The organism is Rhodopseudomonas telluris (assembly GCF_042432815.1).
Taxonomy (GTDB): domain Bacteria; phylum Pseudomonadota; class Alphaproteobacteria; order Rhizobiales; family Xanthobacteraceae; genus Rhodopseudomonas; species Rhodopseudomonas telluris.
Genome location: NZ_JBHLWM010000001.1, coordinates 1,307,935 through 1,365,605, shown reverse-complemented (window position 1 = coordinate 1,365,605; position 57,671 = coordinate 1,307,935). Strand labels below are relative to the sequence as shown.

General features: G+C 66.1%; 46 protein-coding genes (1 of these 46 running past the window's edge). 30 read left to right on the top strand and 16 right to left on the bottom strand.

The window, feature by feature from the left end; translation table 11 throughout:
* A protein-coding gene (locus tag ACFFJ6_RS06150) for a pilus assembly protein N-terminal domain-containing protein (RefSeq protein ID WP_378385417.1) crosses the window boundary here: on the bottom strand, window positions 1-93 show its start. 399 nt of this gene lie to the left of the window's left edge; only the first 93 of its 492 coding nucleotides appear in the window; the start codon lies at window positions 91-93; its stop codon lies beyond the left edge, outside the window.
* 378 nt (window positions 94-471) lie between these two features.
* Between ACFFJ6_RS06150 and ACFFJ6_RS06145 the strand changes: the two genes are divergently transcribed.
* The 10 genes from ACFFJ6_RS06145 to ACFFJ6_RS06100 all read left to right on the top strand — a co-directional run bounded on the left by ACFFJ6_RS06145 (window position 472) and on the right by ACFFJ6_RS06100 (window position 9,349).
* Window positions 472-642 (top strand): Flp family type IVb pilin, encoded by a 171-nt coding sequence (locus tag ACFFJ6_RS06145; RefSeq protein WP_378385414.1) that lies wholly within the window; start codon window positions 472-474, stop codon window positions 640-642.
* A gap of 92 nt (window positions 643-734) precedes the next feature.
* Window positions 735-872: a hypothetical protein gene (locus tag ACFFJ6_RS06140; RefSeq protein ID WP_378385412.1), complete on the top strand. Its 138-nt coding sequence runs from the start codon at window positions 735-737 to the stop codon at window positions 870-872.
* A 96-nt stretch (window positions 873-968) separates the two neighbouring features.
* Window positions 969-1,493 carry an A24 family peptidase gene (locus tag ACFFJ6_RS06135; protein ID WP_378385410.1) on the top strand — a complete coding sequence of 175 codons (525 nt, stop codon included), beginning with the start codon at window positions 969-971 and terminating at the stop codon, window positions 1,491-1,493.
* Window positions 1,494-1,617: 124 nt separating this feature from the next.
* Window positions 1,618-2,421, top strand: a complete 804-nt coding sequence (cpaB, locus tag ACFFJ6_RS06130) for a Flp pilus assembly protein CpaB (protein WP_378385407.1) — start codon at window positions 1,618-1,620, stop codon at window positions 2,419-2,421.
* Window positions 2,422-2,435: 14 nt separating this feature from the next.
* On the top strand, window positions 2,436-3,881 hold the full coding sequence (locus ACFFJ6_RS06125; protein WP_378385405.1) for a type II and III secretion system protein family protein: 1,446 nt from the start codon (window positions 2,436-2,438) through the stop codon (window positions 3,879-3,881).
* 20 nt (window positions 3,882-3,901) lie between these two features.
* A complete protein-coding gene (locus ACFFJ6_RS06120) occupies window positions 3,902-4,630 on the top strand; it encodes a CpaD family pilus assembly protein (RefSeq protein ID WP_378385403.1) in 729 nt (242 codons plus the stop codon).
* Window positions 4,627-5,904 carry a CpaE/TadZ family protein gene (locus ACFFJ6_RS06115; RefSeq protein ID WP_378385401.1) on the top strand — a complete coding sequence of 426 codons (1,278 nt, stop codon included), beginning with the start codon at window positions 4,627-4,629 and terminating at the stop codon, window positions 5,902-5,904. Before ACFFJ6_RS06120 ends, ACFFJ6_RS06115 begins: the two co-directional genes overlap by 4 nt.
* 27 nt (window positions 5,905-5,931) lie before the next feature.
* Entirely contained in the window at window positions 5,932-7,371 is a 1,440-nt protein-coding gene (locus tag ACFFJ6_RS06110; protein ID WP_378385399.1) for a TadA family conjugal transfer-associated ATPase, read from the top strand.
* Window positions 7,372-7,385: 14 nt separating this feature from the next.
* Entirely contained in the window at window positions 7,386-8,360 is a 975-nt protein-coding gene (locus tag ACFFJ6_RS06105; protein ID WP_378385397.1) for a type II secretion system F family protein, read from the top strand.
* Between the two features lie 11 nt (window positions 8,361-8,371).
* Window positions 8,372-9,349 carry a type II secretion system F family protein gene (locus ACFFJ6_RS06100; RefSeq protein ID WP_378385395.1) on the top strand — a complete coding sequence of 326 codons (978 nt, stop codon included), beginning with the start codon at window positions 8,372-8,374 and terminating at the stop codon, window positions 9,347-9,349.
* Window positions 9,350-9,688: 339 nt separating this feature from the next.
* On the opposite strand, the gene ACFFJ6_RS06095 is transcribed toward ACFFJ6_RS06100, so the two are convergent.
* On the bottom strand, window positions 9,689-10,477 hold the full coding sequence (locus ACFFJ6_RS06095; RefSeq protein WP_378385392.1) for a tetratricopeptide repeat protein: 789 nt from the start codon (window positions 10,475-10,477) through the stop codon (window positions 9,689-9,691).
* A 112-nt stretch (window positions 10,478-10,589) separates the two neighbouring features.
* Here ACFFJ6_RS06095 and ACFFJ6_RS06090 point away from each other — a divergent pair, with 112 nt between their 5' ends.
* A complete protein-coding gene (locus ACFFJ6_RS06090) occupies window positions 10,590-11,972 on the top strand; it encodes a leucyl aminopeptidase family protein (protein WP_378385390.1) in 1,383 nt (460 codons plus the stop codon).
* On the top strand, window positions 11,965-12,822 hold the full coding sequence (locus ACFFJ6_RS06085) for a C40 family peptidase (protein ID WP_378385388.1): 858 nt from the start codon (window positions 11,965-11,967) through the stop codon (window positions 12,820-12,822). The genes ACFFJ6_RS06090 and ACFFJ6_RS06085 overlap by 8 nt, the downstream gene beginning before the upstream one ends.
* Here the strand turns inward: ACFFJ6_RS06085 and ACFFJ6_RS06080 are convergent.
* From ACFFJ6_RS06080 to ACFFJ6_RS06050, 7 genes are all read right to left on the bottom strand, one after another.
* Window positions 12,806-13,444 carry an NUDIX domain-containing protein gene (locus ACFFJ6_RS06080; RefSeq protein ID WP_378385386.1) on the bottom strand — a complete coding sequence of 213 codons (639 nt, stop codon included), beginning with the start codon at window positions 13,442-13,444 and terminating at the stop codon, window positions 12,806-12,808. The two genes, ACFFJ6_RS06085 and ACFFJ6_RS06080, sit on opposite strands and share 17 nt — an antisense overlap.
* Window positions 13,445-13,451: 7 nt before the next feature.
* Window positions 13,452-15,089 carry an ABC transporter ATP-binding protein gene (locus tag ACFFJ6_RS06075; protein WP_378385384.1) on the bottom strand — a complete coding sequence of 546 codons (1,638 nt, stop codon included), beginning with the start codon at window positions 15,087-15,089 and terminating at the stop codon, window positions 13,452-13,454.
* Between the two features lie 5 nt (window positions 15,090-15,094).
* Window positions 15,095-16,273, bottom strand: a complete 1,179-nt coding sequence (locus tag ACFFJ6_RS06070; protein ID WP_378385382.1) for an ABC transporter permease — start codon at window positions 16,271-16,273, stop codon at window positions 15,095-15,097.
* A complete protein-coding gene (locus tag ACFFJ6_RS06065; RefSeq protein ID WP_378385380.1) occupies window positions 16,273-17,382 on the bottom strand; it encodes a microcin C ABC transporter permease YejB in 1,110 nt (369 codons plus the stop codon). Before ACFFJ6_RS06065 ends, ACFFJ6_RS06070 begins: the two co-directional genes overlap by 1 nt.
* The gene (locus ACFFJ6_RS06060; protein ID WP_378385378.1) at window positions 17,383-19,260 is read right to left on the bottom strand and encodes an extracellular solute-binding protein; all 1,878 of its coding nucleotides are present in this window, start codon (window positions 19,258-19,260) and stop codon (window positions 17,383-17,385) included.
* 14 nt (window positions 19,261-19,274) lie between these two features.
* The gene (locus ACFFJ6_RS06055; protein WP_378385376.1) at window positions 19,275-21,170 is read right to left on the bottom strand and encodes an extracellular solute-binding protein; all 1,896 of its coding nucleotides are present in this window, start codon (window positions 21,168-21,170) and stop codon (window positions 19,275-19,277) included.
* A gap of 299 nt (window positions 21,171-21,469) precedes the next feature.
* On the bottom strand, window positions 21,470-22,021 hold the full coding sequence (locus tag ACFFJ6_RS06050) for a c-type cytochrome (protein WP_378385374.1): 552 nt from the start codon (window positions 22,019-22,021) through the stop codon (window positions 21,470-21,472).
* A gap of 209 nt (window positions 22,022-22,230) precedes the next feature.
* Here ACFFJ6_RS06050 and ACFFJ6_RS06045 point away from each other — a divergent pair, with 209 nt between their 5' ends.
* Window positions 22,231-22,968: a 3-deoxy-manno-octulosonate cytidylyltransferase gene (locus ACFFJ6_RS06045; protein WP_378385372.1), complete on the top strand. Its 738-nt coding sequence runs from the start codon at window positions 22,231-22,233 to the stop codon at window positions 22,966-22,968.
* A gap of 84 nt (window positions 22,969-23,052) precedes the next feature.
* Window positions 23,053-23,907, top strand: a complete 855-nt coding sequence (locus tag ACFFJ6_RS06040) for a prephenate dehydratase (RefSeq protein ID WP_378385370.1) — start codon at window positions 23,053-23,055, stop codon at window positions 23,905-23,907.
* A 39-nt stretch (window positions 23,908-23,946) separates the two neighbouring features.
* Here ACFFJ6_RS06040 and ACFFJ6_RS06035 read toward each other — a convergent pair whose 3' ends face one another.
* Window positions 23,947-24,546: a TetR/AcrR family transcriptional regulator gene (locus tag ACFFJ6_RS06035; protein ID WP_378385368.1), complete on the bottom strand. Its 600-nt coding sequence runs from the start codon at window positions 24,544-24,546 to the stop codon at window positions 23,947-23,949.
* 178 nt (window positions 24,547-24,724) lie between these two features.
* Here ACFFJ6_RS06035 and ACFFJ6_RS06030 point away from each other — a divergent pair, with 178 nt between their 5' ends.
* Genes ACFFJ6_RS06030 through ACFFJ6_RS06020 form a run of 3 tightly spaced genes read left to right on the top strand, consistent with a single transcriptional unit; the run spans window position 24,725 to window position 28,156 of the window.
* Window positions 24,725-25,882 carry an HlyD family secretion protein gene (locus ACFFJ6_RS06030; RefSeq protein WP_378385366.1) on the top strand — a complete coding sequence of 386 codons (1,158 nt, stop codon included), beginning with the start codon at window positions 24,725-24,727 and terminating at the stop codon, window positions 25,880-25,882.
* Window positions 25,879-27,411 carry a DHA2 family efflux MFS transporter permease subunit gene (locus ACFFJ6_RS06025; RefSeq protein WP_378385364.1) on the top strand — a complete coding sequence of 511 codons (1,533 nt, stop codon included), beginning with the start codon at window positions 25,879-25,881 and terminating at the stop codon, window positions 27,409-27,411. The genes ACFFJ6_RS06030 and ACFFJ6_RS06025 overlap by 4 nt, the downstream gene beginning before the upstream one ends.
* 10 nt (window positions 27,412-27,421) lie before the next feature.
* Window positions 27,422-28,156: a siderophore-interacting protein gene (locus ACFFJ6_RS06020; RefSeq protein ID WP_378385362.1), complete on the top strand. Its 735-nt coding sequence runs from the start codon at window positions 27,422-27,424 to the stop codon at window positions 28,154-28,156.
* Between the two features lie 15 nt (window positions 28,157-28,171).
* Here ACFFJ6_RS06020 and ACFFJ6_RS06015 read toward each other — a convergent pair whose 3' ends face one another.
* Window positions 28,172-29,188, bottom strand: coding sequence for an LLM class flavin-dependent oxidoreductase (locus tag ACFFJ6_RS06015; protein WP_378385360.1), 1,017 nt, complete (start codon window positions 29,186-29,188; stop codon window positions 28,172-28,174).
* 441 nt (window positions 29,189-29,629) lie between these two features.
* Here ACFFJ6_RS06015 and metF point away from each other — a divergent pair, with 441 nt between their 5' ends.
* The 3 genes from metF (at window position 29,630) to ACFFJ6_RS06000 (ending at window position 34,799) form a co-directional block, all read left to right on the top strand.
* Complete coding sequence (metF, locus tag ACFFJ6_RS06010; protein WP_378385358.1) at window positions 29,630-30,520, top strand: methylenetetrahydrofolate reductase [NAD(P)H]; 891 nt, start codon at window positions 29,630-29,632, stop codon at window positions 30,518-30,520.
* Between the two features lie 4 nt (window positions 30,521-30,524).
* Entirely contained in the window at window positions 30,525-34,406 is a 3,882-nt protein-coding gene (metH, locus tag ACFFJ6_RS06005; protein WP_378385356.1) for a methionine synthase, read from the top strand.
* Between the two features lie 123 nt (window positions 34,407-34,529).
* On the top strand, window positions 34,530-34,799 hold the full coding sequence (locus ACFFJ6_RS06000) for a hypothetical protein (RefSeq protein WP_378385354.1): 270 nt from the start codon (window positions 34,530-34,532) through the stop codon (window positions 34,797-34,799).
* A 90-nt stretch (window positions 34,800-34,889) separates the two neighbouring features.
* Here the strand turns inward: ACFFJ6_RS06000 and ACFFJ6_RS05995 are convergent, their stop codons facing one another.
* From ACFFJ6_RS05995 to glpK, 3 genes are all read right to left on the bottom strand, one after another.
* Window positions 34,890-36,944 carry a HAMP domain-containing methyl-accepting chemotaxis protein gene (locus ACFFJ6_RS05995; protein ID WP_378385352.1) on the bottom strand — a complete coding sequence of 685 codons (2,055 nt, stop codon included), beginning with the start codon at window positions 36,942-36,944 and terminating at the stop codon, window positions 34,890-34,892.
* A gap of 41 nt (window positions 36,945-36,985) precedes the next feature.
* The gene (locus ACFFJ6_RS05990) at window positions 36,986-37,762 is read right to left on the bottom strand and encodes a carbonic anhydrase (RefSeq protein WP_378385350.1); all 777 of its coding nucleotides are present in this window, start codon (window positions 37,760-37,762) and stop codon (window positions 36,986-36,988) included.
* Between the two features lie 1,793 nt (window positions 37,763-39,555).
* Window positions 39,556-41,064, bottom strand: coding sequence for a glycerol kinase GlpK (gene glpK, locus ACFFJ6_RS05985; protein WP_378385348.1), 1,509 nt, complete (start codon window positions 41,062-41,064; stop codon window positions 39,556-39,558).
* A gap of 273 nt (window positions 41,065-41,337) precedes the next feature.
* Here glpK and ACFFJ6_RS05980 point away from each other — a divergent pair, with 273 nt between their 5' ends.
* From ACFFJ6_RS05980 to ACFFJ6_RS05935, 10 genes are all read left to right on the top strand, one after another.
* Window positions 41,338-41,922, top strand: coding sequence for an ANTAR domain-containing response regulator (locus tag ACFFJ6_RS05980; protein WP_254984438.1), 585 nt, complete (start codon window positions 41,338-41,340; stop codon window positions 41,920-41,922).
* Window positions 41,919-43,079: a CmpA/NrtA family ABC transporter substrate-binding protein gene (locus tag ACFFJ6_RS05975; RefSeq protein WP_378385345.1), complete on the top strand. Its 1,161-nt coding sequence runs from the start codon at window positions 41,919-41,921 to the stop codon at window positions 43,077-43,079. The genes ACFFJ6_RS05980 and ACFFJ6_RS05975 overlap by 4 nt, the downstream gene beginning before the upstream one ends.
* 623 nt (window positions 43,080-43,702) lie before the next feature.
* A complete protein-coding gene (locus ACFFJ6_RS05970; protein ID WP_378385343.1) occupies window positions 43,703-45,013 on the top strand; it encodes a CmpA/NrtA family ABC transporter substrate-binding protein in 1,311 nt (436 codons plus the stop codon).
* Window positions 45,014-45,086: 73 nt separating this feature from the next.
* The gene (gene ntrB, locus ACFFJ6_RS05965; protein WP_378385341.1) at window positions 45,087-45,986 is read left to right on the top strand and encodes a nitrate ABC transporter permease; all 900 of its coding nucleotides are present in this window, start codon (window positions 45,087-45,089) and stop codon (window positions 45,984-45,986) included.
* Between the two features lie 10 nt (window positions 45,987-45,996).
* Complete coding sequence (locus ACFFJ6_RS05960) at window positions 45,997-46,791, top strand: ABC transporter ATP-binding protein (protein WP_378385339.1); 795 nt, start codon at window positions 45,997-45,999, stop codon at window positions 46,789-46,791.
* A 295-nt stretch (window positions 46,792-47,086) separates the two neighbouring features.
* A complete protein-coding gene (locus ACFFJ6_RS05955) occupies window positions 47,087-47,506 on the top strand; it encodes a globin family protein (RefSeq protein ID WP_378385337.1) in 420 nt (139 codons plus the stop codon).
* 253 nt (window positions 47,507-47,759) lie between these two features.
* Window positions 47,760-48,992 (top strand): NAD(P)/FAD-dependent oxidoreductase, encoded by a 1,233-nt coding sequence (locus ACFFJ6_RS05950; RefSeq protein ID WP_378385335.1) that lies wholly within the window; start codon window positions 47,760-47,762, stop codon window positions 48,990-48,992.
* 8 nt (window positions 48,993-49,000) lie between these two features.
* The gene (locus ACFFJ6_RS05945; protein ID WP_378385333.1) at window positions 49,001-50,767 is read left to right on the top strand and encodes a NirA family protein; all 1,767 of its coding nucleotides are present in this window, start codon (window positions 49,001-49,003) and stop codon (window positions 50,765-50,767) included.
* Window positions 50,764-52,383, top strand: coding sequence for a sulfite reductase subunit alpha (locus ACFFJ6_RS05940; RefSeq protein ID WP_378385331.1), 1,620 nt, complete (start codon window positions 50,764-50,766; stop codon window positions 52,381-52,383). The genes ACFFJ6_RS05945 and ACFFJ6_RS05940 overlap by 4 nt, the downstream gene beginning before the upstream one ends.
* The gene (locus ACFFJ6_RS05935; protein WP_378385329.1) at window positions 52,383-55,076 is read left to right on the top strand and encodes a molybdopterin-dependent oxidoreductase; all 2,694 of its coding nucleotides are present in this window, start codon (window positions 52,383-52,385) and stop codon (window positions 55,074-55,076) included. Before ACFFJ6_RS05940 ends, ACFFJ6_RS05935 begins: the two co-directional genes overlap by 1 nt.
* Window positions 55,077-55,517: 441 nt before the next feature.
* Here ACFFJ6_RS05935 and ACFFJ6_RS05930 read toward each other — a convergent pair whose 3' ends face one another.
* Together ACFFJ6_RS05930 and pimD are read right to left on the bottom strand one after the other, a co-directional pair.
* A complete protein-coding gene (locus tag ACFFJ6_RS05930; protein ID WP_378385327.1) occupies window positions 55,518-56,291 on the bottom strand; it encodes an SDR family NAD(P)-dependent oxidoreductase in 774 nt (257 codons plus the stop codon).
* A 213-nt stretch (window positions 56,292-56,504) separates the two neighbouring features.
* Window positions 56,505-57,647, bottom strand: a complete 1,143-nt coding sequence (pimD, locus tag ACFFJ6_RS05925) for a pimeloyl-CoA dehydrogenase small subunit (protein WP_378385325.1) — start codon at window positions 57,645-57,647, stop codon at window positions 56,505-56,507.
* Window positions 57,648-57,671 lie beyond the last annotated feature (24 nt).

Sequence of the window (57,671 nt, the reverse complement as noted above, 5' to 3'; positions counted from 1 at the left end):
GCCCGCCGAGACGGCCGACGCCGTACTCAGCGCAAGCACCAGGGAAGACGTCACAAGCGCGGCGCGTGCACTGCGCGAGAGTTTGATCGACATACTGTACTCCGGGACATCAACAAGCCGACCAAAGCAGATACGCAGCGGGGCCGGCGCCCGACATGGCAAATGTGCCGTTAATTGATGAATGAACCGCAAACACCCACGACTCAACTTGAACGACCTGTCCGGTTGTGAGGCGATTCCGCACCACATCCGTGATCAGCGGTAGCGGGCTGCAGAAATCGTTCGAATTTTCGATTAGTTTAATCCTGCATTCACTCTACTCAAGAAGTCGCCGTTGACCCCATGTTTCAGCAATCGAATTAACTGCGCTGCAATTTCCAGCTTCTAGGTTCCACGCATGGTCGCGGTGCTGAGAACGCCGGCAAGACCAAACTTAGTTCGACAGCCACGGGCACATGGAGCTACTTCCCAATGAAGAACATTCTCGCGCGTTTCGTTAAGGACGAGTCGGGCGCCACCGCGATCGAATACGGCCTGATCGCCGCTGGTATCGCTCTCGCCATCATCGTCGCCGTCAACGGCATCGGCAGCAAGCTGAACACGGCGTTCACCGCCATCAGCGGCAACCTGAAGACTCAGTAATCGAGCCTTCCGTCGCGACAAGGCCCCGGCCGAGCCGGGGCCTTTTCTTTCCTGCAGCCGTCCCGCGATCGTCGCCAGTCCGAGTCACGCGTATGAGTCGATCCGATCCGGCATTTCCGACCGGCACCACAAGGCCGGCGCTGCGCGAGATCGCCGCCACACAAGCGGTTTGCGCAGCTCTTCTGCTCGGCATTGTGGCGCTGGCCGTCCGTATCGCGCTGGTCTGGTGACCAGGGTTTTCGTTTTCCGATCGTTCACCTCTACGGGATAGCTTGCCCGCTCCGGTTCGCGGCGGTCGCGGCCATTCCTTTCGGCGAGACTCGACGATGATCGCTGACCTGTTGCGCCTGTCGCTGTTCCCGGCCCTGATGGCCTTCGCGGCATCCAGCGACCTCTTTACGATGACGATCCCCAATCGTGTCTCGTTGTTGCTGATCGCCGGATTCCTGGTGCTCGCGCCGATGAGCGGGATGAGCATCGAACAATTCGGATGGCATCTGGCGGCCGGCGCCGCGGTGCTCGTCGCAGCCTTCACGTGTTTCGCGATGGGCTGGATCGGCGGCGGCGACGCCAAGGTTGCGGCAGCGGCGGCGCTGTGGTTCGGCTTCGCCCACCTGCTCGACTACTTGCTCTACGTTTCGCTGTTCGGCGGAGCTCTGACGCTTCTGTTGCTCGGCTTCCGGCAATGGCCGCTCCCCTACCCGTTCCACGGCCAGGCCTGGTTGACCAGACTGCACGCCCAGGACACAGGCATTCCCTACGGCATCGCGATCGCGCTGGGCGCGCTGATGGTCTATCCGCAGACCGAGTGGATCAAGGCCGTCGACGTCGCGCGGTTCACGCTGCACTGACAGCGCGAGAACGTCTCGTTAACTCGATTTAGATACGCGTCATTAACCATGCTTTGACGAATAGCTGGTCAACTCCAGCTACTGCGGCGGGGTCCGTCGCGAGTCATCCGGGAAGTGAAAGCGTATGAACACCGCGCGCATCGTCGTTCTGGCCATTGCGATCGGCGCTGGCGCCGTCGCGGCGTATCTTGCCAGCAGCGGCGGTGGGCAGGAGACCGCCGGTCCGCCCGCGCCGGTGGCGCAACTCCCGACCGTCGACGTGCTGGTCGCCAAATCCGACATTCCACTCGGCCAGCCGGTCGGCCCCGACGACGTTCAGTGGCAGAGCTGGCCGGCGGCCACCGCCAGCTCGCAGTTCATCCGCCGCAACGAACAGCCCGAAGCAGGCCGGCAGATCGCCGGCTCGATCGCGCGGTCGCCGTTCATCGCCGGCGAGCCGATCCGCGAACAGAAACTGGTGAAGGCAACGGGCTCCGGATTCATGGCCGCGATCCTGCCGACCGGGATGCGGGCGATCTCCACCGAAATTTCGCCCGAGACCGGCGCCGGCGGGTTCATCCTGCCGAACGATCGCGTGGACGTCATCCTGTCGAAGCGCGACCGCAACCCCGACCGCGCCGGCGGCGGGGGCGAGACCGTGAATTCCGAGATCATTCTGAGCAACGTTCGCGTGCTCGCGATCGACCAGACCATCGAGGAAAAGAACGGGCAGAAGGTCGTGGTCGGCAAGACTGCGACGCTCGAGCTGAAGCCCGAGCAGGCCGAATTCCTCGCGCGGGCGCGGCAGAGCGGCACGCTGTCGCTGGCGCTGCGCAGCCTCGCCGACGCCAACGCCCCCGCCGTGACCGACGACAGCGCCGGCGGCAAACGCGACAGCATCAACGTCGTTCGTTACGGCGTCGCAACCCAAACGACGATGCCGAAGTGAGCAGAGAGACGGATATGAAGCGCGGGACCAATCACCGATTCATCCGGACCGTCAAAGGCACGGCGGCGGCGCTCTCCGCCGTCGTCGCGCTGACGCTGCTTCCGACCTGGTCGCCGGTTCACGCCGGCGACTATCGCGAAACCCCGGCGCAGATGGCCGGCGCCGGGCTGAACGCCCGCCCGCTCGCGCTCGGCATCGGCAAGTCGGTGGTCATCGACCTGCCGCGCGACATCAAGGACGTCCTCGTCGCCGATCCAAAGATCGCCAACGCCGTGGTGCGATCGGCGCAGCGCGCCTACATCATCGGCGCCGCGGTCGGCCAGACCAACATCGTGTTTTTCGACGCCAGCGGACAGCAGATCGGCGCCTACGACATCGCAGTGACGCGCGACCTCAACGGCATCCGGACCGCGTTGCGCCAGTCGATCCCCAATGCTGACATTCATGTCGAGGGCCTCGGCGACGGCGTCATGCTGCTGGGCTCCGCCGCGACCGCGATCGAGGCGCAGCAGGCGGCCGATCTCGCCGCCCGCCTGACCGGCGACGCCAGCAAGGTCGTGAACAACATCGCGATCCGCGGCCGCGACCAGGTCATGCTGAAGATCACCGTCGCCGAAGTGCAGCGAAACGTCATCAAGCAGCTCGGCGTCGACCTCACCGCCAACATGACCTACGGCACGTCGGTCGTGAAATTCACCAACTCCAACCCGTTCACGCAATCCGGCCAGCCGCTGGTCTCCGGCAACGCGCTCACCACGTCATTCGGCAATGGCCCGTCGGTGCAGGCGACCCTCAAGGCGATGGAGAGCGCCGGCGTGGTCCGCACCCTCGCCGAACCGAACCTGACGGCGATTTCCGGAGAACCGGCGAGCTTCCTGGCCGGCGGCGAATTTCCGGTGCCCAGCGGCGTGACCTGTACCAACAGCCTCTGCACGCCCTCGGTGGCGTTCAAGAAATTCGGCGTCCTGCTCAACTTCACGCCCGTGGTGCTGAGCGAGGGCAAGATCAGCCTCAAGGTTTCGACCGAGGTTTCGGAAGTGTCGAGCGACAACGCGATCACCATCAGCGGCCTGTCGGTGCCGTCGATCAAGACCCGCCGCGTCGACAGCACGGTCGAGATTCCGTCGGGCGGATCGCTGGCGATGGCCGGCCTGATCCAGGACCAGACCAAGCAGGCAATCAACGGCCTGCCCGGCATGACCCAGCTCCCGATCCTCGGCACGCTGTTCCGCAGCCGTGACTACATCAACCGCCAGACCGAACTGATGGTGCTGGTGACGCCCTACGTGGTGCGCGCCGTGGCGCAGAAGGATCTGTCGCGGCCCGACGACGGCTTCGCCGACGCTTCGGACCCGCAATCCGATCTGCTCGGCAATATCAACCGGATCTACGGCGCACCAGGCCGCACCGCGGCACAAGGCCAGAACTATCGGGGCCGCTTCGGCTTCATCACCGACTAAGCGGGGACGAGGACAGGACGATGATTTCCATGACACCCGCCCGTACACGCCGCGGCCTCGGTTTCGGGGCCGCTTTGATCGGTGTGTCGCTGTCGCTCGGGGCCTGCACCCACACCGGAAGCACCGAAGACGTCACGGCAAGCATTCCGCTCGACTATCGCCAGCGGCATCCGATCGCGATCCAGGAGGCCGACCGCAGCATCGTGCTGTTCGTCGGCAACGGCCGCGGTGGCCTGACTGCGCCACAGCGCAGCGACGTGATGGCCTTTGGACGCGACTGGCTGCGCGAGGGCACCGGCTCGATTATCGCCGAGGTGCCGTCCGGCACGCCGAACGCCCGCGCTGCGGGCGAGACGGTCCGTGAAATCCAGTCGGTGCTGACGGCAGGCGGCGTTCCGGCGCGCGGCGTCATCGTCAAGCCCTACCACCCGACTGATCCGCGCACCTTCGCGGCGATCCGTTTGCTCTATCCGAAGGTCTCGGCGGTGGCCGGTCCGTGCGGACTGTGGCCGGAGGACATCGGCCCGTCGATCAAGAACAAGGGCTATCTGGACAACCGCCAATACTGGAATTTCGGCTGCGCCAATCAGCGCAACCTGGCGGCGATGGTGGAGAATCCGTCGGATCTCGTGCAGCCGCGCGCCGAGACTCCGCCCTACACCGCGCGCCGCTCCACCACCTTCGAGACCTACCGCACCACCAAGCCGCAAGCGACCGACAAGGCACAACTGAGTAACGTCGGACCATGATCAGCTACGCACGCCAGAACCAGGACGAGACCGGCGCCGAGGCGCCTACGTCCACCGCAGCGTCGGACGAGCACATCGCGCCGGCCCCCCGCGTGTCGGTGCAGGCCTTCTGCGAGTCGGTCGAGACCGCCGCGGCGGTGCAGGCCGCCGGCGAAGACCGCCGGCTCACCAAAGCGCATCTGAAGATCCAGATGGGCGGGATGGCGGCGGCGATCGAAGCGTATCGCTCGGCGCCGACGCCGAACGTCATCATCCTGGAGACCGATCCGCGCAGCGACGTGCTCGCCGGCCTGGATCAGCTCGCCTCGGTCTGCGACCCGGGCACCCGCGTCATCGTCATCGGCAAGGTCAACGACGTCACGCTGTATCGCGAGCTGGTCCGCCGCGGCGTCAGCGACTACGCGATTGCGCCGGTGGCGCCGATCGACGTGGTGCGCTCGATCTGCAACCTGTTCTCCGCGCCCGAAGCCAAGGCCGTCGGCCGCATCATCGCCGTGGTCGGCGCCAAGGGCGGTGTCGGCGCGTCCACCATCGCGCACAACGTCGCCTGGGCGATCGCACGCGATCTGGCGCTCGATTCGGTCGTCGCCGATCTCGATCTCGCCTTCGGCACCGCGGGGCTGGACTACAATCAGGATCCGCCGCAAGGCATCGCCGAGGCCGTGTTCGCCCCCGACCGGGTCGACACCGCCTTCGTCGATCGCCTGCTCTCGAAATGCACCGATCATCTGAGCCTGCTGGCGGCGCCGGCGACCCTGGACCGGGTCTACGATTTCGGCACAGACGCCTTCGACTCGATCTTCGACACGCTGCGCGCGACGATGCCCTGCATCGTGCTCGACGTACCGCATCAATGGACGGGCTGGACCAAGCGCGCGCTGATCAACGCCGACGACATCCTGATCGTCGCGGCGCCCGACCTCGCCAATCTTCGCAACACCAAGAACCTGTACGATCTGCTGCGCGCCGCGCGCCCGAACGACCGGCCGCCGCTGTACTGCCTCAACCAGGTCGGCGTGCCGAAGCGGCCCGAAATCAACGCCGGCGAATTCGCCAAGGCGATCGAAAGCCAGCCGATCGTCACCATTCCGTTCGACCCGCAGATGTTCGGCGCGGCGGCGAATAACGGCCAGATGATCGCCGAGATCGCGGCGAGCCACAAGGTCACCGACATGTTCCTTCAGATCGCGCAGCGGCTGACGGGACGTGGCGAAGCCAAGAAACCGAAGGGCGGCTTCCTGTCGCCGATCCTGGAGAAGCTGCGGGCCAAGTAGCGGATTTGCGGCCCACTGGAGTGTCTCGTGTTTGGTAAGCGTAGCAGTGCAGATCAGGAGCTGCGGTCGAAGCCGGTGAGCCTGGCTCCGGAGCCGATCGCGCGCGCGGAAACGCCGGCCCCGGTCTCGTCGCCGCCGCTCGCTCCTTCGCGCAGCGCGCCCCCGGTCGAGACCCGGCGCTCCGACACCTATTACCAGGTCAAGGCGACGATTTTCGGCGCACTGATCGAGGCGATCGATCTGGCGCAGCTCGCCAAGCTCGACGGCGAGTCGGCCCGCGAAGAAATCCGCGACATCGTCAACGAGATCATCGCGATCAAGAACATCGTGATGTCGATCGCCGAGCAGGAGGAACTGCTCGACGACATCTGCAACGACGTGCTCGGCTACGGCCCGCTCGAACCGCTGCTGTCGCGCGACGACATCTCCGACATCATGGTGAACGGCGCCGGCACGGTGTTCATCGAAGTCGCCGGCCGCATCCAGCGCACCGGCATTCGATTTCGCGACAACCAGCAACTCCTCAACATCTGCCAGCGCATCGTCAGCCAGGTCGGCAGGCGGGTCGATGAATCCTCGCCGATCTGCGACGCCCGCCTTGCCGACGGCTCTCGCGTCAACGCCATCGTGCCGCCGCTGGCGATCGACGGCCCCGCGCTCACCATCCGCAAATTCAAGAAGGACAAGCTGACGCTCGATCAGCTGGTCAAATTCGGGGCGATCACGCCGGAAGGCGCCCAGATCCTGCAGATCATCGGCCGCTGCCGCGCCAATGTGCTGATCTCCGGCGGCACCGGCTCCGGCAAGACCACGCTGTTGAACTGTCTGACCAACTACATCGATGACGACGAGCGCATCATCACCTGCGAGGACGCAGCCGAACTGCAGCTGCAGCAGCCGCACGTGGTCCGCCTCGAAACCCGGCCGCCCAACATCGAAGGCGAAGGCCAGGTCACGATGCGCGAACTGGTCCGCAACTGTCTGCGTATGCGCCCCGAACGGATCATCGTCGGCGAAGTCCGCGGACCCGAGGCGTTCGACCTGCTGCAGGCGATGAACACCGGCCACGACGGCTCGATGGGCACGCTGCACGCCAACAATCCGCGCGAGGCGCTGTCGCGCTGCGAATCGATGATCACGATGGGCGGCTTCTCGCTGCCGTCGCGAACCATCCGCGAAATGATCTGCGCGTCGATCGACGTCATCATCCAGGCCGCGCGCCTGCGCGATGGCTCGCGCCGCATCACCCACATCACCGAGGTGATGGGAATGGAAGGCGACACGATCATCACTCAGGATCTGTTCGTCTACGATCTGCTCGGCGAGGACGCCAACGGCCACATCATCGGCCGCCATCGCTCCACCGGCATCGGACGGCCGAGATTCTGGGACCGCGCCCGTTATTACGGCGAGGAAAAGCGACTGGCCGCCGCGCTCGACGCCGCCGAAGTCGCCAGCAACGCCTGACAGGGAGCGGCTCGATGCAGATGCAACCGCTCGCTCTGGCCTTCTTCGCCGCGATCGCCGTGGGCGGGCTGGCGTGGGTGTTCGTCTATCCGTTGCTGTCCGGCGAGAAGCAGGCCGAACAGCGCCGGTCGTCGATCGCACGCCCGACCCCTGCGGTACGGCAGGTCGACAAAACGCAGCGATCACGCCGCGAGCAGATCGAGGGATCGCTGCGCGAGATCGAAGCGCGCAATCAAAAGCAGAAGAACGTGGCGCTGAGCACCCGGCTGACTCAGGCCGGTGTCGACTGGACGCCGAAGAAGTTCATCACGGTTTCGGTCTGCCTCGGCGCCACCATGTTTGCACTGGTGATGCTGTTCGACGGCGGCCTGCTCACCGCGGCCGCGCTCGCCTTCGCCAGCGGCTTCGGACTGCCGCGCTGGACGCTCAGCTTCCTCAAGAAGCGCCGGGAAAAGAAGTTTCTCAAAGCCCTCCCCGACGCGGTGGATGTGATCGTTCGCGGCATCAAGGCCGGCCTGCCGCTGTTCGAGTCCATCAAAGTGGTGGCGGCCGACTCCCCGGAGCCGCTCAGGACCGAATTCAACGCCATCATCGAAACCCAGGCGATCGGCATGCCGCTCGGCGACGCCTGCGCCCGCCTCTACGACCGCATGCCGCTGCCCGAGGCCAACTTCTTCGGCATCGTGATCTCGATCCAGCAGAAATCCGGCGGCAACCTGTCGGAAGCGCTGGGTAACCTGTCCAAAGTGCTGCGCGACCGCAAGCGCATGGGCGAAAAGATCCAGGCGATGTCGATGGAAGCGAAGGCTTCCGCGGCGATCATCGGTTCGCTGCCGCCAATCGTGATGTTCCTCGTCTACCTGTCGACGCCCGACTACATCTCGCTGCTGTGGACCCATCCGACAGGCCGTCTGATGCTGGCCGGCTGCGTGGTGTGGATGACCGCGGGCATCCTGGTGATGAAGAAGATGATCAATTTCGACTTCTGACGAGGTGCCCCATGATCGATCTTCTCGTTGAGAAGTTCCACGACCGTCATTTCATGACGATGGTGCTGGCCGCGATCGCCGCCAGTGCCACGGTCTACACGCTCGTGATGCCTTTGCTCGTCGGCGAGACGCTGAGCAAGCGGATGAAAGCGGTCGGCAGCGAGCGCGAACGAATCCGCCAGCGTGAGCGCGATCGTCTCGCCAAGGCGGAGCGGGTCTCGTTGCGCCAGGCGCCGAAGCAGTTCGTCGCCAAGATTGTCGAGGACCTCAACCTCGGCAAATGGGTCGCACAGGAAAGCGCGCGCGACAAGCTGGTGATGGCCGGCTATCGCGGTCAGGCGCCCTACGTCACGTTCTTGTTCTTCCGCATGGTGATGCCGATCGCCACCGGCGTCGCTGCGGCGATCTACATCTTCCTGCTGACCAATCTCGATCAGTCGACGCCGGTCAAACTCGGCATCTGCCTTGCCGCGGTGTTTCTCGGCATGCAGGCGCCGATGCTGTTCCTCAAGAATGCGATCTCGAAGCGGCAGCTCTCGATCCGGCGCGCGTTTCCCGACGCGCTCGACCTGCTCCTGATCTGCATCGAATCCGGCATGTCGATCGAAGCGGCATTCCGCAAGGTCTCGGTCGAGATCGGCACGCAGTCGGTGCCGCTCGCCGAAGAGCTGACGCTGACCACCGCCGAGTTGTCCTATCTGCCCGATCGCAAGCAGGCCTACGAAAACCTCGCCGCCCGCACAGGGCTCGAGGGCGTCAAGTCGGTCTGCCTGGCGCTGCAGCAGGCGGAACGCTACGGCACGCCGCTCAGCCAGAGCCTGCGGGTGATGGCGCAGGAAAACCGCGACATGCGCATGAACGAGGCGGAAAAGAAGGCCGCCGCGTTGCCGCCGAAACTGACCGTGCCGATGATCCTGTTCTTCCTGCCGGTGCTGTTCATCGTCATCCTCGGGCCGACCGGAATCAAAGTTGCCGCGATGCAGAACTGAGCGAGAGCGCGTCCAGCTCGACAAGGCGCGGCTGAACCAAGCGTTCGACGATCACTTCGTCCTGAGCAGCCTGTTGGCAGGCCGCCCCATTACTGGGCGTCGAGGCGCCCGCCATGAGGCGCTGCGCGGTGGGCCTTGACGGATACGCCGCAATTCATCGTTCGAGCCGCGCAATGCGCGCAGCTCAGGATGACGAGTGGCGGCACTTGGCAAGGCCGTCACGCTTCAATCAACGTGATGAAGCGTGCTCAGCAGAGGACATGAGTATCCCGGACGAGCCGGTCCATGAGGGAAGCAGCGCTGAAGTGCAGGTCCCGACGCCTGAAGCCTCGCCGCCGATCACTCGCCGGACGCGAGGACGCCGCCGCGACGCGCGTCGCCTTTGCCGTCAAGCATCTGCTTCAAATAGGCGACATTGGCGGCGGCCTCGTCGGCCGGCAGGTCCGCGCGCACGATACTCTCCGCTTCGGCGAAACGCCCCTGCAGGCCGATCACCAGCGCCAGATTCTGCCGCACCCGCGGATCGGCGCGGCCGCTGGCATAAGCCTGCCGCAGCGTGTCCTCGGCTTTCGGTAGGTCCTTGGTCAGCACGTAGGACATGCCAAGATTGGACAACACCGACGGCTCTCCGGGCGCGAGCCTCAGCGCGCTCGCGTAGTAGCGCCGCGCTTCCTCGTTGCGCCCCATCTGATCGAGCACGGTGCCCTGTACCGACAGGAGGCGCCAGTCCGGATTGTCCGGGCTGTGCGCGTTGGAGAGTGCGTCCAACGCCGCGCTGAAGTTGCCGTTGTCGGCGAGCGCACGACCATAGGCGGCGAGCACAGTCTTGTTGCCGGGATTGGCGAGCGTGGCGCGCTCGAGCATCGCCACCGCCTGCGCGCGCTGGCCGATTGCGCGCAGCGCCTGACCGTAGGCCAGCGCCGCGCCAGGGTCCTTCGGATTGGCGCGATAGCGTTCGCCGGCGATCTCCGCGGTGCGGCTCGGATCTGCCGGAGCTTCGGCGCGTGCATTGAGCGCGCCGGTAATGCCCGACATGCCGGCCGTCTGGCAGCCGGCCAGCGCCGTCGCGAGGACGGTGGTCAAGGCCGCGGACGCGAGAAACCGGGCAAGACAAGAGAGCTGACGCATGGCAACTTACTCACGACCGACCTGAATGATCGAACTCCAAGCCAGCAATAGACCGTTAACCCTAATGTCGGGTTAATCCCCACCTCCTGTTCTGCTTCACGAAAGACCGCGCATGTCCTCGCTGTTCGTCACTGCAACGGAACCCGCCGCGATTCCAATCTCGTTCGTCACCAAATCGGGCTGGGAGTCGCTGTGCGCGACGCTGCCGCCGGCGGCGCAGCGTTTTGCGCAGGCGCACGGCTACACGGGCAAGCCGGGGCAGTTTCTCGCACTGCCGACGCCGGAAGGAGACATCGGTCACGCGTTGTTCGGGCTCGACGAAGCGGATGCGCGCGCCCATGACCCATTCCGCGCCGGCCAGCTTGCTGCCCTGCTGCCGGCCGGCACCTACCGCTTCGCCAATGCGCCGCACGACACCCGGCTCGCAGCGCTCGCCTTCGCACTCGGCGCCTACAAGTTCAGCCGCTATCGCAAGGCGGAGCCTCCGGCCGTAAAGCTGGTGCCGCCGGACGGCGTCGACGTTGCAGCCATCGAACGGATCGTGATTGCTGCGACGCTGGCGCGAGACCTGATCAACACACCATCGAACGATATGGGCCCGGCCGAGCTCGCGGATGCCGCACAGGCGTTGGCACAGCGCTTCGGTGCGACCTTCACCTGCATCGTCGGCGAAGATCTGGTGACACAGAATTTTCCGCTGATCCATGCGGTCGGCATGGCGGCGACGCGCGCGCCGCGGCTGATCGACTTCACCTGGGGCGATCCGGCGCATCCGAAGGTCACGCTGGTCGGCAAGGGCGTTTGCTTCGACACCGGCGGTCTCGATCTGAAGCCGTCGAGCGCGATGCTGATCATGAAGAAGGACATGGGCGGCGCCGCAAACGTGCTGGCGCTGGCGTCGATGATCATGGACGCGAAGCTGAAGGTGCGGCTCCGCGTGCTGATCCCGGCGGTGGAGAACGCAGTCGCGGGCAATGCGATGCGCCCCCTCGACGTATTTCCGTCGCGCAAGGGGCCGACCGTCGAGATCGGCAACACCGACGCCGAGGGCCGCCTCGTGCTTGCCGATGCGCTGGCACTTGCCGACGAAGAATCGCCGGATCTGCTGATCGATCTCGGCACGCTGACCGGTGCTGCGCGCGTCGCGCTCGGTCCCGATCTGCCGCCCTACTACACCAATGACGAAGCGCTTGCGCAGGACGTCGCGCGATGCGCAAAAGTCGAGAACGATCCGCTGTGGCGGATGCCGCTGTGGCCGGCGTACGACTCGTGGCTCGACTCCAAATTGGCGAACATCAACAACGCGCCGTCGGGCGGCTTCGCCGGCTCGATCACCTGCGCACTGTTTCTGCAGCGCTTCGTCGAAAGCGCCAAGAGCTGGCTGCATGTCGACATCTATGGCTGGACGCCGAAGTCGAAGCCGGCGCGGCCCGAAGGCGGCGAATGCCAGGCCGCGCGCGCGATCTTCGCGCTGCTGAGCGAGCGCTATGGTTGATTTCAAGCATGATCCGCGACTGACGCCGGCGCGTCCGGACCTCGCGGCCAAATATCTCGAAGGACAGGTCGCCGCCACGCGGTTCGTCGAAGGCGAAGTGTTCGAAGTCAGCTACGGCGTCGCAGCGGTGCGACGCGAGCCGTTCTCCGGCGCGATGCAGGAGACCGAGGCGCTGAAGGGCGAACGCGTCACGATCTACGATCGCACTGACGAAGGTTGGGCCTGGGGGCAGCTCGCCGACGACGGCTACGTCGGCTGGCTACCCGACATTACCCTGTACAGGCCGACCGCGGAGCCCACGCACAAAGTGACAGCGCTCCGCACCTTCGCCTTCCCCGGCCCTTCGATCAAACTGCCGCCCGCCGAGACGCTGTCGCTGGGTGCGCGGCTCGCGATCGTGCGCGAGGACGACACCTTCGTGGTGACGCGGGAGGGCTGGCACGTGCCGCGCCGGCAGGTCGGCGCTCTCGATGTCATGGAGTCCGATTTCGTCGCGATCGCCGAACGCTTCGTCGGCACGCCCTATATGTGGGGCGGGCGCAGCAGTCTGGGCATTGACTGCTCCGGGCTGGTCCAGACCGCCCTCGCCGCCTGCGGTATCAAGGCGCCGCGCGACAGCGACATGCAGCAGGCGGCGCTGGGGCATTCCGTGCCGCTCACCGAGCAGACCCGTCTCCAGCGCGGCGACCTGTTGTTCTGGAGAGGCCACGTCGCGATCGCACGCGACGCAAACAGCATCGTGCACGCCAACGCGTATCACATGGCGACCGCGATCGAGCCGATGCAGGACGCGATCGCACGCATCGCGGCGAGCGGCAGCCCGCTGGCGACGATCAAACGGCTCGGTTGAACAGCTCCGGCAGGCGCGCGCGATTGAGCGCCAGCCATTGCAGGGCGCTGTAGAGCAGCGCATTGGCGATGCGGCCGTCGCCGAGCGCGGCCAGCGCCTCATCGATCGAGACGACGAACGGCTGCGTATCTTCATCCTCGTCGGCAACGCCGCCGCGTTCCGACACGGCGCTGGAATCAAGAAAGCCGGCGAAGAAGGTGATCTGCTCGTCGGTGAAGCCCGGCGTCGGCAGCACGCTGTAGAGCTCGATCAGCCGCTCCGGCGCGATACCGATTTCTTCGATGCATTCGCGCCGCGCCGCCACCGTGGCCGCCTCGCCATCCTCGACGCGGCCTGCCACGACTTCGACCATGTCACCACGCCCGGTCGCGAAATGCGCCGGCAGCCTGAACTGCCGGATCAGCACGACCGTATCGCGCGTCAGATCGATCGGCACGACGGCAGCGACACGGCCGGCGCGGACAACGTCGCGACGTTGCAGCAGTGGCGGTTCGCCGTCCCGCCGCAGCGAGACTTCGTAGCGCTCGTAGCTCATGAAGCCCCGGCCGAGAATTTCGGGCGCGGATACGGTGACATCTGCCGCGCGATCTGCGAGCTGATCAGCCTCGGTGGTTTCCGTCATCGAACACCTATTGCGCGGCAGCGCCACCCGGAGCGGTCTCGAGCCGGAACGCGGCGGCAAACAGCGCACGCGTATAGTCCGTCTTCGGCGACTTGAACAGCTCCGCCGCGGGGCCTTCTTCGACCACCTTGCCCTGCTTCATGACGATCAGATGACTGGCGAGCGACGCTACCACCCTCAAATCATGCGAAATGAACATGTAGGTGAGATCGCGCTTGCGCTGCAGCTCGCGCAAGAGGTCGACCATCTGCGCTTGAAACAGCATGTCGAGCGCGCTGGTCGGTTCGTCGAGCACGACGAAATTCGGCTCCAGCACCACCGCACGCGCGATACTGATACGCTGGCGCTGCCCGCCGGAGAATTCGTGCGGATAGCGGAAGCGCGTCGCCGGATCGAGGCCGACATCCTTCAGCGCCTTGATCACCCGCGCCTCGCGTTCGTCCTCGGACAGTTGCGGCTGGTGCACGCGCAGGCCCTCGGCGACGATGTCGCCGACCGACATGCGCGGACTGAGCGCGCCGAACGGATCCTGAAACACGATCTGCATGTCGCGCCGAAACGGCAGCATCTCCTTGAACTTCAGCCCCTGGATATTGCTGCTGAGAAACACGATCGGGCCTTCGGACGAAATCAGCCGCAACAGCGCCAAGCCGAGCGTGGTCTTGCCGGAGCCGGACTCGCCGACCACGCCAAGCGTCTCGCCCTTGCGGACCGCCAGCGTGACACCGTCGACCGCCTTGATGTGACCGACGGTCTTGCGCATCAGCCCGCGCTTGATCGGAAACCACACCTTCAGATCGTTGGTTGAAATCACCACCGGCTGCTCCGGCCGCGGCGGCGCCGGATCGGGTTTCGGCTCGGCGGCGAGCAGCGCCTGGGTGTAGGTATGCTGCGGGGCGGTGAACACCTGCTCCACCGGCCCCTGCTCGACGATCTTGCCGTTGTGCATCACGCAGACGACGTCGGCGATGCGACGGACGATGCCGAGATCATGGGTAATGAACAGCATGCTCATCCCGAGCCGCGCGCGGATATCGGCCAGCAGCGCCAGGATCTGCGCCTGCACGGTGACGTCGAGCGCGGTGGTCGGCTCGTCGGCGATCAAGAGGTCCGGCTCGTTGGCGAGCGCCATCGCGATCATCACGCGCTGACGCTGGCCGCCGGAAAGCTGATGCGGATAGCTGCCGAGCCGCGTCTCCGGCTCAGGAATGCCGACCTGCGTCAGCAGTTCGATGATCCGCGCCCGCCCCTTGGCGCCGCGCGGGCCGCCGTGCAACTGCAGGATCTCGCTGAGCTGCGCCTCGATGGTGTGCAGCGGATTCAGCGAGGTCATCGGCTCCTGGAAGATGATCGAGATCTCGTTGCCGCGCAGTTCGCGAATGTCGTTCTCCGACATGCCGAGCAGTTCGCGCCCCTTGAACCGGATTTTGCCGGTCGGATGCGACGCCGTCGGATATGGCAGCAGCTTCAGGATCGACAGCGCACTGACCGACTTGCCAGATCCGGACTCGCCGACCAGCGCGACGCACTCGCCGCGCTTGATCTGATACCAGATCCGATCGACCGCGGTGGTCATCCCGCTCGGCTGATGGAAGGCGACCGAGAGGTCGTCGACGGAGAGCAAGGGCTGATTGATGGCGTCCATCCTGCTCACCTGAACGTCTTGCGGGGATCGAAGGCGTCGCGGACGGCTTCGCCGATGAAGATCAAGAGCGACAGCATGATCGCGACGGCGAAGAATCCGGTGAAGCCGAGCCAAGGCGCCTGGACGTTGGCTTTGCCCTGCGCCAGCAGTTCGCCGAGCGACGGCGAGCCGGGTGGCAGGCCGAAGCCGAGGAAGTCCAGCGCCGTCAGCGTCATCACCGAGGAGGACACGATGAACGGCAGGAACGTCATGGTCGCCACCATGGCGTTCGGCAGCAGATGACGGACCATGATCTTGGCGTTGGAGACGCCGAGCGCGCGCGCCGCGGTGATGTATTCGAAATTGCGGCCGCGCAGGAATTCGGCGCGCACCAGCCCGACCAGCGAGACCCAACTGAACAGCAACAGGATGCCGAGCAGCACGAAGAAGCCAGGCACCAGCACCGAGGACAGGATCAGCAGCAGATACAGCGACGGGATCGCGGTCCAGACTTCGATGAAGCGCTGGAAGCCGAGATCGACCCAGCCGCCGAAATAGCCCTGTACGCCGCCGGCCGCGATGCCGATGATCGACGACACGATGGTGAGGCTGAGGCCGAACAGCACGGAGATGCGGAAGCCGTAGATCAGCCGCGCGACGACGTCGCGACCCTGATCGTCGGTGCCGAGCCAATTGTATTCAAGATCGCTGCAACCCTTCAGGCCCTTCTTCTCGACCACCGTCTTGCATTCGGCTTCGGTCAACAGCCAGGTCGGCTTCGACGGCGCCGGCGTCGGCAGGTCGAGATTGTGCGTGCCGTAGGAGTACCGGATCGGCGCCCAGATGATGGTGCCGCCCTTGTCGGCGATCAGCTTCTGCAGAAACGGATCGCGATAATCGGCTGCGGTTTCGAAGTCGCCGCCGAACGTCGTCTCCGAATAGGTCACCACTGCCGGGAAGTAGAAATGGCCATCGAACCGGATCAGCAGCGGCCGATCGTTGGCGATGAATTCGGCGAACAGCGAAACGCCGAACAGCACCAGGAAGATCCAGAACGACCAGTAGCCACGCCGGTTGGCCTTGAAGTTCTGCCAGCGGCGGCGGTTGAGCGGCGACATCGCCAGCCGGTGCCGCGTCGGCGGCACGGCTTCGCCGAGCGGCGCCTGGGTGGTGCTTTCGACCGGTTCGCGTGCGATCAGCGTCATCAGACTTCCCGCGCCTCGAAGTCGATCCGCGGATCGATCCACATATAAGTGAGATCGGACAGCAGGTTCACCACCAGACCGACCAGCGAGAAGATGAACAGCGTTCCGAACACCACGGGATAGTCACGATTGAGCACGCTTTCGAAGCCGAGCAAACCGAGGCCGTCGAGCGAGAAGATGGTCTCGATCAGCAGCGAGCCGGAGAAGAACGCGTGGATGAAGGCGCCGGGGAAGCCGGCGATCACGATCAGCATCGCGTTGCGGAAGATGTGGCCGTACAGCACCTGGGTTTCGCTGCAGCCCTTGGCGCGCGCCGTCATGACGTATTGCTTGCGGATCTCGTCGAGGAACGAGTTCTTGGTGAGCAGCGTCATGGTGGCGAAGGCGCCGAGCACCATCGAGATCAGCGGCAGCGCGAGGTGCCAGAAATAGTCGAGGATCTTCCAGTACCAGGGAAACTGGCTCCAGCCGTCCGAGGTCAACCCGCGCAGCGGGAACCACGAGAAGAAGGAGCCGCCGGCGAACAGGATGATCAGTAGAATCGCGAACAGGAAGCCCGGGATCGCGAAGCCGACGATGATCACCGCCGAGGTCCAGGTGTCGAATTTCGAGCCGTCCTTCACCGCCTTGCGGATGCCGAGCGGGATCGAGATCAGATAGGTCAGCAGCGTCATCCATATGCCGAGCGACATCGAGACCGGCAGCTTCTCCTTGATCAGCTGCAGCACGCTGACGTCACGGAAGTAGCTCTTGCCGAAGTCGAACCGTGCGAAATTCCACAGCATAATGGCGAAGCGCTCGGGCGCCGGCTTATCGAAGCCGAACTGCTTCTCCAGGCTCTTGACGAATTCCGGATCGAGCCCCTGCGCGCCGCGATATTTCGAGTTCACCGCATCCGCTGAGGCGCCGGCCTGCGGGCGACTGCCGAAGTCGCCGCCGGACGAGCCGGACACGCGCGACGCCGCGCCGGTGTCGGCGCCGGAGAGCTGCGCGATCACCCGCTCGACCGGACCGCCGGGTGCGAACTGCACCACCACGAAGGAGACGAACAGGATGCCGAGCAGCGTCGGGATCATCAGCAGGATGCGGCGGAGAATATAGGAAGACATCTACTTCGCCTCGCCCTTCGGGTCGCTGCGCTCGGCGGCAGGATTGCTCTTCGCCCACCACAGGTCCGGCGCGCTGACGCCGGCATATTTCGGCAGGTTCGCCGGATGGTCGAACACGTCCCAATAGGCCAACCGGTGCGTCGACGAGTACCATTGCGGCACCCAATAGCGGCCGACGCGGATCAGCCGGTCGAGCGCGCGCGCGGCGACCACCAGCTTGGCGCGGGTGTCGGCGGCGATCACCTGATCCACCATCGCGTCGATCGCCGGGTCGGCGATGCCGGCGAGATTGTTCGAGCCCTTGGTGGCGGCCGACGGCGAGGCAAAGAAGTTGCGCAGCGCGTCGCCCGGCACAGTCGAGAAGCTGAAACGTTCGATCGCCATGTCGAAATCGAAATCGTCTCGGCGCGCGCGGGCCTGCACCGGATCGACCAGCCGCACCGTGGCCTCGATCCCGAGCGTGCCGAGATTCTTCACGAACGGCATGTGGTGAGCCTGGAACGCCGGCTCATCGAGCAGAAACTCGATGTGGAACGGCTCCCCACTCGGCGTCAACCGGCGGCGATCCTTGATCACGAAACCGGCTTCGGTGAGAAGCTGACCGCCCCGACGCAGCAGCGCGCGGTCCTGCCCCGAGCCGTCGGAGGCCGGCGGCATGAACGGCGCGCCGAACACTTCGTCCGGCACCTTGCCGCGGAACGGCTCAAGCAAGGCCACTTCTTCCGGCGACGGCGGGCCGACCGCCATCATGTCGGAGTTCTGGAACGGCGACACCGTGCGCGCATAGGTGCCGTACATGATGGTCTTGTTGGTCCATTCGAAGTCGAACGCGCAGCCGATCGCCTCGCGCACCCGCGGGTCCTTGAACTTGTCGCGGCGCGTGTTGATGAACCAGCCCTGCGCGCCGGACGGCGTCTCGTCCGGGACCTGCTCGCGCTTGACGCGGCCGTCGCGGATCGCCGGAAAGTCGTAGCGCGTATTCCAGATCCGCGAGGTGAACTCCTCGCGATACAGATAGGAGCGGCCGGAGAAGCCTTCGAAGGCCACGTCGCGGTCGCGATAGAACTCGTACCGCACGGTGTCGAAATTGTTCGCGCCGATGCTGACCGGCAGCTTCGCCCCCCACCAGTCCTTGACGCGATCGAAACTGATGAAGCGTCCGGACTCGAGATGCCCGACCTTGTAGGGCCCGCTGCCGAGCGGAACGTCCATGGTTGATTCGTCGAACGGATGCTTGGCGTAGTACGCTTCCGAGAAGATCGGCAGGCCGGCCACGAACAGCGGCACGTCGCGGCCACGCTTCGGCTTGAACGTCACCACCAGCGTCGCATCGTCGGTCGCCTTGGCCTCGATGAAGTCGCGCAGTTGCTGGGTGATGATCGGGTGGCCCTTGGCCTTCAGGATGTTCAGCGAGAACGCCGCATCCTTGGCGGTCAGTTTGCTGCCGTCGTGAAACCGCGCCTCCGGCCGCATCGTGAAGCGATAGCTCAGGCCGTCGGCGGAGATCGCGACGGTCGAAGCCGCGAAACCGTACATCGCATCGGGTTCGTCGCCGGCCCGCGCCATCAGCGACGCGAAAGTCAGCCCCATTCCCTGCGCGCCGTCGCCCTTGAGGATGTAGGCGTTGAGCGAGTTGAAGGTCTGGAACGACTGGTTGAAGGCGCGCACCGACGGGATGGTCGAGAACACCCCGCCCTTCGGCGCCTGCGGATTGACGTAGTCGAAATGCTTGAAATCGGCCGGATACTTCAGATCACCGAAGGCCGACATGCCGTGGGCGACGACTTCGCCTTCGGCCGCGAAGGCGGGGGTGATGTGCGTCGCCGCCAGAGCGCCGACGCCGAGGACGAGAACTTCGCGGCGGTTGAGTTGCGCCATGCGCCGGCGGCTCCTCAAGAGCGCCGACCGATCTTGGCGGCCTTCTCGGCGTCGTACCACCACAACGCCGGCAGGCCGGAGCGCGCGTATTTCGGCAGATCGGCGTGGCTGAAGCGATCCCAGCGCGCGTAGCGCATGAAGCCGTAGGTGAACTGCGGCACGACGTAGAAATTCCACAGCAGCACGCGGTCCAGCGCACGCGTCGCAGCGACCAGTGTGGCGCGATCTTTGGCGAAGATCACCTTGTCGATCAGCGCGTCGACCGCCGGGTTCTTGATGCCGATGGTGTTACGCGAGCCGGGCTGATCGGCGGCCTGCGAACCCCAATAGTCGCGCTGCTCGTTGCCGGGGGACAGCGACTGGCCCCACAAATCGGTGATGATGTCGAAGTCGAAGGCGCGGATGCGGTTCTGGTACTGCGCATCGTCGACCACGCGGATCGAGACGGTGACGCCGAGCCGCTCCAGCGACGGCTTGTAGAACAGCGTGATGCGTTCCGACGACGGATCCTGCACCAGCATTTCGACCGTGACGGGCTTGCCGGATGGATCGACCAGCTTGCGATCCTTGATGTCGAAGCCGGCTTCCTTCACCAGCTTCATCGCCTCGCGCAGATTGCCGCGGACCGCTTCCGGATTGCCGCCGACCGGGTTGGTGTAGACTTGCGTGAACAATTCAGCCGGCACCTTGTCGCGCACGGTCTCGAGGATCGCCAGTTCGTCACCCTGCGGCAGACCGCTGGAGGCGAGTTCGGTGCCTTCGAAGTAGCTATTGATACGCTTGTACTGGCCGTAGAACAGCTGCTTGTTCATCTCCTCGAAATCGAACGCGTAGTTGAAGGCACGCCGGACCCGGGCATCCTTGAACATGTCGCGGCGCAGATTGAGCACGAAGCCCTGCATCCGGCCGGAATCGTTGATCGGGAATTCCTCCTTGACCACGCGCTTATCGGTGACCGCCGGGAAGTCGTAGGCGGTCGCCCATTGCTTGGCGGAGTTCTCGGCGATCCAGTCGGCCTGATCGGCCTTGAAGGCTTCCAGCGCGACGGTGTTGTCGCGGAAGAACTCGAAGCGCAGTTCGTCGAAATTGTATTGGCCGATCCGAACCGGCAGCTTCTCGCCCCAGTAGTCCTTGACCCGCTCCAACACGATCGAGCGGCCGGCGACGAACTCCTTGATCCGGTACGGGCCGGAGCCGAGCGGCTTCTCCAGCGTGGTGGCCGAGATGTCGCGCTTGCGGCCCTGGTCGTCGGTCCCTTCCCACCAATGCTTGGGCAGGATCATCAATTCGCCGACGATGGTGGGCAGTTCGCGGTTGCCCGGGCCGTCGAAGGTAAATCGGATGTCACGCTCGCCGACCTTCTCGGCTTTGGTGACGTGGCGGTAATAGGAGGCGTAGCGCGGGCTGAACTTTTTCAACGTGTCGAACGAATACACCACGTCGTCGGCTGTCACAGGTTTGCCATCATGCCAGCGGGCCTCGGCGCGCAGCCGATACACCACCCAGGAGAAGTCGTCCGGATGCGCGGCCGACTCCGCCAGCAGTCCATATTCGGTGCCGACCTCGTCCTGCGACTGGGTCATCAGCGTCTCGTAGAGATAGCCCACCGCCGGCGCGATGTTGCCCTTCACGCCCGCGACCGTGAGGTTGAAATTGTCGAAGGTGCCGAGCGAGATCTGCCGCGCCGCGCCACCCTTCGGCGCATCGGGATTGACGTAATCGAAGCGCTTGAAGTCGGCCGGATACTTGACCTCGCCGAACAGCGACAGCCCGTGCCGCCAGGTCAGCTTGTCCGCCGCCCCCTCGGCTGCAGCAGGCGCGCTCGTCAGCAGGCTGGAGCCGAAGCCAAGGACCGGGGTGGCGGCCGCCGCTGCGCCGGCCTGCAGAAGGTGTCGTCGGGTCAAAGTCACGGTCTGGAATTCCTGTTGGCGTCGGACTGCACGATGGAGCTGATTTCAGGCTGATCTCAGCACATGGTCTCAGGATTTGGTTCTTAAGATTTGGACATCAAGGATGACACTCAAGCCGCAATATGAGGCGAGGATTCGGCCGATTATGCCGGATTTCCCAAAGGATAGCACCCCGCGCCGCAAGGCGTTGCGGCGAAACGTCCCGATCAGGACAGCGTGATCGCGCGCACGAAAACGGCCGGGGAAACCCGGCCGCTCGAAGACATCAACTGATTTACAGGTTAGGCCCGAAGGGGCCGCTATTTTGCGGCGGTGGGGATCGCTTCGGGCTTATCCGAATTCTTGTTGAGATAGGCGATCAGGTCGGCCCGTTCCTTGTCGTTCGGAATGCCGGCGAAGCCCATCGCGGTGCCCGGGATATAGCCCTTCGGATTGGCGAGGAACTTGTTGAGCTCGTCGAAGGTCCACTCGCCTCCCTTGGCCTTCATGGCGGCGGAGAAGTTGAAGCCGCGGCCCTCGCCGCGCTTTTCGCCGACGATGCCGTAGAGATTCGGACCGACGCGGTTGGGACCGTCCTTCTCGAAGGTGTGGCAGGCGGCGCACTTCTTGGCTGCGCCCATGCCCTTTTCGATCGACGCCGTCTGCAGCAGCTTCTCGATCGGCTCGGCGGCAGCGGCCGGGGCAGCATCCTTGCCCGGCGCCGGCTCGGCTTCCTTCACGGCGATGGCGTAGCCCTGCTTCTCGACCTTGTCAGGAGTGAAGATGGCCTTGGCGGCGAAATTCGACAGCAGCAGCATCAGACAGGTTGCAAGAACGGCGCCGAGAATCTTATTGAGTTCGAAAGAATCCATGGTTCGCTCGCGCTCCCGTCAGACCGAGTCTGGATCGTTTTTCGTTGGCATTCGCAACTGTTCTTATCTGATGAGATATCGGTTTGCCCGTGCGCTGGCAACCCGTATAAGACCTGTCATCCGCGGCCTTCCACCAGCCTGATACCGTACCGGTAGCCGCATTGGCCGGCCGGTTTTGCCATGAGGCGGGACCTTAGCCCGCGCCCCTGATGACCTCTTCCCGTACTCTCGTTCTGATCCCTGCCCGCATGGCCGCGACCCGGCTGCCCGGCAAGCCGCTGCTCGATATCGCCGGGGCGCCCATGATCGTCCACGTGCTGCACCGCGCAACGGCGGCGGGCATTGGCCGCGTCGCGGTGGCGACCGATACGCCGGCGATCGCCGACGCCGTCCGGGCGCATGGCGGCGAGGTCGTGATGACCCGCGCCGATCACCCGTCCGGCTCGGATCGCATTCACGAGGCGCTGCAAAACCTCGACCCGGATCGCTCCATCGAGACCGTGATCAACCTGCAGGGCGACTTCCCGACCATCCGGCCGGAGCAGATCGGCGCTGTGCTGCCGCCGCTCGCCGACCCGGCGGTCGACATCGCCACGCTGGCTGCGGAGATCCATACCGACGAGGAAGCGACCAATCCCAACGTGGTGAAGGTGGTCGGCTCCCCGATCGGACCGAACCTGCTGCGCGCGCTGTATTTCACCCGCGCCACCGCGCCCTACGGGGACGGCCCGCGCTATCACCACATCGGTCTTTACGCCTATCGCCGCGCCGCGCTGGAGCGTTTCGTGGCGCTGCCGCCCTCCCCGCTCGAACAGCGCGAGAAGCTCGAGCAGCTGCGGGCGCTCGAAGCCGGGATGCGGATCGATGTCGGTATCGTGGATAGCGTGCCGCGCGGCGTCGACACCCCCGCGGACCTCGAAACCGCGCGGCGCGTGCTGGGCGGCTGAGGCGCCGCGCGCTGCAGCCGCCGCGATCGCCTCTGGCGAAAAATGCTGCGGCTGCTAGAACGCCGGCCAGAAGCTAGGACCGCCATGACAAAGACCTTGAAAATCGCCTTCCAGGGCGAACCCGGCGCAAACTCGCACATCGCGATCAGCGACGCCTATCCGACCGCCGAGGCGATGCCCTGCGCGACCTTCGAGGACGCGCTGTCGGCAATCTCCTCGGGCGAAGCCGATCTCGGCATGATCCCGATCGAGAACTCGGTCGCCGGCCGTGTCGCCGACATCCATCACCTGCTGCCGCAGTCCGGCCTGTTTATCGTCGGCGAGTGGTTTCTGCCGATCCGGCATCAGCTGGTCGCGGTGCCGGGCGCCAAGCTCGAAGACATCAAGACGGTCGAAAGCCACGTCCATGCGCTCGGCCAGTGCCGCCGGATCATCCGCAAGTTCGGACTGAAGCCGATCGTGGCCGGCGACACTGCGGGCTCGGCGCGGATCATCGCCGAGCGTGGCGACAAGAGCTGCGCGGCGATTTCGTCGCGGCTGGCGGCGCAGATCTACGGCCTCGATATTCTCGCCGAGGACATCGAGGACGAGGCTCACAACACCACGCGCTTCGTCGTGTTGGCGCGCGAGCCGCGCTGGGCGGCGCAGGGCTCGGGGCCGCTGGTGACGACGTTCGTGTTTCGGGTGCGCAACCTGCCGGCCGCTCTGTACAAGGCGATGGGCGGCTTCGCCACCAACGGCGTCAACATGACCAAGCTGGAAAGCTACATGGTCGACGGCAATTTCTTCGCGACGCAGTTCTACGCCGACGTCGACGGCCATCCCGAAGACCGCAACCTCGCCTTCGCGCTCGACGAGCTGAAATTCTTCTCGCGCGAATTCAGGATCGTCGGCGTGTATCCGGGCCACCCGTTCCGGGCGACGTTTACGGAGCGGTGACGCAGCGCCTCGTCATTTTTTAGCAAAGTCATCGACCGATCACAGGGCGATGATCTTCATCCGATCCAGATAGCCGGACATCGCCGCGGTGACGCGCGCTTCAAGGTCGCGGGCATCGGTCTCGCCTCGCTCGCCGGCGGCATCGATCATGCCTCTGGCGATCGCGAACAGGTCGCGGCTCGCCGTGCGCGCGGCTGCGCCTCGGCCGGCACCGTGCCGCGCCAGTAGCCGCGCAAGCGCCTTCGCGCCAACGTCTCCGAGGGCGCCGACTTCAGCCTGCAGCGGCAGCCGCGCCTCCTCGAAGTCCAGCAACCGGGCCAGGACCGGCCGTCGCAACTGATGCGCCACCGCCGCCTGGACGAAACGCTGCAGCCCTTCGGCCAGTGACGGCGCGTCGCCGGCCTGCTCAAGCGCCGCACTGAGCGGCTCGGTCTCGCGGCGAAGCAGCGCCTTGGTAATCGCGTCCTTGTTCGGGAAGTACTGATACAGCGACCCGATGCTCACGCCGGCGCGCGCCGCGACATCGTTGGTGTTGTAACCGCGAAATCCCTTGTCCTCCAAAATGCGAGCAGCGGCTTCGACGATCGCCGCCACGGTTTCGGCGGACCGCGCTTGAGCCGGCTGTTTGCGCGGCTCCATGTATTTCTTCGAGCTTTTCCTGGCCATGGCGCAATGCGAGTAGCGTTTGTGAGTTTTAGCTCATATTTTTGCATGCGTAAGCTAAACGCAACTGAATTGTTTGCCATCGACCGCGCCGCGCCGCCGACCGTTTCGGCCAGCGCCGCTGCGAGCCGATGTGCTGCACCGGAACAACCACATGACTACCAACCCCCCGACGACACCTCCCGATCCACGCGCCGTCCGCCGCAAGCGGTTGGCGTGGCTCGGCCTCCTGCTCGCCTCGACCGCCGTCTCGGCGGGCGCCTGGGCCTACTTCTCCGATCCCGCACTCCGCCGCACCGACGACGCTTATGTCGGCGGCCAATCTGTGCAGATCACATCCGAAATGTCCGGCACGGTGACGCGCATCGTCGCCGACAACACCGATTGGGTCTCGGCCGGCGACGTCCTGGTCGAACTGGATTCGACCGATCCACAGATCGAGCTCGCCAGCGCCAAGGCGCAGCTCGCGCAGGCGGTCCGCAACGTCCGCGGCCTGTTCGCCAGCGACGCTCGCTCCGACGCGGACGTCCATCTGCGCCTCGCCGAATTCAACAAGGCGCATGGCGACCTCAACGTCAAACAGACGCTGGTCAGTAGCGGCGCGGTCTCACGCGAGAGTCTTCGCCACGCCAATGACGCGCTCAGCGCCGCACAGGCGGCGCTTGCCTCGGCGCAGCAGGCGCGCGCTCAGGCGCTGGCGCTCGTCAACAACTCGACGCTGGCGTCGAACCCGCCAGTGCAGGTCGCGGCCGAGCGCGTCCGCGCGGCGACGCTGGCGATCGAACGGACGCGGATCACTGCGCCGGTGTCCGGCATGATCGCGCAGCGCTCGATCCAGCTCGGCCGGCGCGTCGGCCCCGGTGAAAAGATGATGACGGTGGTTCCGCTCGACCGGCTGTGGGTCGACGCCAACTTCAAGGAGGTTCAGCTTCACGGCGTCTGCGTCGGACAACCCGCCAAGGTGACCGCCGACATCTATGGCCGGTCGGTGACGTATCACGGCACGGTCCGCGGCATCGAGGCCGGCACCGGTGCCGCCTTCGCTCTGCTGCCGGCGCAGAACGCCACCGGCAACTGGATCAAAGTGGTGCAGCGGGCGCCGGTGAGGATCAGCCTCGATCGCTCCGAACTGATCCAGCATCCGCTGAGGATCGGCCTATCGGCCGAGGTGGAGGTCGATACCAAGACCTGCGAGTCCAGCGCGGCGCTGGCGAAGCAGGATGAGCGGTCCACGATCCACGATGCTCGTTCGGCAGCCGCCGATGCCGTAGTCCGGCAGGTCATTGCCGACAACATCGGAGCGGACCGATGACAGCCGCTCCGACCAAACAGCCGATCACGCCGCTGCAAGGTGCCCCCCGCGCGTTGGCGGCGGTGACGTTCGGCCTCGCGTCCTTCATGGCCGTGGTCGATATCACCGTCGCCAATGTGTCGGTGCCGACGATCTCCGGCAATCTCGGCGTCAGCTCCGAGGAAGGCGAATGGACGATCACGTTCTTCGCCATCTCCAACGCGATTTGCATTCCGTTGACCGGCTGGCTCGGCCGGCGGTTCGGGCAGGCCCGGCTGTTCGCAGGCTCGGTCGCCGCCTTCACGCTCGCCTCGATCCTGTGCGGGCTGGCGCCGACGTTCGAAACGCTGCTGATCGCCCGCATCCTGCAGGGCGCGGTCGCCGGTCCGATCGTGCCACTCAGCCAGGCCCTGCTGGTCGCGGTGTTTCCACCCGAGAAGCGCACCTTCGCGGTGGCGATGTGGGCGATGACCAACATGGCGGGGCCGGTCGCCGGCCCGATGCTGGGCGGCTGGATCACCGATCAATTCTCCTGGCCGTGGATCTTCCTGATCAACGCCCCGGTCGGTGTCTTCGTGGTGATCTCGGCCGGCGTGTTGCTCCGTGGCCGGGATACGCCGACGGTCCGACTGCCCGTTGATGTCGTCGGCCTCGCCCTGCTGGCGATCGCGGTGGGCTGCCTGCAGGTCACGTTCGATCGCGGCCGCACCCTTGACTGGTTTGCGTCGCCGCTGATCTGCGCCACCGCGACGATCTCGGTGATCGGGTTCGTGCTCTTGGTGATCTGGGAACTCGGCGAAGCGCACCCGATCGTGGATCTGCGGCTGTTCGAATTTCGCAACTTCGCAATCGGCACGCTGAGCGTCGCGGTCGGCTTCGGTTTGTACTTCGCGGCGCTGGTTCTGGTGCCGCTGTGGTTGCAGACGGATCTCGGCTACAGCTCCACCTGGGCCGGCGTCGCCACAGCTCCGATGGGCGTGTTCGGAATCGTGCTGGCGCCGTTTCTCGGCCGCTGGGTCGCGACGCACGGGCCGCGCGTCTATGCCAGCATCGCCTTTGCCGCCTGGGCGCTGGTGGCGCTGTGGCGTTCGACGATGACCACCGGCGTGACCGTCGCGGACGTTGCGCTGATCCAGCTCGCGCAAGGCATCGGCATCGCGTTTTTCCTGACGCCGGTGGTCAGCCTCTCGCTGGCCGGACTGCCGCCCGACAAGCTCGCGTCCGCCTCCGGTCTGCAGACCGCGATCCGCATGATGGCCGGCAGCCTGTGCGCATCGATCGCCCAGACGTTCTGGGACGAACGTGCACGCTTCCATCGCAATCATCTCGTCGATGCCGTCACCGAACTCAGCGATCGGGCGATGGCGGCGATCAAGACGCTGCGCAGCGCGGGCCTCACCGAACAGCAGTCCTGGGCGGTGATCAATCAGCAGATCGATGTTCAAGCACGCATGCTGTCGCTGAACGACTTCTTCTACTTCTCCACCTTCGCCTTCATGACCGCGCTCGGCATCATCTGGCTGGCGCGCGGACCGAAACAACCAAGCTGATGGAGCCCTCGTGAGCACGATCCGACGGCACAAGACACTGTACCCGGCCGAAGTCATCGACATTGTCAACGTCACGCCGCGCATGCGGAGAATTACGGTTGCGGACAATAACGCGCCGCCCCCCGGCGATGGTCTGCCGGCGCAATGGATGAAGCTGTTCTTCCCGGCTCACGGCGACCAGCAACCGACGGGACGCGCCTACACGATTCGCCGGTTCGATCCGGACAGCGGCCGGATCACTTTCGACTTCGTGCTGCATGGCGACGAGGGTCCGGCCTCGCGCTGGGCCGGGCGGGCGCGGGTCGGCGACGTGCTTCAAGTTGGCGGTCCGCGCGGCGGCCATTTGATCGATACGCAGGCTGCGCAATACGTGCTGGTCGGCGACGCCACGGCCCTCCCCGCCATCGCGGCGATCCTGGAGGCGATGCCGAGCCACATCCGCGCCACCGCGTTGATCGAGGTGGCGGACATGGCTGAAGCAGCCTATCTGGCCGATCGCCCCAACCTCGACGTGACATGGTTATACGCAGGGACGTTCGTTCCAGGCGCCACGGGGTTGATCGAACGCGCCATTCGCGATGCCGTTATCGACACAAAGACCTGCCAAGTGTGGATCGCCGGGGAATCCGCGATGATGAAGGAAGTCCGCGCCCATCTGCTGCTCGACCGCGGGGTGATACATCCCGCGATCGACGCCGCCGGCTACTGGAAGCTCGGCTCCGCCGACCATCGCGAACGCGATTAGCAGTTTCGCTAGAGGCTACGCCGCGATGCGCTGCAGTTCGAATCCCTCAGCCAGAAGGCTGTAGCTGCGCTTGCGGGCTTCGTGGTCGTAGATCGCGGTGATCACCATCAATTCGTCGGCTTGGCTGGCTTTGATCAGTGGCTCCAGCATCTGCAGCACGGTGGTGGGGCTGCCGACGAACAGCCGCGAGCGGTTGCGCGCGATCGAGGCGCGGTCGGCGTCGGTCAATTGTATCGCTTGCGCTTCCTCCACGCTCGGCAGCGGGACATAGCGGCCGCGGTCGCGCAGCAGACGGCTGACATCCATCGACAGCGCGAGGCGCTCAGCTTCAGCATCGGTCTCACCGACCACCGCCGCGACGGCGAGGATGCCGTGCGGTTTCGTCCGCCAGCGCGTGGGCTGGAAGCGCGCGCGGTAGTGCGTCAGGGCTTCGACGGCATCGTAGGACGCGAAGTGATGCGCGAAGGCGAAGCCCATGCCCACCTGCGCGGCGAGCTCGGAGCTGTAGTCGCTGGAGCCGAGCAGCCAGATCGGTGGCAGCGGCGCGTCGTTCGGCATCGCCATCACGTTGTTGTAGGGATGGCCGGCCGGGAAGCCGCGCGTCTCCCACAACGTCAGCTCCTGCAACCGTTCCAGGAAATCGTCGCCCTCGCGGACATCGAGACGCCGACGCAGCGCGTGCATCGTCGCCTGATCGGTGCCGGGCGCGCGGCCGATGCCGAGATCGATCCGGCCGGGGAACAGCGCCTCGAGCATCTTGAAGCGCTCGGCGACCATCAGCGGCGCGTGGTTGGGCAGCATCACGCCGCCGGAGCCGACGCGAATCCGCTCGGTGACCGCCGCGATCTGCCCGATCATGATCTCGGGTGCCGGACTGGCCACCGACGGCAGATTGTGATGCTCGGCGAGCCAGTAGCGCTCGTAGCCGAGCTGATCCGCGTGGCGAGCCAGATCGATGGAATTGCGCAAGGCTGCCGCGGGCGGCGTGCCGGAGGTGACGACCGAGAGGTCGAGAATGGCGAGCGGTAACATTCCATTAAACTAGGGCGCGAGGCGGCGCTGCGCAAAGGTACCCGGCTAAGAAATTCGCTGTAGGGAGAAACCGACCGGCGGTGTGGGCAGAACTCGAGCAGCCTCGGGCTCACGAGCGGAGCCAACGAAGCTCTTTTGGGGAAATCGAGCGCTAACGCAGGTTATGGCTTGCAAAGCAACTCCGTTATGACGGCAAGGAACTCAATCCTGCCCACGCTCACCGCAGATTCACGCCTTTATCGGAGCAAATTTAGGCATGTTGGGCAAATTCCCATTCGATTTTCGTCGTGAGTGGGCTGGTCGTCGCCCCGGGTTCGGCCTAGGTTTATGCGGCTATCGCAGTGCCGCATGAATGCTGGGCCGGCGATGGGCCGTACGTTTCACCCTGACGTGCCGAGCTGAACGCTGGCAGACCCAAACCGCCATCCTGGATGACGTGACATGACCGACCTGTTGCCGCACCTTCCGGCGATTTCCTTCGAGTTCTTCCCACCGAAGACGGAGGAGATGGAGCGCAATCTGTGGCAGGCGATCAGCCGGCTGGCGCCGCTGGCGCCCCGCTTCGTCTCGGTCACCTATGGGGCGGGCGGCTCGACGCGCGAGCGGACGCATTCCACCATCGCCCGCATCCTGAAGGAAACCAGCCTGACGCCGGCGGCCCACCTCACCTGCGTCGACGCGCCCTGCGCCGATGTCGATGACGTGGTCGAGCGCTACTACGAGATCGGCGTCCGCCATATCGTGGCGCTGCGCGGCGATCCGTCCAGCGGACTCGGCGGGGCCTACGCGCCGCATCCGCAGGGCTATTGCAGTTCCGCCGAACTCGTGGCCGCGATCAAGCGCCGGCACCCGGATATCGACGTCACCGTCTCGGCCTATCCGGAGAAGCATCCGGAGAGCACCGGTTTCGACGCCGACCTCGACATGCTGCAAGCCAAGGTCGACGCCGGCGCGACCCGTGCCATCACCCAGTTCTTTTTCGACAACGATCTGTACTTCCGCTACCTCGACCGCGTCCGCGCCCGAGGAATCAACATTCCGATCGTGCCCGGTATTCTGCCGGTGCAGAACTTCAAGCAGGCCGCGAGCTTCGCGACCCGCGCCGGCGCCAGCGTGCCGGACTGGCTCGCGAAGCAGTTCGAAGGGCTCGACGACGACCCCGACACCCGCAAGCTGGTGGCCGCGACCGTCGCGGCCGGGCAAGTGCACAAGCTCGCCAAGCACGGCGTCGACACTTTCCACTTCTACACGATGAACCGCGCGGACCTGGTGTTCGCGATCAGCCACCTGCTCGGCCTCCGGCCGCAGGTCGCCGCGCAGAAAGCCGCATAACTCCATGACCCGACCGATCTCCCCGAAGCGGACCGAACTCACCGCGCTGGCGCGCGAGCGCATCCTCGTGCTCGACGGCGCGATGGGCACGATGATCCAGGCGCGGCAGTTCGACGAGGCCGCGTTTCGCGGCGAGCGGTTCAAGGATTTTCACCGCGATCTGCGCGGCAACAACGATCTGCTGATCCTGACGCAGCCGCAGGCCATCGAAGACATTCACGCCGATTATCTGCGCGCCGGCGCCGACATCGTCGCGACCAACACCTTCTCGTCGACCTCGATCGCACAGGCCGACTACGACCTGTCCGAGATCGCCTACGAGATGAGCCGCGAGGGCGCACGCCTCGCCCGCAACGCCGCGGCGAAGGTCGAGGCCGAGGACGGCAAGCCGCGCTTCGTTGCCGGCGCGATCGGCCCGACTAATCGGACCGCATCGATTTCGCCCGACGTCGCCAATCCCGGCTATCGCGCCGTGACTTTCGACGACCTGCGCATCGCCTATGGCGAGCAGATCAACGGCCTGCTCGATGGCGGCGCCGATCTGCTGCTGGTCGAGACCATTTTCGACACGCTCAACGCCAAGGCGGCGCTGTACGCGATCGCCGAGATCTGCGAAGCGCGTGGCATCGACGTGCCGGTGATGATCTCCGGCACGATCACCGACAAGTCCGGCCGCCTGCTGTCGGGCCAGATGCCGGAAGCGTTCTGGAATTCGGTGCGTCACGCCAAACCGCTGACGATCGGCTTCAACTGCGCGCTCGGCGCCAAGGATCTCCGCGCCCACATTGCCGACATCGGCCGCGTCGCCGATACGCTGGTCTGCGCCTATCCAAACGCCGGCCTGCCCAACGAATTCGGCCAATACGACGAGAGCCCGGAATACATGGCCGGGCTGGTCGGAGAATTCGCCGAAGCCGGCCTTGTCAACATCGTCGGCGGCTGCTGCGGCACCACGCCGGCACATATCAAGGCGATCGCCGACGCAGTCGCGCCGCACAAGCCGCGCGCGATCCCGACGGTCGAGCCGCGGCTGCGCTTGAGCGGCCTCGAACCGTTCGACCTGACCAAGGACATTCCGTTCGTCAATGTCGGCGAACGCACCAACGTCACCGGCTCGGCGAAATTCCGCAAGCTGATTACCGCCGGCGACTACGCCGCCGCGCTGCAGGTGGCACGCGACCAAGTCGAGAACGGCGCGCAGATCATCGACGTCAACATGGACGAAGGGCTTCTCGATTCCGAAGCCGCGATGGTGACGTTCCTCAATCTCGTCGCCGCCGAGCCGGACATCGCCAAGGTGCCGGTGATGGTCGACAGCTCGAAGTTCAATGTGATCGAGGCCGGCTTGAAGTGCCTGCAGGGCAAGCCGGTTGTGAATTCGATCTCGCTGAAGGAAGGCGAGGACAAGTTCATCCACGAGGCGGGCATCGCCCGCCGCCACGGCGCCGCCGTGGTGGTGATGGCGTTCGACGAGACCGGCCAGGCTGATACTTACGCGCGCAAGACCGAGATCTGCAAGCGCGCTTACGACATCCTGGTCGAGCGCGTCGGCTTTCCGCCGGAAGACATCATCTTCGATCCGAACATTTTTGCGATCGCCACCGGCCTCGAAGAGCACAACAACTACGGCGTCGATTTCATCGAGGCGACGCGCTGGATCCGCCAGAACCTGCCGCACGCGCACATCTCCGGCGGCGTCTCCAATCTGTCGTTCTCGTTCCGCGGCAACGAGCCAGTGCGCGAGGCGATGCACTCGGTGTTCCTGTATCACGCCATCAAGGCAGGCATGGACATGGGCATCGTCAATGCCGGGCAGATGATTGTTTACGACGACATCGATCCCGAACTGCGCCAGGTCTGCGAGGACGTCATCCTCAACCGCGATCCCGGGGCGTCGGAGCGTCTGCTGGCGCTCGCCGAAAAGTATCGCGGCCAGGGCAAGGCGGTGAAGGAGCAGGATCTCGCCTGGCGGAGCTGGCCGGTCGAGCAACGGCTCAGCCACGCGCTGGTGCACGGCATCACGGAATATATCGAGACCGACACCGAGGAAGCGCGGGCCAAGGCGGAGCGTCCGCTGCACGTGATCGAAGGTCCGCTGATGGCCGGCATGAACGTGGTCGGCGACCTGTTCGGCGACGGCAAGATGTTTCTGCCGCAGGTGGTGAAGTCGGCCCGCGTGATGAAGCAGGCGGTCGCCTATCTGATGCCGTTCATGGAGGAGGAGAAGGCGCGCAATCTCGCTGCCGGCACCGACCTCGGCGAACGCGCCACCGCCGGCAAGATCGTGCTCGCCACCGTCAAGGGCGACGTCCACGATATCGGCAAGAACATCGTCGGCATCGTGCTCCAGTGCAACAATTTCGAGGTGATCGACCTCGGCGTGATGGTGCCGGCCGCCAAGATCATCGAAACCGCGAAGGCCGAGAACGCCGACATCATCGGCCTGTCCGGCCTGATCACGCCGTCGCTCGATGAAATGAGCTTCCTCGCCGGCGAAATGCAGCGCAACGGCCTCGACATGCCGCTGCTGATCGGCGGCGCCACTACCAGTCGGGTCCACACCGCGGTGAAGATCGACCCGGCCTATCCGGCCGGCAGCGTGGTGCACGTGAATGACGCCAGCCGCGCGGTCGGCGTCGCCTCGTCGCTGCTGTCGCGCGAACGCGGTCCGGCTTACGCCGCCGAGATCCGTGCCGACTACGCCAAGATCACCGCCGCGCACCATCGCGCGCAGGCCGATAAGAAGCGGCTGCCGCTCGCTGCCGCCCGCGCTAACGCGGTGAAGATCGACTGGAGCGCCCACAAGCCGGTGAAGCCGTCCTTCCTCGGCGTCCGGCGCTTCGCCAACTATCCGCTGGCCGAGCTGGTCGAGTACATCGACTGGACGCCGTTCTTCCAGAGCTGGGAGCTCGCCGGGCGCTTCCCCGCGATCCTTGACGATCCCAAGGTCGGCGAAGCCGCGCGCGCGCTCTACGCGGATGCGCGCAAGATGCTCGACCGCATCGTCGCCGAGAACTGGTTCACCGCCAAGGCGGCGATCGGGTTCTGGCCGGTCAATGCGGCCGGCGACGACATCATCATCTACGCCGACGACGAGCGTGACGCCTCGATCGGCGCGCTGCACACGCTGCGCCAGCAGCTCGAGAAGCGCGAGGGGCGCGCCAACACCGCGCTGGCCGATTTCATCGCGCCGCGCGGCGTGCCGGACTATATCGGCGGCTTCGTCGTCACCGCCGGCATCGGCGAAGACATCGTCGCCGACAAGTTCAAGAACGATGGCGACGACTATTCGTCGATCCTGGTCAAGGCGCTGGCGGATCGCATCGCCGAGGCCTTCGCCGAGCGGATGCACGCCCGCGTCCGCCGCGAATTCTGGGGCTACGCGCCGGACGAGACGCTGTCGCCGGACGACCTGATCCTGGAGAAGTATCAGGGCATCCGCCCGGCCCCCGGCTATCCGGCCCAGCCCGACCACACCGAGAAGGCGACGCTGTTCCGCCTGCTCGACGCCGAACTCAATGCCGGCGTGACGCTGACCGAGAGCTATGCGATGTGGCCGGGGTCATCGGTGTCCGGCCTGTATTTCAGCCACCCGGACAGCTATTACTTCGGCGTCGGCAAGATCGAGCGCGATCAGGTGGAGGACTACGCGCGGCGCAAGGGCTGGAGCACGGCCGAGGCCGAGCGCTGGCTGGCCCCGGTGCTGAACTACATTCCCGAGCACAGGCCCGATGCTCCGCGCAGCGAAGAGCCGATGCCGCCGCTGGCGCCAGCCGGCGGGACGATGCCTGCCGCCGAAGAAATCAGCGACCTGCCGGCGCATCCGCCCGGCTGCAATTGTGCGGTGCATCTGGCGTGGCGCAAGAAGGCGGTCGGGGCGAAGTAAGCCCTGCCGCGCCGCGTCCGCCGGAGTTCCGGTCCGAGCAAGACTCCCTGCCTCCTGCTGTTCCTGAGGAACGATGCCCCGAGGGGCACGTTGCCGCGTCAGGAAACCAGGGAGCCTCGTCTCATGATCAAGTCACTCACGGCCGGCCTTTGTCTCGTCGCCCTTACCGGTTCGCTCGCCTTTGCGCAGCCGAGCCAGGGACAAGGTGGCGGCAATGCCGGAACCAATGGCACTAACGATACCACGATGCAGAACGGAACCATGGGCTCCGGCACCACCGGGACCGGTTCGGCGACTTCGGGCAGCATGACCAAGCCGCACGACACTAAGCACAACAACGGCATGAAGAAGAACAGCGGCACCGGCGCAGCCGGTGGCAGCATGTCGAAGTAATCCCGTTCGCAACCAACCTCGCGCCGCGCCTTGTTCGGGCGCGGCGTTTTTATTGGTCGGCGACGATCAGCTCGCTGGCGGACGCTTCGATCAGGCCGCCCGGACCGTGGCCAGGAAGCTGGTGACCTGCTCCTTGAGCATGGTGCTGTCGCGCGACAGCGACTGTGCTGCGCCGAGCACCTGCCCGGACGCGGAGCCGGTTTCGGTCGCACCGCGCTGGACCTCGACGATATTTTCCGAGACCTCCTGGGTGCCGATCGCGGCCTGCTGAATGTTGCGCGAGATCTCCTGAGTCGCGGCGCCCTGTTCCTCCACGGCCGACGCAATGGCCGAGGCGATCTGCGACATCTTCGAAATGGTGCCGCCAATCTGCCGGATAGCCGTGACCGAATGATCCGTGGCGGCCTGGATGCCGCTGATCTGCGCGCTGATCTCGCCCGTCGCTTTCGCCGTCTGCTCCGCCAGGGCCTTGACCTCGGCCGCCACCACCGCGAAGCCGCGCCCGGCTTCTCCGGCACGCGCCGCCTCGATCGTAGCGTTGAGCGCCAGCAGGTTGGTCTGGCCGGCGATCTGATTGATCAGCTCGACCACGTCGCCGATCCGCGCCGCCGCAGCGGATAGTTCGCTGACCTGGGCGTTGGTGCTCTGCGCCTGCGACACCGCCTCGTCGGCGATCCGCGCCGATTCCTGCACCTGCCGGCTGATCTCGTTAACCGACGAGGCCATCTCTTCGGTCGCCGACGCCACAGACGACACGTTGGTCGAGGCTTCTTCGGACGCCGCCGCCACCGCGGTCGTGACCTGCTGGGTGCGCTCTGCCGTCGCCGTCAACGTCGTCGCCGACGCCTCCAGTTCGGTCGAGGCCGACGACACCGTCTGCACGATCTCGCCGACGGCGCCTTCAAATTGATCCGCGAGCTGCATCATTTCCTGCTTGCGCAGCGCGGCCAGCCGGCGATCCTCGGCGGCCTTGGCCTCGGCTTCCGCGCGTGCCTTCTCCTCCGCCTTGACCTTGAACAACTCGACCGCCTGCGCCATGTCGCCGACCTCGTCGCCGCGCCCGAGGCCCGGCAGCACGACCTGGAAATTGCCGTCGGCGAGTTCGCGCATCCCGGCGCACAGGACGACCACCGGCTTGGCGATCGCGCGGCCGATCAGGAAGGCGAGCACGACACCCAGCACCAGCGCGCCGACCGCCAGCATCGCGACCAGACGCTCGGTCGCGGTGATCAGGTCGGCGGTCTCGTGTTCGATCTGCTTTTCTTCGGCAATGCCGGACGCCTTGATGGCTTCGGCATCGGCGGTGATCTCCTGCGCCACCTTGGTCATCTCGCCGTTGCTGAGCAGCTCGATCTCGTGCGCGGTGTGAGCGGCCTGATGATAGGCGTTGGCGTATTTGTCGACGTTGGCGTTGACGTCGGCGAAGACCTTGCGGACCTCGTCGTTGACGATCGACGCCGAGAACGCCGCCATCGCCACCTTCAACGCGGCGAGCGCCCGCTCCGCGCCATCCGCGGCGCTCTGCTCGTGGCGGCCGAGCAGCTTGTTGGCGTTGAGGCGGACCAGCAGCAACTGCTTCAGGGCCTCGCCCGCCAGCACCATGTTGTTGGAATTGCCCGAGCGGCTCACCGACAACGCCTGCATCTCCTCGATCTCGGCACGCGACTTCAGGCCGAGCGGATCCAGCGTCTCGCGGACTAGTCTGTCTTGCGTCTGCCGCAGCGCGATCAGCTTGTCGAACTGATTGCCGTAGAGCTTGAAGGCGTCGCTGAGCGCGACGAATTTCTGATGTCGCTCGGGATTCTTGGTTTCGGCGACCGCGCGCTCGATCAGTTCGCCGAGAACGGGCTGCCGCCGCTTGGCTTCCTGCATCGGAGCCGTCTCGCCGCTCAGCGCATATTCGCGGACCAGCCGGCGATAACCGACAAAGCCCCGCTCGACCTCGCGCGCCATGCCGACCACGGCGACGCGCTGATTGAATGTCTCGAAGCCGGTTTTGACGTTGCTGAAGCCGCGATAGGCCACCACCGCCAGAACCGCGGTCAGCGCGAGGATCAACGCGAAGCCGAGCATGATCTTGGTGTTGATCCGCCGGTTATTGAAGAAGCCGAACAGGCTGCTGGGCGTGTGGGCTTTAGTCGACATCTGAAATCCTCTGCGATCCGAAAACGGCCCGGGCGATGCAATCAGGACGCGTCGATCAGAAAGCGCCGATTGCGGCGCTGCACCGGCCGGGCGTTGTTGGGAAACAAGGCGGCGAAGCGCTGGATCTGCGCCGGCGACAGCTCGATTGGCTCCTTGAACACCGTCCAGGTCAGCCCCTCCGAGCATGGCGGCGTCGTCAGCGAGCCCATATAGCGGAAGTAACCGCCGCTCCTCGGCAACACCGCCGCCGGATCGACCGAACCTGACGCCCGCACCTCGGCGCCGGCGCTGGTCGGCATTTGATCGAACAAGGCTTTCAATGCGCCGTTCTCACTGCCGGGGCGGATCAGAACGCCGGTCACGGCGAGCGCGCCGTTGGCGGATTTGTGGACGAAATGACACTCCATCTCGAAGCGCTTGCCGCCCATCAGATGTTCGCTCGGATGATGGAAGTGAAACTGCAGCAAGTCGTAGCGCACGCCGTCGATCATGCAGGACGAGCCCGGATCGACGTTGACTTGGATGGTGTGGCCGTTGTTGACGATGCGCAGCGGGATCGGCTTGTAATCGTGATGCGCGGCGCCCGGCTCGCCCCGGATTCCGGCCGTCAGATCGATCGGCGTCTGCTCGCTGCCGAGCTGGCACACTTTGTAGTCGGCCTGAAGGTCGCCCCATTTCTCCGGAGCGCCCTCGCCGTCGTAACCCCAATGCACCGCGCCGGCGCCGTGCCCCGTCTCGCTCGCGACGCTTGCGCCCGCCACCGCGCAACAGGCGCAGGCGACAAATCCCCTGAGAACCGACCTTCGATCAACCGACATGTAGCCCTCTCCGCGTCGCCCGCTGGCGATGATGGCGCTTGCGCAATTCGGATATGTCTAGGTTTGTGGGTGACTTCTGCTCAACGCGTAGAAGTACGAAGTCGCGCTCCGGACTGACGCCATCGTTAAGCGCGCTCCGACCAAACCCGTCGAAAACCACCCGAGACATTCCGTCGAACTTAATGCCGCGGTCATCCGCACCATCGCCCCACCCGAGCCCACCGACTCAGCCAACCGAGCGTCTTCGTTACTTGTCCCGGTTCGAGACTAATAATGCGTTAGTTCGGTTCCATCTTCGGTCTTCCGCGGTGCCATTTCCGTGATGATACGCATCGCACGCTTGTCCGGCGTCGTTCGTCGATCGATGTGATGCGTAGAACTACGTGGCTTTGAGGGCGATCTTGCTGATTAGACCGGTGCGTGCCGTAGCGACACCGTGGTCGTGACGCGAGTGGAAGTGAGGGGCGAGGCGCTTCCAAGAAAGCAAACCGTCATCACCCGCGAAAGCGGGTGATCCAGTATCGCAGAGCGGTGGAGGAGAAAGGCACGGAGCTCCAACGAGCGTTCTGGGATACTGGGTCGCCCGGTCAAGCCGGGCGATGACGGGGGAGGATGCGGTTGCGCCCGTGCTCCACGTCGAACGAACGGATTCAATTATCAAACAGCCCCTTCGACGCTCTTCAAAGATCAGATCGCCATAGCATTGCGCAGCCCGAAACAGCCACAACTGCGCAACAGCCCGACGCAGCCACGCGCCCGCATTCTCGCGGCGCATCGCGCCCGAGGTTTGCTGCGGTCCCTTCGCCCTCCTTGGGAAGAGGGCGCGCGGAACGCCGGGTGCCCGATGCACCCGCGGCCTCGTGTGCGTAAGTAAAAAGCACACGAGTTAGACACCACGGTCACACCGGAGAACATCCGGCGTTCCGCGCGCGATGGTGCTTCCGGCTTATCTCGTGCTCTCCCCGGCGCCCGACACGGTTTTTGGTCGCCGTCGCGTCCGACCGTTCGCGTACGCTTCGGTGGAAGCGGAACGCCTGGTCGGGGCTTGATGCCACGCGGGACATCAGGACCACACGCCTTTGCCGTCCGCGGCAGCGTGGTCGTCAGCGCTTCGGTGTCGGCTCACGGGGCCTTTCGATGAAAGGGAGCCCGCCCTGCCTTCACGTCCCCGCCTGACGCTGCCGCGTCCATCGCCCCCCGCCCCGCGAACCGTGACGATCGCGTTTCGCCCCTCTCCCCGGGGCGGGTTGAGGCGGACTATAGTCCTTTTAGGAATTTGGTCAAGGGGCGCATGCACCGCGCAACCTCTCCCGCTTGCGGGAGAGGTCGGATCGCGGAGCGATCCGGGTGAGGGCACTCCGCTCCGCGAGTCGGGGAGTCAGTGCTCGGGGCGCCCTCACCCCAGCCCTCTCCCGCAGGCGGGAGAGGGGGCGCGCTGCGGCTCGGGGTTGGGCATTGAGCTACACACTGATGCGACTGCTTAATTCGTAGCAACTCAAGGCCTCCCGATTGTCATTCCGGAGCACGCGCGGAGCGCGTGAGCCCGGAATCCATAGCCCCTGCCCTTTGTTGTGACGCTCGGTGTCGCCGCGCGGTGCGCTTGTCGTGACTCCAGGGGGATATGGATTCCGGGTTCGCGCTGCGCGCGCCCCGGAATGACGGGGAGAGGTTGGTGTAAGGTGACTTCGGCCGGGCCGGTGGTCTCTATGCTGCGGTCTGTTGGGGGCTCATGGCTTGTGGCGTATCGCTCTACACTGGTCCGCTCCACCTAACCCCGCGATCGCTGCGTCGGCTCACTCCCCCTCGTCGCTCGCCAGCAGGCCCTTCACCGCCCTGCCCCATCCGGCCAGCTTGCGCTCGCGTGTCGCCTGGCTCATCGCCGGGCGGAAGCGGTGGTCGAGGCGCCAGTTGTCGGCGAATTTGGCGGGCTCGGGGAAGACGCCGGCGCTGAGGCCGGCCAGATAGGCGGCGCCGAGCGCGGTGGTTTCCTGGATCACCGGGCGATCGACCGGGGCGTCGAGCAGGTCGGCGAGGCGCTGCATGGTCCAGTCGGACGCGGTCATGCCGCCGTCGACGCGCAGCACCGGGGTCGCGGCGTTGGCGCCGGCGCTCGACCAGTCGGCGCGCATCGCCGCCCACAGATCGTAGGTCTGGTAGCAGACGCTCTCCAGCGCGGCGTGCGCCAGCTCAGCCGGGCCGGTGTTGCGCGTCATGCCGAACAGCGCGCCGCGCACCCGCGGATTCCAGTACGGCGCGCCCATGCCGACGAAAGCCGGCACCAGATACACGCTCTGCATCGGGTCGGATTTGTCGGCGAGCGGACCGGTTTCGCTGGCGTGCTTGATGATGCCGAGGCCATCGCGCAGCCACTGCACCGCGCTGCCGGCGACGAAGATCGAACCTTCCAGCGCGTAGGTGCGCTTGCCGCCGAGCTGATAGGCGATGGTGGTGAGCAGCTTGTTGTGCGAGCGCACCGGCGTGGCGCCGGTGTTGAGCAGCGCGAAGCAGCCGGTGCCGTAGGTCGACTTGATCATGCCGGGCGTGAAGCACGCCTGGCCGATGGTCGCCGCCTGCTGATCGCCGGCGATGCCGCGGATCGCGATCGGGGCGCCGAACAGCTCGTAGTCGCTGTCGCCGAAATGCGCCGAGGAGTCTTTCACCTGCGGCAGCATCGAGCGCGGCACGCCGAGCAGCCTCAACAGATCGTCGTCCCACTCGGCGGTGTGGATGTTGAACAGCAGCGTGCGCGACGCATTGGTGGCGTCGGTGGCGTGGACCCGGCCGCCGGTCAGCCGCCACAGCAGATAGCAGTCGATGGTGCCGAAGCGCAGCTCGCCGCGCTCGGCGCGGGCGCGCGCGCCGGGCACGTTGTCCAGCAGCCAGGCGACCTTGGTGCCGGAGAAATACGGATCGACGATCAGACCCGTCTTCTCGGTGATCATCGGCTCATGGCCGTCGGCCTTCAGCCGGGTGCAGAACTCCGCGGTGCGGCGGTCCTGCCAGACGATGGCGCGGTGAATCGCCTTGCCGGAGATGCGGTCCCACACCACCACGGTCTCGCGCTGGTTGGTGATGCCGATCGCGGCGATGTCGGCGGCGGCAGCGCCGGCCTTTTCCATCGCCTCGCGGCAGGTCGCCAGCGTCGAGGTCCAGATGTCCTCGGGCTCGTGCTCGACCCAGCCGGAGGCCGGGAAATGCTGCGGAAATTCGCGCTGCGCCGAGGCCGCGATCGAGATGTCGTCGCGGAACAGGATCGCGCGCGACGAGGTGGTGCCCTGATCGATGGCCATCACGAAAGACATGAGCGTTCGTCCCGGAATCTGGATGAAGAAAGTGTTGGCCCGCACACCACCCGATCGCGCCCGCGCCGTCAATATGGGCAGTTCCGATGTGCGACGGGCGGTGAATCCCCTTCAAACGGCCGCAGGACTGTGGTTTGTCGGGAGGGCGATCCAAGCTCTGGATGGTGGCAAGCCTCTCGTTTCGTCATTGCGAGCGAAGCGAAGCAATCCATCGCCGTGCACCGGGCTGGATTGCTTCGTCGCTTCGCTCCTCGCAATGACGGCCCGGTTGCAATGGACCCGCTGCTGAAAATCGTGATCGTCGACGAGAACCCGGTGCGCGCCGGGATTCTCACCGAGGGGCTGCGCGAAGCGGGCATGTCGCAGATCACCTATTTGGCGGCGACCACCAATTTGCTGGCGCGGATCTACGAGATCGACCCTGACGTCATCCTGATCGACCTGGAGAACCCGAGCCGCGACATGCTCGAGCAGATGTTCCAGGTCAGCCGGATAGTGAAGCGGCCGATCGCGATGTTCGTCGACCAGAGCGACACCGCCTCGATCCAGGCCTCGGTCGACGCCGGCGTGTCGGCCTACATCGTCGACGGGCTGAAAAAAGAGCGAATGAAGCACATCCTCGATCTGTGCATCTCGCGCTTCAACGCCTTCGCCAATCTCGAAAGCGAACTGCACCGCGCCCGCAGCGCGCTGGAAGATCGCAAGGTGATCGACCGCGCCAAGGGCATTCTGATGAAGGCCAAGGGGCTGAGCGAGGAGCAGGCCTATGTGCTGCTGCGGACCGCGGCCATGAACGAGAAGAAGAAAATCGCCGAGATCGCCCAGTCGGTGGTCACCGCGTCGGAGATGCTGAAATGAGCGAGCGCCTGCGCATCGGATTCATCCCGCTGGTCGACGCCGCCGCGCTGATCGTCGCGGTCGACAAGGGCTTCTGCGCGCAGGAGGACCTCGACGTCGAGCTGGTGCGCGAGATCTCCTGGGCCAATGTGCGCGACAAGTTCAACATCGGCCTGTTCGATGCCGCGCACCTGCTGGCGCCGATGGCGGTCGCCTCCAGCCTCGGCATCGGCCACATCCGCGTGCCGGTGATCTCCGGCTTCGGGCTGGGCGTCAACGGCAACGCCATCACGGTGTCGCCGGATCTGCACGCCGCGATCGCCGCCAATGTCGACGGCGACATCGCCGATCCGGTGGTGTCGGCACGGGCGCTGGCGCGGGTCGTTGCCGAGCGCAAGTCGCTCGGGCTGGAGCCGCTGACCTTCGGCATGACCTTCCCGTTCTCCAGCCACAACTACGACCTGCGGTTCTGGATGGGCGCCGGCGGCGTCGATCCAGACGAGGACGTGCGGCTGGTGGTGCTGCCGCCGCCCTACATGGTGGAGAGTCTCGCCAACAAGCATCTCGACGGCTTCTGCGTCGGCGCGCCGTGGAATTCGGTGGCGATCGATCTCGGCATCGGCCACATCCTGCACTTCACCTGCGAGCTGTTTCAGCGCGCCGCGGAGAAGATGCTGGCGGTGCGCGCCTCCTGGGCCGAGGGCCATCCCGATACGCTGCTGCGGCTGATCCGGGCGCATGACCGCGCCGCGCAGTTCATCGAGTACGAGGGCAATCGCGACGAGGTCTGCGCCATCCTCACCGCACCGGGCCGCATCGAGGTGACGCCCGAGCTGATCCGCCGCACGCTCGACGGCCGGCTCAAGGTCTCGCCGGACGGCACCTATCGCGAGACTGGCCGCTATCTGCTGGTCGGCCGCGAAGCCGCGGCGCGGCCCGATCCGGTGCAGGGCGCGTGGAACTACGCGCAGATGGTGCGCTGGGGCCAGGCCCCGCTGTCGGCCGAGCTACTTGCCGCCGCCAAGGCGGTCTTCCGCCCCGACCTCTACGACGCCGCGGTCGGCGGCACACCGATCCTGCCGATCGCCCCCGCCGACGGCATCGGCGAATGCACCGGCACGACGTTCGATCCGGACGACATCGCGGGCTATCTGTCGGCGCTGGAGATCAGGCGCTGAGGCGCGGTTGGCTCCTCGCTTCACCCTCCCCTTAAGGGGGAGGGTCGGCACGCTGATCGCGCAGCGGACTGCGTGACGGGGGGGTGAGCCGCGCGCACAGCGGATGAACTCTTCGCCACCCCGCTCGCTCCGCGAACGACCCTCCCCCTCCAGGGGAGGGTAAAGGCCGGCTTCTCCTCCCCGTCATTGCGAGCGCAGCGAAGCAATCCAGAAAGCCCCGAAACGAGGCATGGATTGCTTCGTCGCTGCGCCCCTCGCAATGACGGCCAGCTTCCTGCCTTCGCTCTGACGCGCTGCACAATCCATCATCACTCTGCTCATCGTTGCTGCGCGAATGCGCAGCGTTGGCGGCTGATCAGATTAGCGGCGTAAGCTGCCAAGCGATTGGAAGTTCTCAGTAAACGCGTTCCGCCAGCGACTGGCACGGTTTTCGCTACTCTTGGAACGGGTCACCGATGGGTGCCCGGCGTCCATCGATAAACTGGCGACAGCAACGCTGCTGTCCTGGCCCGCGCAAGCAGGGCCAGGCAGCAGCGTTTTTTTTCGTGCATCGGCCGGACGCCGCATGAGGACAGGTAGTGGGCAAACAGGGTCGTGCGACCCCAGCAGGGAATAGGGCAACGATGATCAGCAAGGACCGCATCGGAAGCAAAGTGAGCCGCCGCCAACTCCTGAAGGCCGGCGGCAGCGCAGCGGCACTGCTCGCTGCAGCGAAGCTGAACTTTCCCGGCGGCGCCTACGCGCAGGATGCCGGCCCCGAAGTGAAGGGCGCCAAGCTCGGCTTCATCGCGCTGACCGACGCCTCGCCGCTGTTCGTCGCCAAGGAGAAAGGCATCTTCGCCAAATACGGCATGCCCGATGTCAGCGTCGAGAAGCAGGCGTCGTGGGGCACAACGCGCGACAACCTCGTGCTCGGCTCCGAAGGCAACGGCATCGACGGCGCGCATATCCTGACGCCGATGCCGTATCTGATCTCGTCCGGCAAGGTGACGCAGAACAACGTGCCGACGCCGATGTACATCCTGGCGCGGCTCAACCTGAACGGTCAGTGCATCTCAGTCGGCAAGGAATACGCGAACCTCAAGGTCGGCCTCGACACCGCGCCGTTCAAAGTCGCGCTGGAGAAGAAGAAGGCGTCCGGCAAATCGGTGAAGGCGGCGATGACCTTCCCGGGCGGCACCCACGACCTGTGGATCCGCTACTGGCTCGCCGCAGGCGGCATCGACCCTGACAAGGACATCGAAACCATCGTGGTGCCGCCGGCCCAGATGGTGGCCAACATGAAGGTCGGCACGATGGACTGCTTCTGCGTCTGTGAGCCGTGGAATCTGCAGCTGATCCATCAGGACATCGGCTACACCGCGCTCACCACCGGCGAGCTGTGGGACAAGCATCCGGAGAAATCGCTCGGCATGCGTGCCGCCTGGGTCGACAAGTACCCGAAGGCCGCCAAGGCACTGCTGATGGCGGTGATGGAAGCGCAGCAATGGTGCGAGGACCCTGCTAATCGCGAAGAGACCGCGCGGATTTGCGCCAAGCGGCAGTGGATCAACGTGCCGGCCGAGGACGTTATCGACCGCATGAAGGGCAAGTTCGACTACGGCACCGGCCGCGTCGTCGAGAACTCGCCACAGCAGATGCGGTTCTGGAAGGACAACGCCTCCTATCCGTTCCAGAGCCACGACCTGTGGTTCATGACCGAGGATATCCGCTGGGGCAAGTACGAGCCCGGCTTCGACAGCAAGGCGCTGATCGCCAAGGTCAACCGCGAGGATCTGTGGAAGGACGCCGCGAAGACGCTCGGCGTCGCGGCCAGCGACATTCCGACCTCGACGTCGCGCGGCAAGGAGACGTTCTTCGACGGCAAGGTGTTCGATCCGGAAGATCCGGCCGCGTACCTGAAGTCGCTGACGATCAAGCGCATCGAAGCCTGACGATCACGCCAACGATCACCTCGGCCGCGCTCGCCGCGCGGCCCTCCCCTTCAGACGACGGAGTGTCACCCCGATGTCGATGACCGCCCTGAAATCCGAGACCGAGACCGTCACCGCGCTCACGCCGCCGTCGTCCGCCGTGGTGACGATGCGGCCGAAACAGCAGCCGCGCGGCGACTCATACATCAAGGCCACGCGCGAGATCGCTGCCCGAGTGATCCCGCCGCTGATCGTGTTCACGCTGTTCATGGTGATCTGGGAGCTGCTCTGCCGGCGCACCGGCTCGGCGCTGCCGCCGCCGTCCAAGGTCTACAGCGACACCAAGGAGTTGATCTTCGATCCGTTCTTCGATCGCGGCGGCATCGACAAAGGTCTGTTCTGGCATCTCAGCGCGTCGCTGCAGCGCGTCGCGTTCGGCTATTCGCTCGCCGCCGTTGCGGGCATCGCGCTCGGCACGCTGGTCGGGCAGTCGGTGTGGGCGATGCGCGGGCTCGATCCGATCTTCCAGGTGCTCCGCACCATCCCGCCGCTGGCGTGGCTGCCGCTGTCGCTCGCCGCGTTTCGCGACGGCCAGCCCTCGGCGATCTTCGTGATCTTCATTACGTCGATCTGGCCGATCATCATCAACACCGCGGTCGGCATCCGCAACATCCCGCAGGACTATCGCAACGTCGCCGCGGTGGTGCAGCTCAACCCGCTGGAGTTCTTCTGGAAGGTGATGCTGCCCTCGGCGGCGCCCTACATCTTCACCGGCCTGCGCATCGGCATCGGCCTGTCGTGGCTGGCGATCATCGCGGCCGAGATGCTGATCGGCGGCGTCGGCATCGGCTTCTTCATCTGGGACGCCTGGAATTCCTCGCACATCAGCGAAATCATTCTGGCGCTGTTCTATGTCGGCATCGTCGGCTTCGTGCTCGACCGGCTGATCGCCGGGCTCGGGCGGCTCGTCACCCACGGCACCTCGGCGGACTAAGGAGAAGGTCATGACCGCTTATCTCAAGCTCGATCACCTCGACAAGACCTTCACCCGCGGCTCCGCCACCACCGAGGTGTTGAAGGACGTTAGCCTGGACATCGCGCAGGGCGAATACGTCTCGATCATCGGCCATTCCGGCTGCGGCAAGTCCACGCTGCTCAACATCGTCGCCGGCCTCACCGGCGCGACCCAGGGCGGCGTGCTGCTGGAGAACCGCGAGGTCAACTCGCCCGGGCCGGACCGCGCCGTCGTGTTCCAGAACCACAGCCTGCTGCCGTGGCTGACCGTGTACCAGAACGTCCGGCTCGGCGTCGACAAGGTGTTCGCCAAGACCAAGAGCCGCGCCGAGCGGCACGACTGGACGATGCACAATCTCAACCTCGTGCAGATGGGCCACGCCAAGGACAAGCGGCCGTCGGAAATCTCCGGCGGCATGAAGCAGCGCGTCGGCATCGCCCGCGCGCTGGCGATGGAGCCGAAGGTGCTGCTGCTCGACGAGCCGTTCGGCGCGCTCGACGCGCTGACCCGCGCGCATCTGCAGGACTCGGTGATGGCGCTGCATCAGAAGCTGAACAACACCATCCTGATGATCACCCACGACGTCGACGAGGCGGTGCTGCTCAGCGATCGCATCGTGATGATGACCAACGGCCCGTCGGCACGAATCGGCGAAGTCCTCGAGGTGCCGCTGCCGCACCCGCGCAAGCGCCTCGAGCTGGCGACCAACGCGACCTACCTGAAATGCCGCCAGCGCGTGCTGGAATTCCTGTACGAGCGACACCGGTTCATCGAGGCAGCGTGAGGATCATGCGGAATCGACACAAGTAACGTCGTCATTCCGGGGCGCCGCGCAGCGGCGAGCCCAGAATCCATAACCACCGCCAGGGGATATGGAGTCCGGGCCTGCGCCCCAAGCGAGGCGCATCCCGGAATGACGAAGCAAATGAGGCACCCGTCATTGCGAGCCCAGCGAAGCAATCCATGCCGCGAGTACAGACTGGATTGCTTCGTCGCGGAGCCTGTGCTCGGACGTCGCGAAGCGACGATCCGGGTGCTCCTCGCAATGACGCGGTGAACGGCAAACAGGAGGACCGACCATGAGTCCCGACCAGATCGCCCTCGTGCAGCAGAGCTTCGCCAAGGTCGCGCCGATCTCCGAGCAGGCGGCCAGCCTGTTCTACGGCCGGCTGTTCGACATCGCCCCCGAGGTGAAGCCGCTGTTCGCCAAGGCCGACATCCGCGAGCAGGGCAAGAAACTGATGGGCACGCTCGCCGTCGTGGTCGGCGGCCTGACCAACCTGCCGTCGATCCTGCCGGCCGCCAGCCGTCTCGCCAAGCATCACGTCGGCTACGGCGTCAAAGCCACGCACTACGCCCCGGTCGGCGCCGCGCTGCTGTGGACGCTCGAACAGGGCCTCGGCGACGCCTGGACGCCCGAACTCGCCGAAGCCTGGACCGGGGCCTACACCACGCTGTCGAGCTACATGATCGCCGAAGCGTACGGCGTGGCGGCGTGATGGTGACGCTTGCGACATTGCGCATGAACTCGGGCGTCAGCCGCGACGCACGGCGCCCCCACCCTCCCCTGGAGGGGGAGGGTCGCTCGCGCAGCGAGCGGGGTGGGGTGGCGAAGAGTTCATCCGCCGTGCTCGCGGCTCACCCCACCCCGTCCCGCATCTCGCTGTGCGAGCTGCGGGCCGACCCTCCCCCTCCAGGGGAGGGTGACGCGCCCTCCGGTGCACGCGCTCTACTGCGCGATGAGGCGCAGCGATGAGCGAGCCTCTGGTCATCATCGGCAACGGCATGGCGGCGGTGCGGCTGGTGGAGGAGCTGGCCAAGCATGCACTCGGCCGCTATGCGATCGCGGTGATCGGCGACGAGCCGCGGCTCGCCTATAATCGCGTGCTGCTGTCGTCGGTGCTGGCGCGGGAAGTCTCCAAGGCCGAGATCGAATTGCGGCCGGCGCAATGGTGGCGCGACCGCGGCGTCACGCTGCTGTACGGCCAGAGCGCCGCCGCCACCGCGATCGACGCCGGCATCCGCCGCGTGCGGCTCGCCACCGGCGCGACGCTGCCGTTTTCCAAGCTGGTGATCGCCACCGGCTCGAAGCCGATCCGGCTGAACGTCAAGGGCATGGACCTGCCCGGCGTGCTGACCTTCCGCGATCTCGCCGACGTCGCGGCAATCGAGGACGCCGCCTCGGGCGGCCGCCGCGCCGTGGTGATCGGCGGCGGGCTGCTCGGGCTGGAGGCCGCCTATGGCCTCGCCAAGGCGGGCGCTGAGGTCACCGTGGTGCATCTGATGGACCGGCTGATGGAGCGTCAGCTCGATCCGACCGCCGCGGCGATGCTGAAGCGCGCCGTCGAGAGCAAGGGCATCGCGGTCGAACTCAGTGCCGACACTGCGGCGATCAGCGGCGACGGCCGCGTCGAGGCCGTGGAGTTGAAAGACGGCCGCACCCTGCCCGCCGATCTGGTGGTGGTCGCCGCCGGCATCCGGCCGAATGTCGAACTGGCGCGCGGCGCCGGCATCGAGATCGGCCGCGGCGTTCTGGTGAACGATCAGCTGCAGACCAGCCTGCCCGGCATCTACGCGATCGGCGAATGCGCCGAGCATCGCGGCGCCTGCTACGGCCTGGTCGAGCCCGCTTACGAGCAGGCGCGCGCGCTGGCGTCGTATCTGTCCGGCGGCGATGGTGCGTATCGCGGCAGCGTGCTGGCGACCAATCTCAAGGTCTCGGGCGTCGATCTGTTCTCCGCCGGCGACTTCCTCGGCGGCGCCGGCTCGGAAGCCATCGTGATGACCGATCCCGGGCTCGGCAGCTATCGCAAGCTGGTAATCAAGGACGGCAAGCTGACCGGCTGCGTGTTGTTCGGCGATACCAATGACGGCCTCTGGTATCTCGAACTGATCCGCTCCGGTCGTTCGATCGAAACCATCCGTAACGACATGATGTTCGGCCGCGCGCTCGCCGCCCGCGCCGACAAGACCGTGGCGGCGTGAGGGGACTGATGGGCAGCGAATTCACGATCGACCAGAAGCGCTATCTCGAAGGCTTCGCCTCCGGCGTCACCGCCGCGCGCGCGCAGCGCGGCGCCCTGCCCGCGGCCGGCGGCCCGCAGCCGTCCGGCCCCGACGCGATCCATCTCGCCGCGCAGGACCGCTTCACCGCCGCCGGCAAGAAACTCGCCGAGCAGGAGAAGTGGAAGCGCGAGGAACATCCGTTCGACGCCTATCGCCGGCTGAAGCAGCAGGCGAAGGACAATGTGCCGCCGAAGCCCGCCGATAATTTCCGCTGGCGCTATTACGGCCTGTTCTACGTCGCGCCGGCGCAGAGCTCGTATATGTGCCGGCTGCGCATCCCCAACGGCGTGCTGAGTTCGTGGCAGATGCAGGGCCTCGCGGACATCGCTGATAACTGCGCCGGCGGCTATTCCCACGTCACGACGCGCGCCAATCTGCAGATGCGCGAGATCGAACCGAAGAACGCTGTGACGCTGATCGAGGGCATCGAGTCGCTCGGCCTGTGGGCGCGCGGCTCCGGCGCCGACAACATCCGCAACGTCACCGGCAGCGCGACGGCCGGCATCGACCCGCAGGAACTGATCGACACGCGGCCCTATGCCCGCGAGTGGCACTTCCACATCCTCAACGAACGCGCGCTGTACGGCCTACCGCGAAAATTCAACGTCGCGTTCGACGGCGGCGGGCTGATCCCGACGCTGGAGGACACCAACGACATCGCGTTCCAGGCGGTAAGCATCACCGAGGGCCACGGCGTCGAAGCCGGCGTGTGGTTTCGGCTCGCGCTCGGCGGCATCACCGGGCACAAGGACTTTGCCCGCGACACCGGCGTGATCGTAAAGCCCGACGAAGCCACCGAGGTGTCGGACGCGATCATCCGCGTGTTTATCGAACACGGCGACCGCACCGATCGCAACAAGTCGCGGCTGAAATACGTGCTCGACCGGTTCGGTTTCGATGAATTTCTGAAGCTCGTCGAAGAGAAGCTCGCGCGCAAGCTGGTGCACGTGCCGGCCGAGGCTGCGCAGCCGCGCCCGGCGCAGGATCGCAGCGCCCATATCGGCGTGCATCCGCAGAAGCAGCCCGGGCTGAACTGGATCGGCGTGCGACTGTCGCTCGGCCGGTTGTCGTCGGACCAGATGCGCGGTCTCGCCGCCATCGCGCGCAGCTTCGGCGACGGCGATATCCGCCTCACCGTGTGGCAGAACCTGTTGATCTCCGGCGTCGCCGACGCACGTGTCGCCGACGCGACCGCCGCGATCGTCGCGCTCGGCTTCGCGATCGACGCCAGCCCGCTCCGCGCCGGACTGATCGCCTGCACCGGCGCCACCGGCTGCCGCTTCGGCGCCGCGCAGACCAAGGAGACCGCCGAGGCGATCGCGCAGCATTGCGAGCCACGCGTCGCGCTCGACACCCCGATCAACATCCATGTCACCGGCTGCCACAACACCTGCGCGCAGCATTACATCGGCGACATCGGCCTGATCGGCGCGCGCGTGCCGATCTCCGACGAGGACAGCGTCAACGGCTTCCACATCCATGTCGGCGGCGCATTTGGTGATCGCGAGGCGATCGGCACCGAGGTGCTGCGCGACGTCAAGCAGGAGGATGCGCCGCGCGTGATCGAGCGGATGCTCGGCGTCTACCTGGCGCAGCGGAGCTCGCCGGCCGAAAGCTTTCTCGACTTCACCCGGCGCCACGACGAAGCCGCCCTGAAGCAACTGTTCGCCTTCGCGCCGGAGACCACGGCATGAGCCAGAATATGCCGCCCCCGATCCCGATGCTGATCCCGGACAACGCACCGTTCTCCGACGAGCAGCGCGCCTGGCTCAACGGCTTCTTTGCCGGGCTGGTGTCGCTCGACAGCGCCGGGGTGACCGCACTGTCTCCCGTTCAGGCCGCTGCGCTGCTCGCCGGCGGGCCGGCGCCTGCCGCGGAAGACGATGACGGCGGCGCGCCGTGGCACGACCAGACGCTGCCGATCGCCGAGCGCATGCAGCTTGCGGACGACAAGCCGCTGCGCTGGAAGCTGATGGCGGCGATGGCGCAGCAGGATTGCGGCCAATGCGGCTACGACTGCCGCAACTACTCGGCTGCGATCTTCGAGGGCAAGGAAACGCGGTTGAACCTGTGCGCACCCGGCGGCAAGGACACCGCGCGGATGGTGAAGACGCTGGCCGAGCAGATCGGCAGCGCGCCGAAGGCTGAGGCCACGCCGGCTGTGACGACCGAAGCTGCGCCCGCAGCCGCGCTGCCGCCGCGCGGCACCTCGCGCGACAATCCGGCGACTGCGAAAGTGCTGGCGCGCCGGCGCTTGAACAAGGGCGCGTCCGAGAAGGAGACCTGGCACATCGAGTTCGAGCTCGAGGACGGCCTCGCCTATGAGGTCGGCGATTCCTTCGGGCTGTTCCCGAGCAACGATCCCACGCTGGTCGAGATGGTGCTGACGGCGCTCGGCGCGCCGGGCGACTTCCCGATCGGGGCCCGCACGCTGCGGGCGGTGCTCACCGACTCCGTGTCGCTGTCGCCGGCCCCCGACATGCTGTTCCAGCTGATCAGCTACATCACCGGCGGCGACAAGCGGAAGACCGCACGCGCGCTGGCGAACGGCGAGGATCCCGACGGCGACGCCGCGACGCTCGACGTGCTGGCGGCGCTGGAGAAGTTTCCCGGCATCCGGCCCGATCCCGAAGCCTTCGTCGAGGCGCTCGATCCGCTGCAGCCGCGGCTGTATTCGATCTCGTCGTCGCCGAAGCCGATCCCCGGCCGGCTGTCGCTGACGGTCGATTGCGTGCGCTATCAGATTGGCAAGCGGCAACGCCTCGGCGTCTGCTCGACCGGCCTCGCCGAGCGCGTCAGCCCCGGCGACAACGTGCGGGTCTATGTGCAGAAGGCGCACAATTTCGCGCTGCCGGCCGATCCCAACCAGCCGATCATCATGATCGGCCCCGGCACCGGCGTCGCGCCGTTCCGCGCCTTCCTGCACGAGCGACAGGCGGTGCAGGCGCCGGGCAAGAACTGGCTGTTCTTCGGCCACCAGCGTAGCGCCTGTGACTTCTTCTACGACGACGAACTCAACGCGATGAAGCGCAGCGGGCTGCTGACTCGGCTGTCGCTGGCTTGGTCGCGCGACGGCACCGAGAAGATCTACGTGCAGGACCGCATGCGCGAGGTCGGCCGCGATCTGTGGAGCTGGCTGACCGAAGGCGCCAACATCTATGTCTGCGGCGACGCCAAGCGGATGGCCAAGGACGTCGAGCTGGCGCTGGTCGACATCGTCGCCCAGCACGGCGCGCGCACGCCGGCGGAGGCCACCGCCTTCGTGTCCGATTTGAAGAAACACGGCCGCTATCAGCAGGACGTCTACTGATGAACGCATCCGCGCAGCATCCCCTCGCGGTGCGCACCACCTGCGCCTATTGCGGCGTCGGCTGCGGCGTCCTCGCCAAGCCCGACGGCCGCGGCGGCGCGGCGATCAGCGGCGATGCGGAGCATCCGGCGAATTTCGGCCGGCTGTGCTCGAAGGGCTCGGCGCTCGGCGAAACGCTGGGGCTCGGCACGCGGCTGCTGCATCCGATGCAGCGCGGCGTCGACGGCGCGATGGCGCGCACGACCTGGGACGACGCGCTCGCCCGCGTGGCGAACGGCTTCGCCGACATCATCGCCAAGCACGGCCCGGACTCGGTCGCGTTCTATCTGTCGGGGCAGTTGCTCACCGAGGACTACTACGTCGCCAACAAGCTGATGAAAGGCTTCATCGGCTCGGCCAATGTCGACACGAATTCGCGGCTGTGCATGGCCTCCTCGGTCGCCGGCCATCGCCGCGCCTTCGGCAGCGACACCGTGCCGGGTAGCTACGCCGATCTCGACGAGGCCGACCTGATCGTGCTGGTCGGCTCCAACGCGGCGTGGTGCCATCCGGTGCTGTATCAGCGCATGCTCGCCAACAAGCGCGCGCGCGACGCGAAGATCGTGGTGATCGATCCGCGCCGCACCGCCAGCGTCGAGGACGACGATCTGCATCTGCCGGTCGCGCCCGGCATGGACACCGCGCTGTTCAGCGGCCTCCTGGTGCATCTCGCCGACACGCTGGCGCTCGACTACACCTATCTCGCCGCTCACACCACCGGCTTCACCGAAGCGCTGGTGCGCGCCCGCGAGATCGCGCCGGATCTCACCGCCGTCGCGGCAGCCACCGGCGTCGGGGCGGCCGACATCGCCCGCTTCTTCGCGCTGTTCCGCGGCACCGACAAGGTCGTCACCTGCTATTCGCAGGGCGTCAACCAGTCGGCGCAGGGCACCGACAAGGTGAACGCGATCATCAACTGCCATCTCGCCACCGGGCGGATCGGCAGGCCCGGCATGGGGCCGTTCTCGCTGACCGGCCAGCCCAACGCGATGGGCGGCCGCGAGGTCGGCGGACTCGCCAATCAGCTCGCCGCCCATATGGACTTCACGCCGGAGGCGATCGACCGCGTCGGCCGGTTCTGGCGCGCGCCGAACATGGCGCAGCGCGAGGGGCTGAAAGCTGTGCAGCTGTTCGACGCCATCGGCCGCGGCGAGATCAAAGCGCTGTGGATCATGGCGACGAACCCGGCGGTGTCGCTGCCGCGTGCGGACTACGTCCGCGACGCGCTGCGCAAGCTCGACCTGCTGGTGATCTCCGAGAACGTGATCAGCAACGACACCGTCGCCGCCGGCGCGCATGTGCTGCTGCCCGCCGCGGCCTGGGGCGAGAAGGACGGCACCGTCACCAACTCGGAGCGCCGGATCTCGCGGCAGCGCGCGTTCCTGCCGCTGCCCGGCGAAGCCAGGCCGGATTGGTGGGCCGTCAGCCAGGTGGCGCGACGGATGGGCTTCGGCGACGCCTTCGCCTATCGGTCCGCCGCGGACATCTTTCGCGAGCACGCCGCGCTGTCGGCCTTCGAGAACGACGGCGCGCGGGATTTCGACATCGGCGCACTGGCGACGCTCAGCGACGATGCCTTCAACGCGCTCGATCCGACGCAATGGCCGGCGCACGCGGGCGAACCGCTCGCCGACTCGCGCTTCTTTGCGGCGGGCGGATACTACACACCGGACCGCAAGGCGCGGCTGATCGCGCCGGAGAGGCCTGCGCTGCATGAGGCGCCCTCGCCCGCGTTCCCGCTGCTGCTGAACACCGGCCGCATCCGCGACCAGTGGCACACCATGACGCGCAGCGGGCTCAGCCCCCGGCTCGGCGCCCATTTGCCCGAGCCGTTCGTCGAGCTGCATCCGGACGACGCCGCCCAGCATGGACTGCGCGATGGCGGCTGCGCGCGGATTACGACGCGCTACGGCGCCTGCATCCTCAAGGTGGCGATCAGCGCCGGGCAGAAGCGCGGCGCGCTGTTCGCGCCGATCCATTGGAGTGGCGAGACCGCGGCGACCGCGCGCGTCGGCGCGCTGGTGGCGCCGATCACCGATCCGTTCTCGGGCCAGCCGGAAGCCAAGGCGACACCGGCGGCGATCGCGCCCGTTACTTACGCGCTGCGCGGCTTTGTGCTGTCACGCGCAGCGTTACAGCTGCCGGCGGAGAGCTGGTGGGCGAGGGTCGCGGTGCGTGGCGGCACGGCGGCGCTGTTCGCCAGCAACGCGCCGGCGGCCGAGTGGCGCACCCACGCCGCCGAGCTATTCGGCGACGACGTCGAACTCGCCGAATATCTCGACGAGCCGCGGCAGAGTTTTCGCGCGGCTGCGTTTCAGGACGGCAAGCTGGTCGGCTGCCTGTTCGTCGGCCCGGCCGAGGCGCCGCCGCAATGGGACGCCGTGAAGGCGCTGTTCGAGGCCGAAGCGCTGGAGACTCAGCAGCGCCGCGCGGTGCTGTCCGGCCGCTCCACCGACGGCCTCGCCGACGCCGGCCCGATCGTCTGCGCCTGCTTCGGCGTCGGCCTTCACACCATCCGCGACGCGCTCGAAAGCGGCGCCGCCGTCAGCGTCGAGGCGATCGGCCAGAGCCTGCGCGCCGGCACCAATTGCGGCTCCTGTTTGCCGGAGCTGCGCAAGATCGTGGCGGGGGCGAAGGTGAGCGAGACGGCGTGAGGCTCGCCCGCGTGGGCACGGCGCTGCGCGCCTCCGCCCGACCTACGGCCTCTCGGTCGTCATTCCGGGGCGCGCCTCTTGGCGCGAACCCGGAATCCATAACCCCTGTGCCCCCGGTTGGTCACCAGAACAGTTCATTGAGTGAACGCTATCGCCCTCTCCACAAGCACTGAGTCCTCATCCTGAGGAGCCGCGCCCAGCGCGGCGTCTCGAAGGATGGGCCACGATGGAACGGTGGCCCATGGTTCGAGACGGCGCTTCGCGCCTCCTCACCATGTGGTTGTGCGTGTGGCGACGTCAGCTTGCGGGCTCTGATCGATCAGAAGCAGAACGGCTCTACGAGATCGGCTGCCGTGCGCAACCGCCAGCGCTGCGGCGTATGGATTCCGGGCTCGCGCTGCGCGCGCCCCGGAATGACGAACGAGAGGATTGGGAAGCGAACTACACCGACGCGGTCGTCACGCCGCCGTCGATCACGATGGTCTGGCCGGTCATGAAGGTTGAGGCGTCGGAGCCGAGATACGCGACGGCGCCGGCGATCTCATGCGGCTCGCCGATGCGGCGCAGCGGGGTGCCGGCGGTGCGGCGCTTGAGGTTGGCTTCGTCTTCCCACAGCGCGCGGGCGAAATCGGTCTTGACCAGGCCCGGCGCGATGGCGTTGACGCGCACGCCCTTCGGTCCGTATTCGCCGGCGAGGCTGCGGCACAGCGCGAAGTCGGCCGCCTTGGAGATGCCGTAGGCGCCGATCACGGTGGAGCCGCGCAGGCCGCCGATCGACGAGATGATCACCACCGAGCCCGAGCCGCGCTCCGCCATCTGCGGCATCGCGCGGGCGCACAGCCACAGATTGCTCTTCACGTTCGACGCCATGATCTTGTCGAAGGCTTCGTCCGGAATGTCGAGCAGCGGGCCGTAGTAGGGATTGACCGCAGCGTTGCAGACCAGGATGTCGACCTTGCCGTATTTCGCGGTGGCGCCATCGATCAGCGCGTCGACCTCGGCCTTGCGCGAAATGTTGCAGGCGATGACGTGCGCGTCGCCGCCATCCTCGCGGATACCCTCGGCGACTTCCTCGCACGCATCGGCCTTGCGGCTCGACACCACCACCTTGGCGCCGAGTTTGGCCAACAATTCCGCCGACGCCCGCCCGATGCCGCGCGACGAACCGGTGACGACGGCAACCTTGCCGGTGAGATCGAACGGATTGGCGGCCATGGCGGGCTCCCTGGGGTTTGTTGTTGTTTGCTTTGTTAGTTACGTGCCCCGGACGCTGCGCAGCGCGCCGCACTTGCGGCGTGATGCGCTGCTGATCCGGGGCCCCGGTTTTTGGTGTGCTGGAGCTAAGTAACCGGGGTCCCGGATCTGCGCAGCGGCATGAAGAATGCCGCAGCGCGTCCGGGACACGGGGTTATCACCCAAGCGCAGCGCTCAGATCAGCCCGCCGCCATTGCTGACTTGCGTCAGATGGTGCTCGGTGTCGCCAAAGGTCTGCTCGATCATGGTCAGCCGCTTGAAGTAGTGGCCGATCTTGGCTTCCATGGTCATGCCGATGCCGCCGTGGAGCTGGATCGACTGCTGTCCGACGAACTTGCCGGACTTGCCGACCTGCACCTTCGCGGCCGAAATCGCGTTGGCGCGTTCCTTGGCGTCGTCGAATTCGGCCGCCATGGTGGCGAACATCGCCATCGAGCGGGCCTGTTCGGTGGCGACGAACATGTCGGCGGCGCGATGCTGCAGCACCTGGAAGCTGCCGATCGGCACGCCGAACTGCTTGCGGGTCTTGATGTACTCGACCGTGGTGGTGAGCGACTCGTCCATCGCGCCGACCGCCTCCGCGCACAGCGCGGTGCGGGCGTCGTCGACCACCGCCTCGATCAGCGGCAGGCCGTTCGCCGGATCGCCGATCGCCGCATCGGCGCCGACTTCGACGCCAGTGAAGGTGATGTCGGCGGCGCGCTGGCCGTCCTGGGTCGGATAACCCTTGCGCGACACACCCTTGGCGTCCGCCGGCACCAGAAACACGCCGATGCCGTTGCGATCACGCTGGCCGCCCGCGGTGCGCGCGGTGACCACCAGCGTGTCGGCGGCCTCGCCGTTCAGCACGACGAACTTCTCGCCATCGATGACCCAACCGTCGCCCTTCTTCTTGGCGGTGGTGGAGACGTCGGCGAGATCCCAGCGCGAGTTCTTTTCGAGCTGGGCGAACGCGAAGGTCTTGCTGCCGTCGATGATGCCGGGCAGATGCGCGGCCTTCTGCGCGGCCGAACCGGCGCGGCGCAGGAAGCCGCCGGCGACGATCACGGTCGGCAGATACGGCTCGAGCACGAGCGCGTGGCCGAGCGCTTCCATGACGATCATGGTCTCGACCGCGCCGGCGCCAAAGCCGCCGTCTTCTTCCGAGAACGGCAGACCGAGCAGGCCCTGCTCGGCGAACTTGCCCCAGACGTCCCGGCTCCAGCCGTCCTTTTCCTTGGCGTACTTCTTGCGGCTGTCGAAATCGTACGAGGACTTGAGCAGGCCCTCGACGCTGTCCTTGAGGAGCCGCTGCTCTTCCGACAAATCAAAATCCATAGTGATGCTTCCTTGAATAGCAAA

Bases quoted from the DNA above. Each gene is read 5' to 3' on its own strand.
- cpaB (WP_378385407.1), top strand. From the start codon at position 1,618: ATGAACACCGCGCGCATCGTCGTTCTGGCCATTGCGATCGGCGCTGGC.
- ACFFJ6_RS06070 (WP_378385382.1), bottom strand. From the start codon at position 16,273: ATGACGCTGATCGCACGCGAACCGGTCGAAAGCACCACCCAGGCGCCG.
- ACFFJ6_RS06085 (WP_378385388.1), top strand. From the start codon at position 11,965: ATGGTTGATTTCAAGCATGATCCGCGACTGACGCCGGCGCGTCCGGAC.
- metF (WP_378385358.1), top strand. From the start codon at position 29,630: ATGACCGACCTGTTGCCGCACCTTCCGGCGATTTCCTTCGAGTTCTTC.
- ACFFJ6_RS05955 (WP_378385337.1), top strand. From the start codon at position 47,087: ATGAGTCCCGACCAGATCGCCCTCGTGCAGCAGAGCTTCGCCAAGGTC.
- ACFFJ6_RS06095 (WP_378385392.1), bottom strand. From the start codon at position 10,477: ATGCGTCAGCTCTCTTGTCTTGCCCGGTTTCTCGCGTCCGCGGCCTTG.
- ACFFJ6_RS06105 (WP_378385397.1), top strand. From the start codon at position 7,386: ATGCAGATGCAACCGCTCGCTCTGGCCTTCTTCGCCGCGATCGCCGTG.
- ACFFJ6_RS05935 (WP_378385329.1), top strand. From the start codon at position 52,383: ATGAACGCATCCGCGCAGCATCCCCTCGCGGTGCGCACCACCTGCGCC.
- ACFFJ6_RS06045 (WP_378385372.1), top strand. From the start codon at position 22,231: ATGACCTCTTCCCGTACTCTCGTTCTGATCCCTGCCCGCATGGCCGCG.
- ACFFJ6_RS06025 (WP_378385364.1), top strand. From the start codon at position 25,879: ATGACAGCCGCTCCGACCAAACAGCCGATCACGCCGCTGCAAGGTGCC.
- ACFFJ6_RS06125 (WP_378385405.1), top strand. From the start codon at position 2,436: ATGAAGCGCGGGACCAATCACCGATTCATCCGGACCGTCAAAGGCACG.
- ACFFJ6_RS06075 (WP_378385384.1), bottom strand. From the start codon at position 15,089: ATGGACGCCATCAATCAGCCCTTGCTCTCCGTCGACGACCTCTCGGTC.
- ACFFJ6_RS05940 (WP_378385331.1), top strand. From the start codon at position 50,764: ATGAGCCAGAATATGCCGCCCCCGATCCCGATGCTGATCCCGGACAAC.
- ACFFJ6_RS05980 (WP_254984438.1), top strand. From the start codon at position 41,338: ATGGACCCGCTGCTGAAAATCGTGATCGTCGACGAGAACCCGGTGCGC.
- glpK (WP_378385348.1), bottom strand. From the start codon at position 41,064: ATGTCTTTCGTGATGGCCATCGATCAGGGCACCACCTCGTCGCGCGCG.
- ACFFJ6_RS06015 (WP_378385360.1), bottom strand. From the start codon at position 29,188: ATGTTACCGCTCGCCATTCTCGACCTCTCGGTCGTCACCTCCGGCACG.
- ACFFJ6_RS06050 (WP_378385374.1), bottom strand. From the start codon at position 22,021: ATGGATTCTTTCGAACTCAATAAGATTCTCGGCGCCGTTCTTGCAACC.
- ACFFJ6_RS05945 (WP_378385333.1), top strand. From the start codon at position 49,001: ATGGGCAGCGAATTCACGATCGACCAGAAGCGCTATCTCGAAGGCTTC.
- ACFFJ6_RS06140 (WP_378385412.1), top strand. From the start codon at position 735: ATGAGTCGATCCGATCCGGCATTTCCGACCGGCACCACAAGGCCGGCG.
- metH (WP_378385356.1), top strand. From the start codon at position 30,525: ATGACCCGACCGATCTCCCCGAAGCGGACCGAACTCACCGCGCTGGCG.
- ACFFJ6_RS05990 (WP_378385350.1), bottom strand. From the start codon at position 37,762: ATGTCGGTTGATCGAAGGTCGGTTCTCAGGGGATTTGTCGCCTGCGCC.
- ACFFJ6_RS06030 (WP_378385366.1), top strand. From the start codon at position 24,725: ATGACTACCAACCCCCCGACGACACCTCCCGATCCACGCGCCGTCCGC.
- ACFFJ6_RS06120 (WP_378385403.1), top strand. From the start codon at position 3,902: ATGATTTCCATGACACCCGCCCGTACACGCCGCGGCCTCGGTTTCGGG.
- ACFFJ6_RS05975 (WP_378385345.1), top strand. From the start codon at position 41,919: ATGAGCGAGCGCCTGCGCATCGGATTCATCCCGCTGGTCGACGCCGCC.
- ACFFJ6_RS06040 (WP_378385370.1), top strand. From the start codon at position 23,053: ATGACAAAGACCTTGAAAATCGCCTTCCAGGGCGAACCCGGCGCAAAC.
- ACFFJ6_RS06035 (WP_378385368.1), bottom strand. From the start codon at position 24,546: ATGGAGCCGCGCAAACAGCCGGCTCAAGCGCGGTCCGCCGAAACCGTG.
- ACFFJ6_RS06115 (WP_378385401.1), top strand. From the start codon at position 4,627: ATGATCAGCTACGCACGCCAGAACCAGGACGAGACCGGCGCCGAGGCG.
- ntrB (WP_378385341.1), top strand. From the start codon at position 45,087: ATGTCGATGACCGCCCTGAAATCCGAGACCGAGACCGTCACCGCGCTC.
- pimD (WP_378385325.1), bottom strand. From the start codon at position 57,647: ATGGATTTTGATTTGTCGGAAGAGCAGCGGCTCCTCAAGGACAGCGTC.
- ACFFJ6_RS06065 (WP_378385380.1), bottom strand. From the start codon at position 17,382: ATGTCTTCCTATATTCTCCGCCGCATCCTGCTGATGATCCCGACGCTG.
- ACFFJ6_RS05930 (WP_378385327.1), bottom strand. From the start codon at position 56,291: ATGGCCGCCAATCCGTTCGATCTCACCGGCAAGGTTGCCGTCGTCACC.
- ACFFJ6_RS06100 (WP_378385395.1), top strand. From the start codon at position 8,372: ATGATCGATCTTCTCGTTGAGAAGTTCCACGACCGTCATTTCATGACG.
- ACFFJ6_RS06000 (WP_378385354.1), top strand. From the start codon at position 34,530: ATGATCAAGTCACTCACGGCCGGCCTTTGTCTCGTCGCCCTTACCGGT.
- ACFFJ6_RS06090 (WP_378385390.1), top strand. From the start codon at position 10,590: ATGTCCTCGCTGTTCGTCACTGCAACGGAACCCGCCGCGATTCCAATC.
- ACFFJ6_RS05995 (WP_378385352.1), bottom strand. From the start codon at position 36,944: ATGTCGACTAAAGCCCACACGCCCAGCAGCCTGTTCGGCTTCTTCAAT.
- ACFFJ6_RS05960 (WP_378385339.1), top strand. From the start codon at position 45,997: ATGACCGCTTATCTCAAGCTCGATCACCTCGACAAGACCTTCACCCGC.
- ACFFJ6_RS06135 (WP_378385410.1), top strand. From the start codon at position 969: ATGATCGCTGACCTGTTGCGCCTGTCGCTGTTCCCGGCCCTGATGGCC.
- ACFFJ6_RS05950 (WP_378385335.1), top strand. From the start codon at position 47,760: ATGAGCGAGCCTCTGGTCATCATCGGCAACGGCATGGCGGCGGTGCGG.
- ACFFJ6_RS05970 (WP_378385343.1), top strand. From the start codon at position 43,703: ATGATCAGCAAGGACCGCATCGGAAGCAAAGTGAGCCGCCGCCAACTC.
- ACFFJ6_RS06145 (WP_378385414.1), top strand. From the start codon at position 472: ATGAAGAACATTCTCGCGCGTTTCGTTAAGGACGAGTCGGGCGCCACC.
- ACFFJ6_RS06080 (WP_378385386.1), bottom strand. From the start codon at position 13,444: ATGACGGAAACCACCGAGGCTGATCAGCTCGCAGATCGCGCGGCAGAT.
- ACFFJ6_RS06060 (WP_378385378.1), bottom strand. From the start codon at position 19,260: ATGGCGCAACTCAACCGCCGCGAAGTTCTCGTCCTCGGCGTCGGCGCT.